At 42.2% G+C, this 56,989-nt stretch carries 61 protein-coding genes (2 of these 61 cut by a window edge); 51 read left to right on the top strand and 10 right to left on the bottom strand.

Annotation, left to right across the window (positions count from 1 at the left end; translation table 11 throughout):
• From E5S68_RS05805 to E5S68_RS05735, 15 genes are all read left to right on the top strand, one after another.
• Positions 1–663: the 3' portion of a YebC/PmpR family DNA-binding transcriptional regulator gene (locus E5S68_RS05805; protein ID WP_006146163.1), read on the top strand. It extends 54 nt beyond the left edge of the window; 663 of the gene's 717 nt are visible here — the last part of the coding sequence; its start codon lies off the left edge, out of view; it ends in the stop codon at positions 661–663.
• 184 nt (positions 664–847) lie between these two features.
• Entirely contained in the window at positions 848–1,990 is a 1,143-nt protein-coding gene (locus E5S68_RS05800) for an amidohydrolase (protein ID WP_135782722.1), read from the top strand.
• A gap of 128 nt (positions 1,991–2,118) precedes the next feature.
• Positions 2,119–2,946 carry an amino acid ABC transporter substrate-binding protein gene (locus tag E5S68_RS05795; RefSeq protein WP_135782721.1) on the top strand — a complete coding sequence of 276 codons (828 nt, stop codon included), beginning with the start codon at positions 2,119–2,121 and terminating at the stop codon, positions 2,944–2,946.
• A 32-nt stretch (positions 2,947–2,978) separates the two neighbouring features.
• Entirely contained in the window at positions 2,979–3,851 is an 873-nt protein-coding gene (locus tag E5S68_RS05790) for a MetQ/NlpA family ABC transporter substrate-binding protein (RefSeq protein WP_135782720.1), read from the top strand.
• A 68-nt stretch (positions 3,852–3,919) separates the two neighbouring features.
• Entirely contained in the window at positions 3,920–5,293 is a 1,374-nt protein-coding gene (locus E5S68_RS05785; RefSeq protein WP_006597153.1) for a M20/M25/M40 family metallo-hydrolase, read from the top strand.
• Positions 5,286–6,353, top strand: coding sequence for a methionine ABC transporter ATP-binding protein (locus tag E5S68_RS05780; RefSeq protein WP_135782719.1), 1,068 nt, complete (start codon positions 5,286–5,288; stop codon positions 6,351–6,353). The genes E5S68_RS05785 and E5S68_RS05780 overlap by 8 nt, the downstream gene beginning before the upstream one ends.
• Positions 6,350–7,042 carry a methionine ABC transporter permease gene (locus E5S68_RS05775; RefSeq protein ID WP_006595735.1) on the top strand — a complete coding sequence of 231 codons (693 nt, stop codon included), beginning with the start codon at positions 6,350–6,352 and terminating at the stop codon, positions 7,040–7,042. Before E5S68_RS05780 ends, E5S68_RS05775 begins: the two co-directional genes overlap by 4 nt.
• A 15-nt stretch (positions 7,043–7,057) precedes the next feature.
• Complete coding sequence (locus E5S68_RS05770) at positions 7,058–7,636, top strand: MptD family putative ECF transporter S component (protein WP_135782718.1); 579 nt, start codon at positions 7,058–7,060, stop codon at positions 7,634–7,636.
• Between the two features lie 17 nt (positions 7,637–7,653).
• Entirely contained in the window at positions 7,654–8,502 is an 849-nt protein-coding gene (locus E5S68_RS05765) for an SAM hydrolase/SAM-dependent halogenase family protein (protein WP_135782717.1), read from the top strand.
• A gap of 13 nt (positions 8,503–8,515) precedes the next feature.
• The gene (locus tag E5S68_RS05760; protein WP_135782716.1) at positions 8,516–9,067 is read left to right on the top strand and encodes an ECF-type riboflavin transporter substrate-binding protein; all 552 of its coding nucleotides are present in this window, start codon (positions 8,516–8,518) and stop codon (positions 9,065–9,067) included.
• Positions 9,068–9,207: 140 nt separating this feature from the next.
• Positions 9,208–9,402, top strand: coding sequence for a helix-turn-helix transcriptional regulator (locus tag E5S68_RS05755; protein ID WP_003005328.1), 195 nt, complete (start codon positions 9,208–9,210; stop codon positions 9,400–9,402).
• 28 nt (positions 9,403–9,430) lie between these two features.
• On the top strand, positions 9,431–9,910 hold the full coding sequence (locus tag E5S68_RS05750) for a DUF6773 family protein (protein ID WP_129822404.1): 480 nt from the start codon (positions 9,431–9,433) through the stop codon (positions 9,908–9,910).
• Positions 9,911–10,402, top strand: a complete 492-nt coding sequence (locus E5S68_RS05745; protein ID WP_129822403.1) for a DUF6773 family protein — start codon at positions 9,911–9,913, stop codon at positions 10,400–10,402.
• A 151-nt stretch (positions 10,403–10,553) separates the two neighbouring features.
• Positions 10,554–11,537, top strand: coding sequence for an oxygen-dependent tRNA uridine(34) hydroxylase TrhO (gene trhO, locus E5S68_RS05740; protein ID WP_129822402.1), 984 nt, complete (start codon positions 10,554–10,556; stop codon positions 11,535–11,537).
• Between the two features lie 92 nt (positions 11,538–11,629).
• Entirely contained in the window at positions 11,630–12,526 is an 897-nt protein-coding gene (locus E5S68_RS05735; protein ID WP_135782715.1) for a DUF4299 family protein, read from the top strand.
• Between the two features lie 31 nt (positions 12,527–12,557).
• Here E5S68_RS05735 and E5S68_RS05730 read toward each other — a convergent pair whose 3' ends face one another.
• Positions 12,558–13,838, bottom strand: a complete 1,281-nt coding sequence (locus E5S68_RS05730) for a uracil-xanthine permease family protein (RefSeq protein WP_167470833.1) — start codon at positions 13,836–13,838, stop codon at positions 12,558–12,560.
• Between the two features lie 665 nt (positions 13,839–14,503).
• Between E5S68_RS05730 and E5S68_RS05725 the strand changes: the two genes are divergently transcribed.
• From E5S68_RS05725 to E5S68_RS05705, 5 genes are all read left to right on the top strand, one after another.
• Positions 14,504–15,277, top strand: a complete 774-nt coding sequence (locus tag E5S68_RS05725) for a nucleoside phosphorylase (protein ID WP_135783106.1) — start codon at positions 14,504–14,506, stop codon at positions 15,275–15,277.
• Positions 15,278–16,960 carry an ABC transporter ATP-binding protein gene (locus E5S68_RS05720; protein ID WP_135782714.1) on the top strand — a complete coding sequence of 561 codons (1,683 nt, stop codon included), beginning with the start codon at positions 15,278–15,280 and terminating at the stop codon, positions 16,958–16,960.
• On the top strand, positions 16,953–17,783 hold the full coding sequence (locus E5S68_RS05715) for an energy-coupling factor transporter transmembrane component T family protein (protein ID WP_135782713.1): 831 nt from the start codon (positions 16,953–16,955) through the stop codon (positions 17,781–17,783). The genes E5S68_RS05720 and E5S68_RS05715 overlap by 8 nt, the downstream gene beginning before the upstream one ends.
• Positions 17,784–17,787: 4 nt before the next feature.
• Positions 17,788–18,543 (top strand): SDR family oxidoreductase, encoded by a 756-nt coding sequence (locus E5S68_RS05710; RefSeq protein ID WP_135782712.1) that lies wholly within the window; start codon positions 17,788–17,790, stop codon positions 18,541–18,543.
• Between the two features lie 73 nt (positions 18,544–18,616).
• Positions 18,617–19,537 (top strand): carbohydrate kinase family protein, encoded by a 921-nt coding sequence (locus E5S68_RS05705; protein ID WP_135782711.1) that lies wholly within the window; start codon positions 18,617–18,619, stop codon positions 19,535–19,537.
• Between the two features lie 28 nt (positions 19,538–19,565).
• On the opposite strand, the gene rsmG is transcribed toward E5S68_RS05705, so the two are convergent.
• Positions 19,566–20,279, bottom strand: a complete 714-nt coding sequence (rsmG, locus tag E5S68_RS05700; RefSeq protein ID WP_135782710.1) for a 16S rRNA (guanine(527)-N(7))-methyltransferase RsmG — start codon at positions 20,277–20,279, stop codon at positions 19,566–19,568.
• 70 nt (positions 20,280–20,349) lie between these two features.
• Between rsmG and E5S68_RS05695 the strand changes: the two genes are divergently transcribed.
• Both E5S68_RS05695 and htpX read left to right on the top strand, forming a co-directional pair.
• Positions 20,350–20,910, top strand: coding sequence for a LemA family protein (locus E5S68_RS05695; protein WP_061564262.1), 561 nt, complete (start codon positions 20,350–20,352; stop codon positions 20,908–20,910).
• Position 20,911: 1 nt separating this feature from the next.
• Complete coding sequence (gene htpX, locus E5S68_RS05690) at positions 20,912–21,808, top strand: zinc metalloprotease HtpX (RefSeq protein ID WP_135782709.1); 897 nt, start codon at positions 20,912–20,914, stop codon at positions 21,806–21,808.
• Positions 21,809–21,987: 179 nt separating this feature from the next.
• Here the strand turns inward: htpX and E5S68_RS05680 are convergent, their stop codons facing one another.
• The 4 genes from E5S68_RS05680 to E5S68_RS05665 form a co-directional block, all read right to left on the bottom strand.
• Positions 21,988–23,208, bottom strand: a complete 1,221-nt coding sequence (locus E5S68_RS05680) for an MFS transporter (protein ID WP_135782708.1) — start codon at positions 23,206–23,208, stop codon at positions 21,988–21,990.
• Positions 23,205–23,381 (bottom strand): hypothetical protein, encoded by a 177-nt coding sequence (locus tag E5S68_RS10520; RefSeq protein WP_167470832.1) that lies wholly within the window; start codon positions 23,379–23,381, stop codon positions 23,205–23,207. Before E5S68_RS10520 ends, E5S68_RS05680 begins: the two co-directional genes overlap by 4 nt.
• 261 nt (positions 23,382–23,642) lie before the next feature.
• A complete protein-coding gene (locus tag E5S68_RS05670) occupies positions 23,643–24,503 on the bottom strand; it encodes a helix-turn-helix domain-containing protein (protein ID WP_135782707.1) in 861 nt (286 codons plus the stop codon).
• Positions 24,500–24,871 (bottom strand): DUF2200 family protein, encoded by a 372-nt coding sequence (locus E5S68_RS05665; RefSeq protein WP_200773480.1) that lies wholly within the window; start codon positions 24,869–24,871, stop codon positions 24,500–24,502. The genes E5S68_RS05670 and E5S68_RS05665 overlap by 4 nt, the downstream gene beginning before the upstream one ends.
• A gap of 110 nt (positions 24,872–24,981) precedes the next feature.
• On the opposite strand from E5S68_RS05665, the gene E5S68_RS05660 reads away from it, so the two are divergent.
• The 11 genes from E5S68_RS05660 (at position 24,982) to der (ending at position 37,417) form a co-directional block, all read left to right on the top strand.
• The gene (locus tag E5S68_RS05660; RefSeq protein ID WP_135782705.1) at positions 24,982–25,521 is read left to right on the top strand and encodes a YceD family protein; all 540 of its coding nucleotides are present in this window, start codon (positions 24,982–24,984) and stop codon (positions 25,519–25,521) included.
• A gap of 107 nt (positions 25,522–25,628) precedes the next feature.
• Positions 25,629–27,107, top strand: coding sequence for a flotillin family protein (locus E5S68_RS05655; RefSeq protein ID WP_135782704.1), 1,479 nt, complete (start codon positions 25,629–25,631; stop codon positions 27,105–27,107).
• 166 nt (positions 27,108–27,273) lie between these two features.
• Positions 27,274–28,698, top strand: a complete 1,425-nt coding sequence (gene gndA, locus E5S68_RS05650; protein WP_006151777.1) for an NADP-dependent phosphogluconate dehydrogenase — start codon at positions 27,274–27,276, stop codon at positions 28,696–28,698.
• An 8-nt stretch (positions 28,699–28,706) separates the two neighbouring features.
• Positions 28,707–29,396: a response regulator transcription factor gene (locus tag E5S68_RS05645; protein WP_135782703.1), complete on the top strand. Its 690-nt coding sequence runs from the start codon at positions 28,707–28,709 to the stop codon at positions 29,394–29,396.
• Between the two features lie 265 nt (positions 29,397–29,661).
• Positions 29,662–31,851 (top strand): PTS transporter subunit IIBC, encoded by a 2,190-nt coding sequence (locus tag E5S68_RS05640; protein WP_135783105.1) that lies wholly within the window; start codon positions 29,662–29,664, stop codon positions 31,849–31,851.
• A 63-nt stretch (positions 31,852–31,914) separates the two neighbouring features.
• The gene (locus tag E5S68_RS05635) at positions 31,915–32,730 is read left to right on the top strand and encodes an endonuclease/exonuclease/phosphatase family protein (RefSeq protein ID WP_135782702.1); all 816 of its coding nucleotides are present in this window, start codon (positions 31,915–31,917) and stop codon (positions 32,728–32,730) included.
• A 115-nt stretch (positions 32,731–32,845) separates the two neighbouring features.
• Complete coding sequence (gene nrdR, locus E5S68_RS05630) at positions 32,846–33,319, top strand: transcriptional regulator NrdR (RefSeq protein WP_135782701.1); 474 nt, start codon at positions 32,846–32,848, stop codon at positions 33,317–33,319.
• Positions 33,320–34,477, top strand: coding sequence for a DnaD domain protein (locus E5S68_RS05625; protein WP_135782700.1), 1,158 nt, complete (start codon positions 33,320–33,322; stop codon positions 34,475–34,477).
• Positions 34,478–35,377, top strand: coding sequence for a primosomal protein DnaI (gene dnaI / locus E5S68_RS05620; RefSeq protein WP_135782699.1), 900 nt, complete (start codon positions 34,478–34,480; stop codon positions 35,375–35,377). It abuts the gene before it with no gap.
• A complete protein-coding gene (locus tag E5S68_RS05615) occupies positions 35,374–36,090 on the top strand; it encodes an NADPH-dependent oxidoreductase (protein ID WP_135782698.1) in 717 nt (238 codons plus the stop codon). The genes dnaI and E5S68_RS05615 overlap by 4 nt, the downstream gene beginning before the upstream one ends.
• 16 nt (positions 36,091–36,106) lie before the next feature.
• Complete coding sequence (gene der / locus E5S68_RS05610; RefSeq protein ID WP_135782697.1) at positions 36,107–37,417, top strand: ribosome biogenesis GTPase Der; 1,311 nt, start codon at positions 36,107–36,109, stop codon at positions 37,415–37,417.
• A gap of 497 nt (positions 37,418–37,914) precedes the next feature.
• Here the strand turns inward: der and E5S68_RS05605 are convergent, their stop codons facing one another.
• Both E5S68_RS05605 and E5S68_RS05600 read right to left on the bottom strand, forming a co-directional pair.
• Positions 37,915–38,646, bottom strand: a complete 732-nt coding sequence (locus E5S68_RS05605) for a hypothetical protein (RefSeq protein WP_135782696.1) — start codon at positions 38,644–38,646, stop codon at positions 37,915–37,917.
• Between the two features lie 15 nt (positions 38,647–38,661).
• Complete coding sequence (locus E5S68_RS05600; RefSeq protein WP_135782695.1) at positions 38,662–39,336, bottom strand: hypothetical protein; 675 nt, start codon at positions 39,334–39,336, stop codon at positions 38,662–38,664.
• A gap of 296 nt (positions 39,337–39,632) precedes the next feature.
• Between E5S68_RS05600 and E5S68_RS05595 the strand changes: the two genes are divergently transcribed.
• The 7 genes from E5S68_RS05595 to greA all read left to right on the top strand — a co-directional run bounded on the left by E5S68_RS05595 (position 39,633) and on the right by greA (position 47,896).
• Positions 39,633–42,728, top strand: coding sequence for a pilus expression-regulating Snf2 family helicase (locus E5S68_RS05595; RefSeq protein ID WP_135782694.1), 3,096 nt, complete (start codon positions 39,633–39,635; stop codon positions 42,726–42,728).
• 56 nt (positions 42,729–42,784) lie between these two features.
• Positions 42,785–43,444 (top strand): divisome accessory protein ZapJ, encoded by a 660-nt coding sequence (gene zapJ / locus E5S68_RS05590; protein ID WP_135782693.1) that lies wholly within the window; start codon positions 42,785–42,787, stop codon positions 43,442–43,444.
• A gap of 11 nt (positions 43,445–43,455) precedes the next feature.
• Positions 43,456–44,790 (top strand): UDP-N-acetylmuramate--L-alanine ligase, encoded by a 1,335-nt coding sequence (murC, locus tag E5S68_RS05585; RefSeq protein ID WP_135782692.1) that lies wholly within the window; start codon positions 43,456–43,458, stop codon positions 44,788–44,790.
• A gap of 10 nt (positions 44,791–44,800) precedes the next feature.
• Positions 44,801–45,208 (top strand): GNAT family N-acetyltransferase, encoded by a 408-nt coding sequence (locus E5S68_RS05580; RefSeq protein WP_135782691.1) that lies wholly within the window; start codon positions 44,801–44,803, stop codon positions 45,206–45,208.
• A 26-nt stretch (positions 45,209–45,234) separates the two neighbouring features.
• Positions 45,235–45,735 (top strand): GNAT family N-acetyltransferase, encoded by a 501-nt coding sequence (locus tag E5S68_RS05575; protein WP_135782690.1) that lies wholly within the window; start codon positions 45,235–45,237, stop codon positions 45,733–45,735.
• A gap of 62 nt (positions 45,736–45,797) precedes the next feature.
• Positions 45,798–47,354, top strand: coding sequence for an endolytic transglycosylase MltG (gene mltG, locus E5S68_RS05570; protein WP_447468731.1), 1,557 nt, complete (start codon positions 45,798–45,800; stop codon positions 47,352–47,354).
• A 59-nt stretch (positions 47,355–47,413) separates the two neighbouring features.
• On the top strand, positions 47,414–47,896 hold the full coding sequence (greA, locus tag E5S68_RS05565; protein WP_135782688.1) for a transcription elongation factor GreA: 483 nt from the start codon (positions 47,414–47,416) through the stop codon (positions 47,894–47,896).
• A 222-nt stretch (positions 47,897–48,118) separates the two neighbouring features.
• Here greA and yidC read toward each other — a convergent pair whose 3' ends face one another.
• Positions 48,119–49,057, bottom strand: a complete 939-nt coding sequence (gene yidC / locus E5S68_RS05560; RefSeq protein ID WP_135782687.1) for a membrane protein insertase YidC — start codon at positions 49,055–49,057, stop codon at positions 48,119–48,121.
• Between the two features lie 78 nt (positions 49,058–49,135).
• Complete coding sequence (locus tag E5S68_RS05555) at positions 49,136–49,414, bottom strand: acylphosphatase (protein ID WP_135782686.1); 279 nt, start codon at positions 49,412–49,414, stop codon at positions 49,136–49,138.
• A gap of 73 nt (positions 49,415–49,487) precedes the next feature.
• On the opposite strand from E5S68_RS05555, the gene E5S68_RS05550 reads away from it, so the two are divergent.
• The 11 genes from E5S68_RS05550 to E5S68_RS05500 all read left to right on the top strand — a co-directional run.
• Positions 49,488–50,228, top strand: a complete 741-nt coding sequence (locus E5S68_RS05550; RefSeq protein ID WP_135782685.1) for a TrmH family RNA methyltransferase — start codon at positions 49,488–49,490, stop codon at positions 50,226–50,228.
• Positions 50,229–50,266: 38 nt separating this feature from the next.
• Positions 50,267–50,755: an HDIG domain-containing metalloprotein gene (locus E5S68_RS05545; RefSeq protein WP_135782684.1), complete on the top strand. Its 489-nt coding sequence runs from the start codon at positions 50,267–50,269 to the stop codon at positions 50,753–50,755.
• A 29-nt stretch (positions 50,756–50,784) separates the two neighbouring features.
• The gene (locus E5S68_RS05540; RefSeq protein WP_135782683.1) at positions 50,785–51,471 is read left to right on the top strand and encodes a Bax inhibitor-1/YccA family protein; all 687 of its coding nucleotides are present in this window, start codon (positions 50,785–50,787) and stop codon (positions 51,469–51,471) included.
• An 82-nt stretch (positions 51,472–51,553) separates the two neighbouring features.
• A complete protein-coding gene (locus E5S68_RS05535; RefSeq protein ID WP_135782682.1) occupies positions 51,554–52,804 on the top strand; it encodes a diaminopimelate decarboxylase in 1,251 nt (416 codons plus the stop codon).
• A gap of 56 nt (positions 52,805–52,860) precedes the next feature.
• Positions 52,861–53,103: a YneF family protein gene (locus E5S68_RS05530; RefSeq protein ID WP_006595782.1), complete on the top strand. Its 243-nt coding sequence runs from the start codon at positions 52,861–52,863 to the stop codon at positions 53,101–53,103.
• A gap of 85 nt (positions 53,104–53,188) precedes the next feature.
• Positions 53,189–53,983: a glutamate racemase gene (racE, locus tag E5S68_RS05525; RefSeq protein WP_135782681.1), complete on the top strand. Its 795-nt coding sequence runs from the start codon at positions 53,189–53,191 to the stop codon at positions 53,981–53,983.
• Positions 53,980–54,948, top strand: coding sequence for a nucleoside-triphosphate diphosphatase (locus E5S68_RS05520; RefSeq protein WP_135782680.1), 969 nt, complete (start codon positions 53,980–53,982; stop codon positions 54,946–54,948). The genes racE and E5S68_RS05520 overlap by 4 nt, the downstream gene beginning before the upstream one ends.
• Positions 54,933–55,454 (top strand): metallophosphoesterase, encoded by a 522-nt coding sequence (locus E5S68_RS05515; RefSeq protein WP_135782679.1) that lies wholly within the window; start codon positions 54,933–54,935, stop codon positions 55,452–55,454. The genes E5S68_RS05520 and E5S68_RS05515 overlap by 16 nt, the downstream gene beginning before the upstream one ends.
• Complete coding sequence (gene cbpB / locus E5S68_RS05510) at positions 55,451–55,912, top strand: cyclic-di-AMP-binding protein CbpB (RefSeq protein WP_135782678.1); 462 nt, start codon at positions 55,451–55,453, stop codon at positions 55,910–55,912. Before E5S68_RS05515 ends, cbpB begins: the two co-directional genes overlap by 4 nt.
• Positions 55,909–56,640: a site-specific tyrosine recombinase XerD gene (gene xerD, locus E5S68_RS05505; RefSeq protein ID WP_135782677.1), complete on the top strand. Its 732-nt coding sequence runs from the start codon at positions 55,909–55,911 to the stop codon at positions 56,638–56,640. The genes cbpB and xerD overlap by 4 nt, the downstream gene beginning before the upstream one ends.
• On the top strand, positions 56,640–56,989 hold the start of the coding sequence (locus tag E5S68_RS05500; protein ID WP_135782676.1) for a segregation/condensation protein A. 361 nt of this gene lie beyond the right edge of the window; 350 of the gene's 711 nt are visible here — the first part of the coding sequence; the start codon lies at positions 56,640–56,642; its stop codon lies off the right edge, out of view. Before xerD ends, E5S68_RS05500 begins: the two co-directional genes overlap by 1 nt.

The raw sequence follows: 56,989 nt of genomic DNA, 5'->3' as shown, positions 1-56,989 counted from the left end.
AACTCAAAAGTATATGCGAAATTCGGAGTAGAAATCTATGTAGCCGCTAAAAAAGGTGAGCCAGATCCAGAATTGAATACTGCTTTGAAATTCGTTATCGACCGTGCTAAACAAGCGCAAGTGCCAAAACACGTGATTGATAAAGCGATCGATAAGGCAAAAGGAAATACAGACGAAACCTTTACAGAGGGACGTTATGAAGGATTTGGACCAAATGGTTCTATGTTGATCGTTGATACCTTGACGTCAAACGTCAACCGTACAGCTGCCAATGTCCGTGCGGCTTTTGGTAAAAACGGCGGTAACATGGGAGCTTCAGGTTCTGTATCTTACCTCTTTGACAACAAGGGAGTCATCGTATTTGCTGGTGATGATGCGGATGCTATCTTTGAGCTTTTGCTTGAAGCAGATGTCGATGTAGACGATGTTGAAGCAGAAGAAGGAACTATTACAGTCTACACTGCTCCAACTGACCTTCACAAAGCGATTGTTGCTTTGCGGGAATCTGGTATCGAAGAATTCCAAGTAACTGAATTGGAAATGATTCCTCAATCAGAAGTTGAGTTGTCGGGTGAAGATTTGGAAACCTTTGAAAAACTTTACAGCGTTCTTGAAGATGATGAGGACGTGCAAAAAATCTACACCAACGTAGATGGATTCTAATAGAAATAGACCTTTGAAGATAATTTCTTCAAAGGTTTTTTTCTTGTAGCGTGGCTTTTTAAGGAACGAGTATGAAGTAATAAAAAGTGATATAGCCCCTGGCTATAACTGAGAGAAAAAAATAGGAATTAGACGAATAGGGGAGGCAGTGATAGAATAGAACTATGCTAGAAAGGGGACGAGAATGGTATCATTTTCCTATGAACATCTAGTGCCCATTCGGCATTATGTGCATCAGCATCCAGAGTTGTCTGGACAAGAATACCAAACCACAGCTTATCTCAAAGCCTATTTGGAAAAGCTAGGTGTACGCATTTTAAACAGTGGATTAAAAACTGGTTTGATTGCTGAAATCGGAAGCGGTAAACCGGTCATTGCCCTGCGTGCAGATATTGATGCCCTCCCGATTCAGGAGAACACGGATCTCGACTATCAAAGCCAAAACCCTGGTGTCATGCATGCCTGTGGTCATGATTTCCACCAGGTGAGCCTCTTAGGGGCTGCAGAAGTCCTAAAGGGTATGGAGGCTGACTTAAAGGGAACGGTTCGGTTAATTTTTCAGCCAGCTGAAGAGACTTCTGAAGGAGCATCTGCGGTATTAGCGACCGGACTCCTCGAAGATGTCCAAGCCATCCTTGGATTTCACAACATGCCGTCATTGCCTGCGGGTCAGTTGGCCCTGCGTCCAGGCGCCATGATGGCAGGAGTTGAAAAGTTCAAGGTGACTGTCACTGGAGTGAGCAGTCATGCGGCTCGACCGGATCTCGGTTTGGATACTGTTGTAGCGATTACTAGTATGGTCCAGCAGTTGCAGACCTTGGTCTCTCGTACGGTTTCGCCATTTGAGACAGCTGTCCTATCGGTGACCCATATCGAAGCTGGTTCAACCTGGAATGTTCTTCCCAAGTCTGGTTACTTTGAAGGAACCATTCGAACCTTTAATCCGGATCTTCAGAAACGTCTCAAGGCAGATTTCATTCGCGTGATCGAACAGATCTCTAACAGTACCGGAGTCATGGTCCAATTTGATTGGGGCAAGACACCACCGGTTACCTATAATGATAAGGTCTTGGCTAAAAAGGTCTTTCGCTGGTCCAAGTCTTTCGCAGAAGTTGTGGAGGCTCAGCCGTCGACAGCGGGTGAAGATTTTGCCTTCTATCAAGAGAAGATCCCGGGAGTCTTTGCTTTTATAGGATCCAATGGTGCAGCGGATGCACCGGATCTCCACCATGATAGCATGGTCATAGATGATGCTGCTTTTGCGGTATCGGTTCCATATTATGTTGAAAATGCCCTCGCTTTGCTGGAAAAATTCTCAACCAAATGAGAGGTGATAGATAAAACCTATCACCGCTATAAAGAAAATATAATACCCAAGAGTTAGGAATTTTGATATGATGGAAAAAGCTGTTTTTTTACAGAGGAATAAACAATTTTAGTGAAAAAGGAGAACAAATGAAATTGAATAAATTCATCAAATATGTTGCTTTGAGCCTTGTGGGCTTAGCTACAGTTGGGACTTTGGTTGCCTGCTCATCCAAGTCATCAAGTAAATCAAGCGGAAAACGGACCATTGAAGTCGCAACAGTTGGGACAACCAAACCCTTCACCTATGATAAGGATGGGGAATTGACTGGTTACGAAATCGAAGTTATGCGTGAAATCTTCAAAGGATCAGATAAGTATGAGGTCAACTTTAATAAGACAGAGTGGTCTTCTATCTTTGCTGGTTTAGACGGAGATCGTTACCAAATCGGTGTCAGCAACCTTAGCTACGATAAAAAACGTGCGGAGAAATACTTGTACCCAAATCCTTACGCTAAGAACCCAGTGGTCTTAGTAGTCCGTAAAGATTCAGGCATCAAATCACTAGACGATATCGGTGGCAAGTCTACGGAGGTCATCCAAGGAACTTCTACAGCGAAACAATTGGAAGCCTATAATGAAGAACATAAGGATAATCCAACTGAACTCAAATATACAGATGGGACCATCCAGTCCATTCTGGCTAATTTGAGCGATGGCCGTTCAGATTATAAGATTTTTGAACGTTTGACCGTTGAAGCTTTGATCAAGGACCAAGGGTTGGATAATTTGGAGGTCATCGAACTTCCAAGTGATCAACAACCATACGTATACCCAATCCTTGCCAAAGGTGAGAAAGAATTGGAAACCTTCGTCAACAAACGGATCAAAGAGTTGTACGAAGATGGGACACTGGAAAAATTGTCTAAGAAGTACTTCGGTGGAACTTACCTTCCAGAAGCTTCTGATATTAAATAAGGTTTTTTAAAAACATCATAAGGAGAAAGAACATGAAATTAACAAAACTTTTTGGTGTAGCAGCCCTTGCTACCGTTGCAACCTTTGCCTTAGCAGCATGTGGGTCTTCAAAATCATCTAAATCATCTGATAAAGATGGTGTGACAACTGTTAAAGTTGGGGTGATGAGCTTAAGCGATACCGAAGAAGCTCGTTGGAAAGAAGTGCAAAAGAACTTGGATGATGCAAAAGCTAACATCAAGTTGGAATTCACTGAGTTTACAGACTACTCACAACCAAACCAAGCTGTTCGTGATGGGGATGTGGATATCAACGCTTTCCAACATTACAACTACCTTGAAAACTGGAACAAAGAAAACAGCGCAGATCTAGTTTCTGTAGCAGATACTTATATTGCGCCAATCCGTCTTTACTCTGGTACAAAAGATGGGAAGAACAAATACACAGATGTGAAAGACATTCCTGAAAAAGGAACGATTGCAGTACCAAACGACCCAACAAACGAAAGCCGTGCCTTGTATGTATTGGAATCAGCTGGTTTGATCAAGTTGGATACAAAAGATGGGGAATTGGCTACCATCAGCAACATCAAAGATAATCCAAAGAACTTGACAATTTCTGAGTTGGACGCTTCTCAAACAGCTTCTTCACTTCCATCAGTTGATGCAGCGATCATCAATAACACCTTTGTTCGTGAAGCAGGCATTGATTACAAGAAAGCTCTCTTTGTAGAAAAAGCAAACAGCAACTCTAAACAATGGTACAACTTGATTGCAGCTAAGAAAGATTGGAAATCATCTGATAAAGCAAAAGCAATCGAAGCCATTATTAAAGCCTACCATACTGATAACGTGAAGAAAGTCATTGAAGAATCTTCAGACGGTATGGACCAACCAGTTTGGTAATTGAGAGGATGAATAGAGAGGTGGAGAAGGTTTTCTCTACCTCTTATCGTGTATAGTAGGAGGAAATGATGTCCAATCCAAGAGAGACAGAACAAATACGCAAATTTGAAAATGATGAGGTGGCTCAGCATTATTTTGAAGTCCTAAGGACTCTCATCTCCAAGCGGTCTATCTTTGCCCAGCAGATTGGTTTAAAAGAAGTAGCAACCTACCTGGGAGAAATCTTCACAGCTGCGGGGGCTAAGGTAACTGTGGATGACAGCTACACAGCGCCATTTGTTATTGCTAAATTTGTTTCACCTAATCCGGATGCGAAGACCATCATTTTCTACAACCATTACGATACAGTTCCAGCAGATGGTGACCAACCTTGGACGAGTGATCCCTTTACCCTTTCGGTCCATTACGGGACCATGTATGGTCGAGGGGTAGATGACGACAAGGGTCATATTACTGCACGGTTAACGGCTATTCGAAAATATATCCGTGAAAATGGCGACCTTCCAGTTAACATTACCTTCATTATCGAAGGGGCAGAAGAATCTGCCTCGACCGATCTGGATAAGTATCTATCCAAGCACAAAAAGCATTTGCGTGGGGCAGATCTCTTAGTTTGGGAACAAGGGACTCGCAACCAACAAGGAGAACTGGAAATCTCAGGTGGCAACAAGGGGATTGTGACCTTTGACATGGTGGTCAAAAGTGCAGATGTGGATATCCATTCCAGCTATGGTGGAGTAGTGGATTCAGCATCCTGGTATCTGCTCAATGCTTTGTCGAGTCTACGAGATAAAGACGGTCGGATCCTGGTGGATGGCCTCTATGAATTGATTGAGGAGCCTAACGAGCGGGAACTGGCCTTGATTAATCGTTATGCCAATAAAACGGCAGACGATGTGACAGAAATCTATAATCTCCAATTGCCTATCCTGAAAGAGGAACGAAGTGAGTTCTTGAAACGTTTTTATTTTGAGCCAGCCATGAACATTGAAGGTTTGGGGACAGGCTATCAGGGACAGGGCGTCAAGACGATTCTCCCTGCAGAAGCTCGAGCCAAGATGGAAGTTCGTTTGGTACCAGGCTTGGAACCGAAACAAGTCTTAGAATTGATTCGTGCTCAGTTGAATAAAAATGGCTTTGAGAAGATTGAACTTGTTTTCACACTAGGGGAAATGAGTTATCGGAGTGATATGAGTGCGCCGTCCATCCTCAATGTGATTGATCTGGCCAAACGCTTTTATCCAGAAGGGGTCTGTGTCCTTCCGACAACTGCAGGCACTGGTCCCATGCATACGGTCTTTGAGGCCTTGCAAGTTCCAATGGCTGCCTTTGGTATTGGAAATGCCAATAGTCGAGATCATGGTGGGGATGAGAATGTGAAAATTGCAGACTACTATACCCATATTGAATTAATTAAGGAGTTAATCACAAGTTATGAGTAAAGAAATTATCAAACTGGACCATATCGATGTTACCTTTCATCAGAAAAAACGGGAAATTGCAGCCGTGAAGGATGTGACCATTCATATCAATGAAGGGGATATTTACGGGATTGTTGGTTATTCTGGAGCAGGGAAATCAACTCTTGTACGGGTCATCAATCTCTTGCAAGTACCGTCAGCAGGTACTATCACCGTGGATGGTGATGTCATCTATCAAGATCGGGTTACCTTGAATGCTGCGGCTTTACGCCAAAAACGCCGGGACATTGGTATGATTTTCCAACATTTCAATCTAATGGCCCAAATGACCGCTGCTGAAAATGTGGCCTTTGCCCTTAAACATTCAGACTTATCTAAAGAGCAAAAGGCTGAAAAAGTAGCCAAGTTGTTGGAACTAGTTGGTCTGTCAGATCGGGCGGACAACTATCCTGCTCAATTGTCAGGTGGACAAAAACAACGGGTGGCGATTGCGCGTGCGCTCGCCAACGATCCAAAGATTTTGATTTCTGACGAATCAACATCTGCCCTAGATCCAAAAACGACCAAACAAATCCTTGCTCTTCTGCAAGAGCTGAATCAGAAATTGGGCTTGACAGTGGTATTAATTACCCACGAAATGCAGATCGTTAAAGATATTGCCAATCGGGTGGCGGTCATGCAAAATGGTGAATTGATTGAAGAAGGCTCTGTTTTAGACATCTTCTCTAATCCTAAGAACGAATTGACACAAGACTTCATCACAACTGCAACAGGAATCGATGAAGCCATGGTGAAAATCAACCAGCAACAAATTGTTAAGAAATTGCCGGCTGATTCTGTTTTAGCCCATTTGAAATATTCTGGCTCGGTGACGGACACAGCGATTATCAACGATATTTATAAACAGTACCAGGTGTCTGCTAATATTCTACACGGAAATATTGAAATTTTGGATCATACCCCTGTTGGTGAGTTGGTTGTTATCCTTATTGGGGAAGCAGCGAATCTAACTGCAGCACAGCGGGATCTACAAGCAGCAGGTGTTTCTGTGCGTGTCTTAAAAGAAGGGAGTAATGCATGATTGACTTTATTCAAACCTATCTACCAAATGTTTACCGGATGGGCTGGAGTGGCCAAGCTGGATGGGGAACAGCGATTTATCTGACCCTTTACATGACCTTTATCTCTTTTGTGATTGGTGGTTTATTGGGACTCATTGCAGGATTATTATTAGTCTTGACAGCACCTGGTGGGATTATCGAGAATAAATTGGTTTTCCATATCTTGGATAAAATCACGTCCATCTTCCGTGCCATTCCTTTTATCATCTTGCTAGCCTTGATCAATCCTTTTACTCGTATGATTGTCGGAACTGGGATCGGTCCTACAGCAGCCTTAGTTCCCCTATCTTTAGCTGTCTTTCCTTTCTTTGCGCGTCAAGTTCAAGTCGTTTTGTCTGAATTGGACCGTGGGGTGATTGAAGCAGCTCAAGCTAGTGGGGCAACATTTTGGGATATTGTTGGTGTCTACCTTCGTGAAGGACTTCCTGATTTGATTCGTGTCACAACCGTTACCCTCATTTCCTTGGTTGGTGAAACAGCCATGGCGGGTGCGATTGGAGCAGGTGGTCTCGGAAACGTCGCTATTTCATATGGTTACCAACGCTTTAATAATGACGTTACCTTGCTAGCAACCTTCTTGATCTTGCTTTTGATTTTCTTTATTCAGTTTATCGGTGATTTCTTGACCAAGAAAATTAGCCACCGGTAAGGATGGGATAGATACATGAAAATAATACAGAAACATCAGTTTAAGCAGATTGCGGCCTTTGCAGGCTTGTATTTTCTTGCCATTGGCTTAGGTGTCCTACTTGGAAATCTGGTTGATCATCAAGGCAACATGTTCTATGCTCCCGCCTTCTCTGCCCTGGTTGGTGGAGGAATCTATCAGGTCTTTGTTGAGAAAATTCAACGAACAGGAGCCATTCTAGTCGTTGCTCTTGTGATTGGTGCTTTTTTCCTTTTCACTCGTCATGGAGCTGGAGCTTTTCTGCCTGCTCTTGTTGGAGGGCTTTTGGCAGAATTGGTCGCAAGCCGTGGCCACTATCAGTCGAAGTTAGGCAATGCGGTGTCTTTCCTCCTCTTTTCCTTTACGACGACAGGGCCTATCCTTATGATGTGGTTCCAACCAGCTAGTTACCGTGCTTCTTTACTAGCCCGTGGGAAGTCGATGGATTATATCGAACGCGTTATGGTACCGTCGAATATGGGAACGGTGAGCTGGTTTTTACTGACCCTTCTTCTTGGAGCTCTGCTTGGTTATCTTCTTGGATACTTGGTCTGTCAAAAACTAAATAGAAAATAACATGATGGAGAAGAAATATGTACAATAATTTACTAGTCCTTCAGTCAGACTTTGGTCTGGTAGATGGAGCTGTCTCTGCTATGATTGGGGTTGCCTTAGAGGAATCACCAACCCTCAAGATTCACCACTTGACTCATGACATTACACCTTATAATATCTTTGAAGGAAGTTACCGCCTCTTTCAGACGGTGGATTACTGGCCAGAAGGGACAACCTTTGTATCGGTTGTCGATCCGGGTGTCGGCTCCAAACGTAAAAGTGTTGTAGCCAAAACGGCAAAGAGTCAATACATTGTTACACCGGATAATGGGACCCTCTCTTTCATCAAGAAACATGTAGGAATCGTTGCCATTCGTGAGATTTCAGAGGTGAAGAACCGCCGGGCCAATACAGAGTTTTCTTATACCTTCCACGGGCGTGATGTCTATGCCTATACAGGAGCTAAGTTAGCCAGTGGCCATATAAGCTTTGAGGAAGTGGGGCCAGAACTCAGTGTTGAACACATTGTAGAAATACCAGTGGTGGAAACGGTTATGGAGGACAATCTTGTCAAAGGAGCCGTTGACATCTTGGATGTGCGCTTTGGTTCTCTTTGGACCTCGATTACTCGGGAAGAGTTTAATCATTTGGAACCTGAATTTGGGGAACGCTTTGAAGTAACCATCTATAACAATGACATGCTGGTTTACCAAAATCAAGTTACCTATGGCAAGTCTTTCGCAGATGTGCGGATTGGACAGCCAATCCTCTATATCAATTCCCTCTACCGTGTTGGTCTTGCCATCAACCAGGGATCCTTTGCCAAGGCCTATAATGTAGGAGTTGGGGCTTCTTGGCATATCGAAATTAGAAAAATGGAAAATTAATAGGAGATAAAATATGAAACAAAAACAAGCTTTTTCAATTAAGGATGTTGTAGCTATCGGGGTTGGAGCAGCCCTCTTTGTGGTCATTGCGATGATTCCAATTCCGGCACCAGCTCCAAATACAAACATTCAGTTGCAATATGCTCTTCAAGCCCTCTTTAGTGTGATCTTTGGTCCGATTGTTGGTTTCTTGATGGGCTTTATCGGTCATGCTATTAAAGATGCGATGACCTATGGCCTCTGGTGGACTTGGATCATTTCTAGTGGCTTGTTTGGTCTCTTTGTTGGTATCTTCCGCAAACAAATCGGTGACCTCAAAGGAGAAGTGACCAAGAAAGAATTGATCGTCTTTAACGTTGTGCAAGTCATTGCCAACTTGCTTATTTGGGGATTGATTGCTCCGATTGGGGATGTGATGATTTACAAAGAAAGTGCCAACAAGGTCTTCCTTCAGGGTGTTGTAGCAGGTTCTGTCAATGCTTTAGTGGTAGCTATTGCAGGTTCTCTTCTCTTGATTGCCTATGCTCGTACCCAAACAAAAGACGGAAGTTTATCTAAAGATTAATCGTAAATAAGAAGAGAAAGTCTGGGAAACCAGGCTTTTTTTGTTTATCGAAAATATTTTTTTACAAAATGTAAGATATATGTTGCAAAATAGAAAATATAGTGTATAATAGAGCTATAAAAACAAGAAAGGAAAAGCATGTGGCGAAAAATCTCAAATTAAAAATGGCCCGGGTCGAGCATGATATGACCCAGGGGGATCTTGCAGATGCCATCGGGGTGACGCGTCAGACCATTGGCCTGATCGAGGCAGGGAAGTACAATCCGACACTCAGCCTCTGCCTAGCAATTTGTAAGACCTTGGATAAGACGCTGGATCAACTGTTCTGGGAGTAACAGTTTTAACAATAGAAAGAGGAAATATATGAAACAAAAGAAAGAACCAATTGTAAAAGATGAGCGGACCATGCTGCTTGATGGAAAAATTGCAGGGGAACTTGTTCTAGGAATGACCTGCTTTATTGCAGTCTCTGCCTTTGTGAAAGCTAGTATCCTGGACTTAGACCTAGTAGCTTATATTCCAGAGCTCATTCTCTTGATTGTCATGGGAGCTTATGCCTTTGTGAGAAGGATCAGTTCAGGTATTGATGTTCGAGATATGTTAGAAAAAGATAGCTGGTTCAGCCGCATTGGGTCAGGCATCCTATTTGCCTTATTTGTGATTGCAACAGATGTGATTGGGAAGCGAGAAACGATGAGCTTTATGTTCGCTCCCAAGTATCTGCTCAAGATCGTTCTTGCCATTTTAGTCTTTGCCCTTTTGACTTATCTGTTAGAGAAACCACTTGCTCTTATCAATCGGAAAAAACAGAAGAAGATCGAGGCAGAGTTGGAGGAGGAATAAATGAGATTACAATTGTTGAACAAACAAATCATAGATGAACGAGAAGAAGGACTGGCCAATAAGGCTGGTGCTGAAACGGCTAGTTTTCTGTTTCTTGTCTTAACCGTTTTTAGTGTGGGGTCTATATTTACTTCCAAGGCCGGATTAAGTCCAATCATGGTCATAACCTTACTCATTGTTTCAGGAATTTTTTATGCTATTCGTTGTCAACGTTTGGGCGTACGGTTTATCAGCTATAGCTACCTAAATCTAACAGGTGTTGTAGTAGTGACCTGTATTCTTGCCTTATTCATCTGGGCTCAGAATTATCAATTAAATCAACCCCTCTATCAGTCTAATCCCTTCCATTCAAAATTCTTACTGGTGCTTCCGATCACATTTCTCCTGAATCTTCCGATTGTATGGGGGATGAATTTCCTTGTGATGCTCCTAGCCAAAGTAGAGAAAAAACGCTATGAAGCTTATCTGGATCAGTTGGAAAAGGAAGAGTAGTTAGTTGGAACCTTATTTTCGTCGTATAAAAGGTCTGGAACCCCAGGCTTTTATTTTTCAGTCAAATAAATTGCATTCATTTTCTGGGGAGAGTATACTGGTATAGTTGAATGAAAAATTCTGATAATTTAATCTTAGAAAAGAGAATCTTATGGCAAAACCTATTCGTGTTTTACTTTACTATAAATATGTTCCCATCGAAAATGCCGAGCAATTTGCGGCAGACCACTTGGCTTTCTGTAAGTCTATTGGCCTCAAAGGGCGTATCCTAGTCGCTGACGAAGGGATCAACGGTACTGTTTCTGGCGACTACGAGACTACTCAAAAGTACATGGACTACGTTCACAGCCTTCCAGGCATGGAAGACCTCTGGTTCAAGATGGATGAGGAAGAAGAGCAAGCTTTCAAGAAGATGTTTGTTCGCTACAAAAAGGAAATCGTCCACCTTGGGTTAGAGGATGAAAACTTCGATGAAGATATTAATCCACTTGAAACAACGGGTGCTTACTTGTCTCCAAAAGAGTTCAAAGAAGCCCTTCTTGATGAAGATACCGTTGTCCTTGACACACGTAACGATTATGAGTATGACCTAGGACATTTCCGCGGTGCCATCCGCCCAGATATCCGCAACTTCCGTGAGTTGCCACAATGGGTCCGTGATAACAAAGAGAAATTTATGGACAAGCGTGTCGTAGTTTACTGTACAGGTGGAGTCCGTTGTGAGAAATTCTCAGGCTGGATGGTGCGTGAAGGCTACAAAGATGTTGGCCAATTGCATGGTGGTATCGCCACTTACGGAAAAGACCCAGAAGTTCAAGGAGAGCTATGGGATGGTAAAATGTACGTCTTTGACGAGCGGATTGCTGTCGATGTTAACCATGTTGATCCAAGTGTTGTCGGAAAAGATTGGTTTGATGGAACACCATGTGAACGCTATGTCAACTGTGGAAATCCTTTCTGTAACCGTCGCATCTTGACTTCAGAAGAAAACGAAGACAAGTACCTCCGTGGCTGCTCCCATGAGTGCCGTGTTCATCCACGCAATCGCTATGTAGAAGAACACAACTTGTCACAAGCAGAGGTTGCTGAGCGTTTGGCCGTTATCGGTGAGACACTTGATGGAACTCTTGCATAAGTTAAAAACAGCCTTTTGGCTGTTTTTTTCTATGGAAAGTCATGAAAATTTGTGCTATAATTTGGTAAGCGATTACAAAAAGGAGAAAACAAATGTCAGTTGTGTTTTCAATTCGAAATAAAAAGAGTATGTTTGGCTATCAAAAAGTGATGCCAGCTAAAGATGTATTAAATTTGGTGGAGGGAGTTCTTACTTACAGTTTTGAGGAAGCTATGCTTGGTCGCCCTCTCAAAGATTTTCCAGCTATGATGTGTATCCGTTATGGCAAGAGCTGCTTGCCCATCATCCTTCGTTATCTGGATCAAGAACATGCTTACCAGTTCATCCTTGCAGATTTTGCCACCCTTGAAGATTGGCGACTCATCTTAGAATGGCTCAGTGCCCTAGCTCGCCAGTTAGGAAATGAGATTCACGATAATTTGGGGACCAGCTATGACGCAGACTCTATTTTCTCTTTTGACTATGAGAACCATTTGCTGAAGAATCTACAGAATCTAGAACAAGATCCAGACCTTCATCAATATCAGCTTCAGGGCTTCGCTCATCCTGTGATTTTAGATCGTGAGCTCCTTCGTAAAATTCTAGACTCCGCTCAACCTTTAGAGGAGTTCAGTCAAGTGGTTAAAAAGGTTCAATACAGCTCCGCCTTCTTTAGTCAAGTTCGTTTCTACAGACAGAACGAAACGGGAGGTATTATTGGCAGTTACAGTCTAACAGAAGATACGGATACTGTCTTGCCACGAGTGCCTTTTGTACCTGCTGAGTTTGTAGAGAAGGTCAATATGGATGAAATCATCGACTGGAAAGTGAATTTAGTGGAAATTACTGGAAATCCCGATATGCCAGAGAGTTATAAGCCAGTGGCAGCTGTGAATTTAGAAGCCTTACTGAGTGCTTTGGACTCAAGTGAATTTGACTTGTTGGATGCCAATCAAATTGAAATCAAAAAATTGTCTAAGGAACGCTTGTTGCAATTAGCCCAACTCTAAAAAAAGTTCTCAATTCTGAGAACTTTTTCTTTTAATTTGATTCATGTGGCAAGATCAAGTTGAGGATGATTCCTGTCATAGCTGAGAGAGCTGTTCCTGCGAGGGTCACTGGACCAAGTTTCAGAGTAGCCCCACCAAGTCCAAGAACCAACATAGCACTTGCAATAATCAAGTTGCGCATTAAGCTGAAGTCGACGCGTTCTTTAATCAAGACTTTCAAACCGTTACTTGCAATCACTCCGTAGAGAAGGATGGACATTCCACCGAGAACAGAGTTTGGAATGGTAGAAATGAGGGCAGTAAACTTACCAAAGAAGCTCAAAGAAAGAGCGATCAAGGCAGCATTTCGGATAACGGAAACAGAAGCGATACGGGTCATTCCGATTACACCGGTGTTTTCTCCATAAGTGGTATTGGCTGGACCACCAAGGAAGGCTGATACAGAAGTTGCAATCCCATCACCAAGAAGGGTACGATGAAGTCCTGGTTGTTTCAAGAATTGACGGCCACAGATTTGGCTAAGCACTGTATGGTCACCGATATGTTCTGAAATCGTTACGATAGCTATTGGCAAGATGGCAATGGTTTCAGGCCCAAAATACAAGTTGTATTGTTTGAAGGCACCACCTGTATTGAAAGGAAGATAGAAGCCAGGAATCTCAAACCAGTTGGCTTTGAGGACTGGATCGAAGTTAACCAAGCCCAAGCAGACTGCGAAGACATAGCCACCGATAATGGCAAAGAGGAAAGGAATAATTTTGAAGAAGCCTTTTCCTTTGGTGTTGATGAAGGCAGCGATCAGGAAGGTCACGACAGCGACAAGGGCATTTTTCCAGTCTCCCCCTTCGACAAAACCGGCGTTCTTAACAGCTGATCCTGCAAGCCCTAAACCAATGACGATGATCATAGGTCCAATAACAACGGCAGGAAGCAATTTGTCAATCCAGCGAGTGCCAGCAACTTTAACCCCTGCAGCAACAAGCACGTAGATCAGACCAGTCAGAATAACCCCAGTTTGGGCTGCATCGACTTTTCCGCCCATTTCCTTCATCGCCAAAGCCATAGCGGTGATAAAGGCGAAGGAAGAGCCGAGATAGACAGGGACTTTAAAGCCGGTACAAGTCATATAGATTAGCGTCCCAACGCCTGATGCAAAGAGCGCAACAGATACGGGCATGCCTAAGATGAGTGGTACCAGGATGGTTGCCCCAAACATGGCAAATACGTGTTGGAAACTTAATAAGATTCCTTTTAGGGGTGCCGGATTTTGGTCGACATCCAGGAGCAAATCAACAGTTGATTCTTCTTTCATAATAACCTCACTTTTGGGCACCAAAAAAGAGCCCATGATTTTTTTGCATAGCAAGGGCCCTCAGATTGTTCATATTCTGTGTCTTTGTCACCTCACAGGATGACATTAAAAACCTTTGCTTCTAAGAAGTATAGCAGAAAAAATTCGTTTTGTAAACGAATTTTTCCCGAGCCAAGAAACAAGAGAGCGAGGTTCGTTTTGTAAATATTTTTTTCTCGAGCCTGAAAACAAGAAAGCGAGGTAGGAGTTAGTAAGTGTTATCTATTATCATCAAGAAAGAGGTCTGCGATAGACGCAGTGGTTGAGTGGCCCATCCCCCGCTCTAATTCTCGCTTGGATGGCCCTACTCAACTTTGCGGGGGAGGGACGACGAAACCGTCATTTTAAATGGTAACCGATTTCTGTCCCTCTCCCTTTTCCCGAGCCCGAAAATGAGAAAGCGAGGAGGGAGTAATTAGGGTTTTCATTTTTGCATCAGAAAAGAGGTCAACGATTGACGCAGTGGTTGAGTGCTCCCTCTTTATTTTTTTGGGAGGTCAGCTGTGTTGTTTCCTAGCACAAAAGGCGAACAAGTGGGGTTTCTCGCTCCTTTGTTAGAAGGAAAGAAGCCGGTTTTATGGTATAATAGAGGACCAGAAGTAGAATATATGAAAGAGGAGCAAGAGATGCTGTTAGAAGAATTTGATGCCAATCGACAGGCGATTATCAATCCACAAGACTTACACAAACCAATTGAAGGATTTCCCAAAGTAGTCATCTCTTGCTTTTCCAGAGTAACTTTTGCGCGCCTCCTTGAAAATTATGAACATGAGGTGATTGCAAGAACTTCCATGGCTAACTTTGAAGTCATTGTCTATGGGATTACGATTGAAGACCAAGAGATTGCTGTCTTTAATGCACCAGTTGGGGCTGCTTCTTGTGTGGGAATTATAGAGGATTTGATTCAATTTGGGATGGAAAAACTAGTGCTCTTTGGGACCTGTGGGGTTTTGGACCAAGATATTGAGGCGACCTCCATCATCATTCCAACAGCAGCTCTTAGAGACGAAGGGACCAGCTATCACTATCTTCCGGCTAGTGATGAAGTGGAAGTAAATAAGGAAAGCCTTCCTCTCTTCCAAGCTTTTCTGGACAGTCACAAGGTTTCTTATCAGTCAGGAAAAGTGTGGACAACCGATGCTCCCTATCGGGAAACCATCGACAAGATGAAGCGTCGAAAGGAAGCAGGGGCCATCTGTGTCGATATGGAGTGCTCTGCAGTGGCAGCTTTAGCAGCTTTTAGGGGCTTTGAACTCTGCCATTTCTTCTACGCGGCGGACCACCTCTCTGAAGAAAAATGGGATATCCGAACCTTATCTAGTCATGAGGACTTAGATGGTAAGGACCGAATCGCGGAGTTGGCAATACAATTTGCGCTCTTATGGGAAAAGGCAAACTAAATGAAAGAAGCAATCATCGAATTGAAGGATTTTTCCTTCCAGTATAAGGCTCAGTCTGAGCCGACCTTAAAGGGGATTAACCTGACCATCTACGAGGGAGAAAAGGTCCTGATTGTGGGACCATCTGGCTCTGGTAAGTCAACCATTGGTCAGTGTCTAAACGGGATTATTCCCAATATCTATAAGGGAACCAGTAGTGGGCAATTTCTCATTCAGGGGACAGAAGCCTTTGATCATAGTATTTATGAAAAATCTCACTTGGTCAGTACGGTTTTACAGGATACGGATGGCCAGTTTATCGGTCTTAGTGTAGCAGAAGACTTGGCTTTTGCTCTTGAAAACGATATGGTGGAACCGGAAAGTATGAAATCTCGGGTTCACACCTGGGCGGAGCGCTTAGATTTGAGCAAGCTCTTGGACCATCGGCCTCAAGATTTATCCGGTGGGCAAAAACAGCGGGTGAGCTTAGCTGGCGTCCTGATCGACGAAAGTCCGATCCTGCTCTTTGATGAGCCACTGGCTAATCTAGATCCCAAATCGGGTCAGGATATCATTGATCTAATCGATCAAATTCATGAAGAGCAAGGGACAACAACCATTATCATCGAACACCGTTTGGAGGATGTGCTCTATCGTTCCATTGATCGGGTCATCTTGATCAATCAGGGGCAAGTCCTCTTTAATGGGGAGCCAGATGAGTTGTTGAGAACGACACTGCTGGCTGAAAATGGGATTCGGGAGCCCCTCTATTTAACAACTCTTCGCCAGTTAGGCCAGGATATCAGCAAGCTACCGAATTTGGACAAGGTGGAAAAAATACCACTTGAAGATTTATCAGTGGAAATTCCAATTCCACATTTTGAAAAAGGTGCAGAGGCAGAAGCAATTTTAGAGCTTGGTCATTTGAACTTTGCCTATCGAGAAAGCCAGCCTATTCTTAAAGATCTTTCTTTAACCGTTCTAAAAGGCCAACGGCTAGCGATTGTTGGTAAAAATGGGGCTGGAAAATCAACCCTTGCTAAGGCGATTTGTGGCTTCATCCAGACGGAAGGAACCTATTTCTCAAAGGGAGAGGATATCAAGGGTGATAGTGTCAAGGAGCGAGCAGAGAGAGTAGGTTATGTCCTGCAAAATCCTAACCAGATGATTTCATCGACCATGGTGTTTGATGAGGTAGCTCTCGGTCTTCGCTTGAGAAATGTCCCAGAGGACCAGATTGAAAGTCGTGTCCATCAAGCCTTGAAAACTTGTGGTCTCTATGAGTTTCGTAAGTGGCCGATTTCTGCTCTATCCTATGGCCAGAAAAAGCGGGTGACCATCGCTTCGATTTTAGTACTGGGGCCTGAGGTTTTGGTACTGGATGAACCGACGGCAGGCCAGGATCAACGAAACTATACAGAAATTATGGATTTCCTTGATGAACTCCAGCAAAAGGGGCATACCATTGTCATGATTACCCATGATATGCAACTGATGCTGGATTATTCCGACCGGGCAATTGTGGTCATGGATGGGCAGATTTTAGCAGATTTGACGCCGGCAGAGCTCTTGACCCAACCAGAAATTTTGAGACGGGCTAATTTGAAAGAAACGTCTATTTTCGCCTTGGCAAATCGACTTGGTGTCGATCCTCTTGCCTTGACCCAGTTTTATATGAATCAGAAAGGGGAAGGTCATGAATAATCGCTTAGTCGGCTACCATGCCGGAACCAGCTTTCTGCATCGCCTCTCAGGCGCTAGCAAGCTCCTTTTCCTACTCTTTGTCTCATTAGCAGCTATGTTGAGTTATGATACCCGCTTGCTATTGGTCATTGGTCTAGGTGCCCTCGCCTTATTTGCAATCTCAGGCATTCGTTTGAAAGACATCTCTTTTGTTCTTAGTTTTGCCTTAGCTTTTGCTCTTCTCAATGTCTTGATGGTCTATCTTTTTGCCCCTCAATATGGGGTAGAGATCTATGGAGCAAAAACAGTTCTTCTAGATGGTTTAGGAGCTTATAGCATCACAGCTCAAGAGTTGTTTTATCTTTTCAACCTAGCTTTGAAGTATGTCTGTACCATTCCTTTGGCTCTTATTTTCCTGATGACCACCCATCCTAGTCAATTTGCTTCGAGTCTTAATCAGATAGGAGTGTCCTACAAGATTGCTTATTCAGTCAGCTTGACCCTGCGCTATATTCCAGATGTGCAGGAGGAATACCAGATTATCAAGCTCTCCCAAGAAGCAAGAGGATTGGAGTTGTCCAAAAAAGCCAACTTTGTCCAGCGGGTGAAGGGAAATCTTCAGATGATTTCTCCCTTGATTTTTAGTTCTCTAGAGCGAATTGAAACGATTTCTACGGCGATGGAATTGCGACGCTTTGGAAAAAATAAAAAACGAACCTGGTACACCTATCAGGAGATGACGACTCGTGATCACTTGATTATCCTGGGGTCAATCTTTATGGTAGTCTTAAGTATAGTCTTGATTTGGGTAAACCAAGGTCGCTTCTATAATCCTTGGAGGTAAGAATATGTCAGAGACGATTTTAGTAACGGGAGCATCAGCCGGTTTTGGACAAGCCATCTGTCGTCGCTTAGTTGCCGATGGGCATCGGGTGATTGGTGCAGCTAGACGCTTAGATAAATTGACAGCTCTTCAAGAGGAGTTAGGCACAGCCTTTTTCCCACTGCAAATGGACGTGACGGATCCTTCTCAGGTAGATCATGCACTTGCTAGTTTGCCAAAAGCTTGGAAGAGAATTGATGTCTTGGTGAATAATGCTGGCTTGGCCCTAGGACTCGCTCCAGCTCATGAAGCAGAGATCGTAGATTGGTTGACCATGATTCAGACCAACATTATCGGTCTGACCTATTTGACCCGGAAAATCCTCCCCCAGATGGTGGAAAGAAATGACGGTTATGTCATCAATATGGGGTCAACTGCTGGAACAGTGCCTTATCCAGGAGCTAATGTTTATGGTGCCTCCAAGGCCTTCGTCAAACAGTTCTCATTAAATCTGCGCGCTGATCTAGCTGGAAAGCAGATTCGGGTGACCAATATTGAACCAGGTCTCTGTGAAGGGACTGAATTCTCTGCGGTTCGCTTTAAAGGAGATGAAAAACGAGTAGAAGCTCTCTATCGAGATGCCCATGCCATTCAGCCTGAAGATATAGCCAACACGGTGTCTTGGCTCATTCAACAGCCCAAGCATGTCAATGTCAATCGTATCGAAATCATGCCGGTTTCCCAAACCTTTGGCCCTCAGCCGGTCTATCGGGGTGACTAGTTTTACTAACCAGCACGAGATCCGGTGCTGGTTATTTTTCCATGTTGAGAATAGAGAATAGGAGGGGAAACCCATGTCGAAAGCCTTAGTGATTGGATCCACTGTTTGTGATATTATGGTCTATCTAGATCGTCTACCAAGTCGGGAAGGGGATGCCCATATTCATGAGCAGACTTGGTCACTTGGAGGGTGTGCCTTTAATGTCGTCTCCGTTCTTCATGCTTTAGGTCAAAAGGTTGACTTCATCTCGCCAGTGGGGACAGGTGTCTACGGAGATTTTGTCAAGGCAGAACTAGAGAAGTTAGGCATCCAATCCCCAATCTCCGTAACAGGAGCGAATGGTTGTTGCTATTGTTTCATTGAGTCGGATGGGGAACGAACTTTTTTATCAGATCATGGAGTGGAATATGGTTTTCAGAAGGAATGGCTCCAGTCTCTGGAGCAGGAAAGCTATGACTCTATTTATCTCTGTGGCCTTGAAGTAGAAGAGCCGACCGGAATGGAACTCATTCAATCTGTGTCAAAACTTGAAGGCCAAGTTATCTTTGCACCAGGACCTCGAGGCCTCTTGATTCCCAAGGAGCGTTTGGAAGCCATCTATGATTTGCATCCAATCCTTCATCTCAATGAGGCAGAAGCCAAGGCTTTTTCAGCTTGTGAAGAGATTGCTGACGCGGCTAAGAAGCTCTACCAAAGAACGGGGCAGTTAGTCATCGTCACCTTGGGAGAAAAAGGAGCAATCGCATACGATGGTAGGTTCTACGAGGTAGACGGATTTCCGACAGAAGTTCGTGATACCGTAGGAGCAGGAGACAGTCATCTGGGAGCCTTTTTAGCAGCATCCTTGAAGGGGCTAGATGTGGAGGATGCCTTAACCTTTGCTAACCGTCTAGCAAGTATGGTTGTTGCGACCAAGGGAGTTCATTTAGAGCGCCATCACTACCATACCTTACGGCAAGAGTTGAACCAATTAGTCCAGTCAAAAAGAAGCTGACAAACTGTCAGCTTCTTTTGAGTTGGTCTTATAATGGTCGCTTATTGGGCAAACCTGCTTTTCTTGGGTATTTATTGGGTGTTTCTTTTTTCTTCTCCACAACAGTAATGTAGCGAGGATCCCCATTTGGCAATTCATACTGTAGATTGTCTTCAACCTTGCTAAATAGCAGATTCAGGGCGTTTTTGGCTTCCTCCAGCTCTTCTGGAGCATTGCTAGCTTTAAGTGCGAGGAGGCGCCCCCCTACTTTCAAATAAGGAATGGTCAGCTCAGAAAGGACCTGCATCCGAGCAACGGCACGAGCAGTCACAAGGTCAAATTGGGCACGGAAGGCCTTATCTTGCGCAAAGTCTTCAGCTCGTCCATGGTAGAAATGAACCCTGCTCAAGTCTAACTCTTCAGCTAGTAGGTGGAGAAAGTTGATCCGCTTATTGAGGGAATCAATGATGGTCACATCCAACTCAGGGAAAAGGATCTTCATTGGAAGACTTGGAAAGCCAGCACCAGCTCCGATATCCAAAAGACGGATGGGTTGGTTTTCGATCAACCCCTGCAAGATGGGGGCGATTGAATCATAGAAATGCTTGAGATAGACCTCGTCTTTTTCGGTGATAGCAGTGAGGTTGATCTTTTCATTCCACTCAACCAATAACTCAAAATAGCGTTCGTATTGTTCTTTTTGTCGATCAGTTAATGGGAAGCCGAGGTCGGCTAAACGGGTATAAAATTCTTCTGGTTTCATAAGATAATTTTACCACAAAATAAGAGAAATTTGATATACTGGTAGAAAGAAATGAAAGGAATTCAATAAAATGATTTGGATTATTCTTGGGATCCTTGTGGTCCTTGTATTGATGGTAGTAGGAGTTTACAACGGTTTAGTGAAAAGTCGGATGCAAACTCGCGAAGCTTGGAGTCAAATCGATGTACAATTGAAACGTCGGAATGACTTGATTCCAAACTTGATCGAAACGGTTAAAGGGTATGCCAAGTACGAAGGAGATACACTTGCTAAGGTCACTCAACTTCGCCAACAAGTAGCTCAAGCATCTTCACCTGCAGAAGCAATGGCAGCCAGTGATGCTCTTTCACGTCAAGTTGCAGGCATCTTTGCGGTTGCTGAAAACTACCCAGATTTGAAGGCTAATACCAACTTCATGCAATTGCAAGAAGAATTGACCAATACAGAAAATAAAATTTCTTATGCCCGTCAATTGTACAACAGTGTGACAAGCAACTACAATGTGAAATTGGAAACTTTCCCAACAAATGTGATTGCTGGAATGTTTGGCTTCAAACAAGCCGAATTCCTTCAAGTGCCTGAAGAAGAAAAAGCAGTACCAAAGGTGGACTTTAGCGGATTAGGAGACTAATATGCTGTTTGACCAAATTGCAAGCAATAAAAGGAGAACCTGGATTCTCCTTATTGCTTTTTTCATACTCTTGGCCCTCATCGGAGCAGCCGTCGGCTACCTCTGGTTAGGATCCTCTCTTGGTGGCGTCATCCTTGCTTTGATTATTGGTGGCATCTATGCCTTTAGCATGATTTTTCAATCAACGGAAGTTGTGATGCGAATGAATGGTGCACGCGAGGTGACAGAAGATCAAGCTCCTCAACTTTACCATGTTGTCCAAGACATGGCCATGGTGGCTCAGATTCCTATGCCTCGTGTCTATATTGTAGACGATCCGTCCATGAATGCATTTGCGACAGGGTCCAATCCTCAAAATGCGGCTGTTGCAGCAACGACAGGTCTTCTAGCTGTGATGAATCGTGAGGAATTGGAGGGAGTTATTGGACACGAAGTTAGCCATATTCGCAATTACGATATCCGCATCTCCACTATTGCAGTGGCCTTAGCCAGTGCCATCACGATGCTCTCGAGCATTGGTGGCCGGATGATGTGGTGGGGCGGTGGCCGTAGACGGGATGATGATCGAGAAGGAGGCAGTGGTTTAGAAATTATTATTCTGATCCTTTCCTTGATTGCCATCGTATTAGCTCCATTAGCGGCGACCTTGGTACAGTTAGCCATTTCTCGTCAACGGGAGTTTCTGGCGGATGCTTCAAGTGTCGAATTGACACGGAATCCTCAAGGGATGATTAATGCTCTATTGAAACTGGATCATAGTGCACCCATGCAACGAGAAGTTGATAGTGCAAGTAGTGCACTCTTTATCAACGATCCAAAAAAAGAATCCGGCTTTCAAAAGCTGTTTTATACCCACCCACCCATTGCCGAGCGGGTGGAAAGACTAAGAAGAATGTAAAGTGAGAGTGGGACAGAAATCGGTAATTCGTTAGAATTCGATTTCGTCGTCCCACCTCCGCACAGTTGAGTAGGGCTATAAAAGCTGATGAAATCAGCGTAGTAGAGCCCACTCAACCACTGCGTCTTGCTCGACAATCAAAAGACAATTTAGAGGCTAGGACTTTTGTCCCAGCCTCTTTATTTGCTAGATAAGAGGACAGTGCCGAAACCGAGGAAGGCAAACATCCCCCAGGCAATAGGAAGGCTCCAAATAGCTAGACTAGAAAAAAGGGCTGTTCCAAGAGGCATGGCAAAGCTTACCATCAGACCCAAAAAGCTAGAGGTTGAGGCTAATTTCTCAGCTGGCAGTTTGCTCATTAAAAGACTGGAAACTTTTGGGTTGATTTTTGCAACAAGATAACCAAGAAAAGTGATGAGTAGAAGGGAAAGGATATCCCAGTGGACCAGAGTATTTGTGAGGCCAAGCATGGTCAGACCACCTGCAATCCACAGTAGAGTATGGTGGAGGGTTTGTTTGGAAAAATAATCGTGAGGTGTCAGGCTAGCCCAGACCATGCTTAAAATAGTTACTGCTTCTAAGATCAAGAGCGATTGGCTAAAGCTCAAATGAAAGAAGGGGGAGTGAAGCAGTTGCAAATTATAGATGCCGGAGATGGATCCTCCCAAAGCATTGATGAAAATTAAGGATAGGAGAAGTTTCCCAAAGTTGTGAACTTCTTCGTCTGCAAAGATAGTGGTGACATTGCGATAGATGTCTCGACATTCTTGAAGGAAAGAAACTTTCTTACTCGAATCTACTTGAATCGGTTCGTGGGTTAGTTGACGTCGTCGGATGAAAAGACAAGTGGAAGACAGGAGAAATGTCAGGGCATTGATCGAAGCAACAAGTGCAAAGTTTTGGTGACTGATAGCTAAAAGCCAGACTCCCAGCGCTTGACCTGAAATGGAACAAACCATACTAAGCAGTTGATTGAAGGAATAGGCTTCCATCAGATCCTCGCTAGGGATATTCTTCTGCATAATGGGAAGTTGCAATCCCCCGCGATAATCACTTAAACAATCTGACACAATATTCAAGAAGCAAACGATTGAAAAGGTCAAATAACCCGGAATCTTTGTCATCAGTGCAATGATGACGAAAAGGATAGCTTGCAGAAAGCCCATTCGGATCAGCCAGTCGGCTTTTTTAGCGGTGTGATCGGCCTTCATTCCAATGAAAATGGTGAAAAGACTTGGGATGAAAACAATGAGATTTGCGATCCCAACTGCCAGACTAGGGTGAGGCATGCTAGCCGCGAAGACCACAAAGACAAGGTTGTAAATCGCAGCACCAATGGTATTCAAAAAACGTGAAAGACTGAGTAAGGCAAAGATGTGATTGCGAAATAAGAGTTTCATAAGCTTTCCTCCTTATGCTTAGCAGATAAAATAACTTCTCTTAAATGTTGTAAGGCCTGCTTGAGAAGAGATAGTTTCTCTTCTTCCGTCAGTTCTAATTTTTCCTCTTTAACATAAAAACTAGTCTGTTTAAGGAAATAATGAAGGAGACGATTCTTTAGTTTGGTTATCATACTGGACCTCTTTCTTTTCTTGATGATCCTATTGTAGACCTCAAAAATATGGAAAACAAAAAGTTGCATATTTTCAACAAAAAGAGAGTGGGACAGAAATCGGTAATTCGTTAGAATTCGATTTCGTCGTCCCACCTCCGCACAGTTGAGTAGGGCTGTAAAAGCTGATGAAATCAGCGTAGTAGAGCCCACTCAACCACTGCGTCTTGCTCGAAAATCCGAAGACAATTGAGAGGCTAGGACTTTTGTCCCAGCCTCTTTTCAGGATTCCTTGAGGAGTTCTTGCAGGCCCTGTTTGTAGTAGTTGGCACTGACCTTACAATTCAGAATAGAGAGGACCTGGATGGCCTGTTCCATCTTTTCAAGACCAGTTTCTTTTTCTCCCTTTCGATAAAGGAATTCCCCTTTGGCATAGAGATAAACCGTCCGAAGGTAGGCTTCGTTTTCGGAGTAAAAGTGGTCCTTGATCAGCTGATCAAAATAGGTCGCATCTTCAAATTCATTTGAACTAATGGCCAGAAAAAAGCCATTGAGAAAAATAGAGTTGAGGGCAGGAAGAGAAGAGTCTAGGAGAAGCTTGAAGTCCTCCCGCTGGACCAACTCCACTGTATACTGCCGATAGAGCTGACTAGAGAAAAGAGGAGAGGTCAGAGAAAATAGGCTTAATTCAAAATTTCCCCAGATCATGACAGAGAAGAGGTAGTCATAGAGGAAATCTAGTTCCTCTTGGTTAGCAGTCAACTCTACCTCAGGATAGTTGCCAAGCATTTGGGCCTTGAGAATAATGCTGGCTAAGAAGTCTTCTTTTTTATGATGTTTCTGATAGGCTAGCTGGTAGCTTTGGTACAAGGCTTGATCGTGTTCTAAGCTCATGTTTTCATAGTGCTCTTTCAACAATTTGGGAATAAAAGAGTGCTGGTCGATTTCTGCTAGATGGGAAAACTCACTGAGACTGGTTTTAATCTGTTGTAAGGCCAGGAAAAAACGTTGCGTCGTCAGGTCATTTTCTCCTCTTTCAAATCGAGATAGCATAGAGCGCGAAAATTCTCCACCTGTAGCCTCCTCTAAAGAGATGTGGCGACTTTCACGTATTTGCCGAAAAACTGCTCCGATTTCTTTCATGCCTTCTCCTCTTTTAGCTGGTATTTTTCAACCAATTGCTCAACAGTCTTTCCCTTGCTTAACCAATCGACCAGACGATCTAATCGACGAATTTCCTGCATCAAAGGATCCTGAATCGTTTCAATTTGCACGCCACAAACTTTCCCAGTAATCAGTGTTCGATTGGGGTGATAGGCGGGAGCTTGGCGAAAGAAATCTCCGTAGCTTCCGTCACGCTTTTTCCATTCTTGCAGTTCCGCCAGAGAATAGCCTGTTAATCGCGAGGTAATTTGGTCAAGGCTAGTCTCTTTTCCACCCTTTTGTAAGACTTTTTGGACCAAAGCTGTGTATACAGTTGAAAATGGTAGGTCGTAAACTCTTGCCATCAGATTTCCTTTATCTTTTTTCATGATTATAACAAATTTTTGAGGAGACTTCTTGGTTGAAGGGACAGCTTCATGATATACTAATAGTATCTAGAAGATTTGAGGAAAAAAGAATGAAATTATACACACAAGAAATCCGTAAAAACCCTGAAGGACTAGCTTTTGATCAAGAGTTGGATTTGCTAAAGGAATTGCAAAAGCGCAATCCAGAAATTCTTGATTTAAAAGATGTCAAAGCGACAGGTCGAGTAACTTACGATACAGGTCTCTATGTCTTGGATTACCAATTGACCTATACCATCGTCCTTGCCTCTAGCCGAAGCATGGAACCCGTTGAGCTTCAAGAGAGCTATCCTGTGACAGAGGTGTTTTCTGAGGACGCACAGTCAGAGGCCGATATCGAAGCTCTTGAGGAAGATCTGATCCTTCCCATTGAAGGGGGCAAGATTGACCTGAGTGAGAGCGTGGAAGACAATATCCTTCTCAATATTCCCCTTAAAGTTCTTACACCAGAAGAGGAGGCTGGACACGGCTTTATCGAAGGCAATGATTGGAAAATCATGACAGAGGAAGAGTACCAGGAAGCTCAAGCTCTTAAGAAGGAAGAAAATAGTCCTTTTGCCGGGCTTCAAGGATTATTTGATGAAGAATAAGCTGGCTATAAAGCTTCTCTTAGGTTCTGACTTGAACTTTCCATATCTTTTGATATACTATATTTAACCAAAATGAGTGAGGGAAATTCCCTCAAAAGGAGATTAGAATGGATACATTTTTTATTCCAGGTTGGTTGATAACTGGCCTAATAGTCGCAGTTATTATTCTGATTTTGCTTGTTAAAGGCTATGTGAATGCTAAACCAAATGAAGTCGTTGTCATTACAGGTCTTCGAAAGCAACGTCATTTACGTGGTAAAGCTGGTTTTATGATTCCTTTCGTAGAACAACGTTCTTACCTTGATATTGAGCAATTCTCTACAGATGTTCGGACTTCTGAGTCTGTTCCAACGCTTGATTTCATCAATGTCCGGGCCGATGCAGCTGTTAAATTGAAAATCGGGACAACCGATGAGATGATTGCGCGTGCTGCAGAAAACTTCTTGAACTGGAATACGACAGATATTTCCAATTCTGTCCAAGATGTCTTGGAAGGAAACTTGCGGGAAGTGATCGGTCAGATGGAGCTTCGTAAGATGGTCAACGACCGTCAAGAGTTTGCTTCAAAGGTGCAAGACAACGTAGCGCCAGATTTGGCTAAAATGGGTCTGGAAGTCATCGCCTTTACGGTTCAATCCTTCTCTGATGAAGGGGGAGTCATTGATAACCTTGGTATCGAAAATGTTGAAACCATCAAGAAGGATGCCATGATTGCTAAAGCCAAAGCAGAACGCGAACGCAAAGAAGTCGAAGCAGAACAAGATAAGCTAGCCAACGACAAACGCGTCGCAGCCGACCTTGAAATCGCGCAAAAACAAAATGAGTTGAAACTCAAACAAGCAGCCCTGAAACAAGAAGCAGATATTGCTCAAGCCAAGGCAGATGCTGCGAAAGGGATTGAGGCGGAAGTGCAACGTCGTGAACAAGAGCGCGTGGCAGCCGAAGCCAACATCATGAAACAAGAGAAAGAAGCGGAAGTTAAGGAACGCGAAGTTAAGGTTCGTGAGCAAGAATTGGATGCCAACATCCGTAAGCAAGCTGAAGCTGAAAAGTATGCGCGTCAACAAGCAGCGGAAGCTGAATTGATTGAACGCCAACGCAAGGCCGAAGCTGAACTCTTCGAAACTCAAAAAGAAGCAGAAGCTCGGAAAGCCCAAGCTGAAGCAGAGAAATTTGCTCAATTGCAAGAGGCGGAAGCCATCGAAGCGAAAGGTCGTGCAGAAGCCGAAGCCATTCGCTTGAAACTAGAAGCGGAAGCCAAAGGTTTGGACCAAAAGGCAGAAGCGATGAAGAAAATGCAAGAGGCAGCCATTACCGAAATGGTGGTCGACAAATTGCCTGAAATTGCACGTGCAGTGGCTGAGCCATTGACCAAGGTGGATAAAATCACTATGTATGGTGACGGAAACGCCTCTAAGATGGTGGGCGATATCATGCAAAGTATCGACCAAGTCTCTCAGGGAGCTGGTTTTGATATTCGTCAATTGCTAGCTGGAGCTCTTGGAGTCAATATGACAGTTAATAAACTCAAAGAAGGAGAACAACCTGTCATTGAAGCATCTGAAATAGCTTCTAAAGAAAAATAATGAATCAACAGTAAGTGTCTGAGAACAGTTTCTCAGGCACTTTTGTTTTTTACATCAAAGAAATTGCCTCCTCATTCTCCTCTGGGAGCGCGGGACAGCTATTTTCTGCTTTCTTTTAAGGACGAAAAATGGTAGAATAAAGGCAAACTATAAAGAGGAGTGTCACATGACAAAAGCAAACTTTGGTGTTGTTGGTATGGCCGTAATGGGTCGTAACCTTGCCCTTAATATTGAATCTCGTGGATACACAGTTGCTATCTATAACCGTAGTAAAGAAAAAACAGAAGATGTTGTTGCTTGCCATCCTGAAAAGAACTTTGTGCCAAGCTATGATATCGAAAGCTTCGTAAACTCAATTGAAAAACCACGTCGGATCATGCTCATGGTTCAAGCAGGACCTGGTACAGACGCAACTATCCAAGCCCTTCTTCCACACTTGGATAAAGGCGATATCTTGATTGACGGAGGAAACACGTTCTACAAAGATACTATCCGTCGTAACGAAGAGTTAGCGAACTCTGGTATCAACTTCATTGGTACAGGTGTTTCTGGTGGTGAAAAAGGTGCCCTTGAAGGTCCTTCTATCATGCCTGGTGGACAAAAAGAAGCTTATGAATTGGTAGCAGATGTTCTTGAAGAGATCTCTGCAAAAGCACCAGAAGATGGTAAACCATGTGTGACTTACATCGGTCCTGATGGAGCAGGTCACTACGTGAAAATGGTCCACAACGGGATCGAGTACGGGGACATGCAATTGATTGCAGAAAGCTATGACTTGATGCAACACTTGCTTGGCCTTTCAGCACAAGACATGGCTGAAATCTTTACTGAGTGGAACAAGGGCGAATTGGACAGCTACTTGATCGAAATCACTGCGGATATCCTTGGACGCAAAGACGACGAAGGTCAAGATGGTCCAATCGTAGACTACATCTTGGATGCTGCAGGAAACAAGGGAACAGGTAAATGGACTAGCCAATCAGCTCTTGACCTTGGTGTGCCATTGTCACTGATTACTGAGTCAGTATTTGCGCGCTACATTTCAACTTATAAAGAAGAACGTGTACACGCTAGCAAGGTGCTTCCAAAACCAGCTGCCTTCAAATTTGAAGGAGACAAGGCTGAGTTGATTGAAAAGATCCGTCAAGCCCTTTACTTCTCAAAAATCATTTCTTACGCACAAGGTTTTGCGCAATTGCGTGTAGCTTCTAAAGAAAATAACTGGAACTTGCCATTTGCAGATATCGCATCTATCTGGCGCGATGGATGTATCATCCGTTCTCGTTTCTTGCAAAAGATCACTGATGCATATAACCGTGATGCAGATCTGGCTAACCTTCTTTTGGATGAGTACTTCTTGGATGTAACAGCTAAGTACCAACAATCTGTTCGTGATATCGTAGCTCTTGCTGTTCAAGCTGGTGTACCAGTCCCAACCTTCTCAGCAGCTATTACATACTTCGATAGCTACCGTTCAGCAGATCTTCCAGCGAACTTGATCCAAGCGCAACGTGACTACTTTGGTGCTCACACATATCAACGTAAGGATAAAGAAGGTACCTTCCACTATTCTTGGTACGATGAAAAATAATTGATTGTATGGTAAAGCGGATATTATTAGTAGAAAACGAAAAAAATTTAGCGCGTTTCATTGATATGGAGCTTCAAAAGGCTGGCTATGTAGTTGAGCTAGTTGAAGAAGGGGAGTCAGCTTTAAAGCTTCTACAAGCTACAGAATATGATCTAATTCTTCTCAATTATGAATTAGAGGATATGACGGGTCAAGACTTTGCTCAACGGCTTAGTGCGATTCGACCTGCAGCCGTTCTGATTGTTTTGGATAGTCGGGAGAAAATTTCTGAGCACCTGGATAGCATCCAACGCTTTGCTGTTTCCTATTCGGTGAAACCATTTATCATTAGTGATTTGGTAGATCAGATAACAGCTATCTTTAGAGGTCGTGATTTTATTGATCAACATTGCAATCAGATGAAGGTGCCCACTTCCTACCGAAATCTTCGAATTGATGTGGAAAATCACACTGTTTATCGAGGAGAAGAAGTCATTGCCCTGACACGTCGAGAGTATGACTTGTTAGCGACCCTGATGGGAAGCAAACATGTTCTCAGTCGGGAGCAACTCTTGGAGCGGGTGTGGAAGTATGAAAGCACAGCTGAAACCAATATCGTAGACGTTTATATTCGCTATCTTCGTGGGAAGATCGATCTGCCAGGACAGAAGAGCTATATAAAGACTGTTCGTGGGGTAGGCTACCAAATGCAAGAATAAATAGAATCTCCTTTGATCAGTAGGATCGGAGGAGATTTTTTTCTAAAAATGTAGATGATTCGAAGGAGTTTCGAACTATAGTCAAGGTATTTCAGCAATCGTTTGCTGTGCCTATCTCCATGTAGAAGGAACTTAAAATAGACTATTTAAATCAAAAATATTCATAAAAGGGCTTTACAAATGAAATTAAAGTGGTATAATAGAAGGCGAAATATGCAAACGTTTTCTCACGCAAGCATTTCAAACATTATAAGGAGGTCGAATGATGAATAAACAATCATTCAAAAGTCTATTCAGCTTCGAATTTTGGCAAAAATTCGGTAAAGCGTTGATGGTTGTCGTTGCTGTTATGCCTGCAGCTGGATTGATGATCAGTCTTGGTAAAACCATTACAATGATCAATCCTGAAGTTGGATTTTTTGTAACGACTGGTGGAGTTCTTGAACAAATTGGTTGGGGGGTTATTGTCAACCTTCATATCCTTTTTGCACTTGCTATCGGTGGTAGCTGGGCGAAAGAACGTGCTGGTGGTGCCTTTGCGGCAGGTCTATCCTTTATCTTGATCAACCGGATCACAGGTGTGATGTTTGGTGTATCAGGAGACATGTTGAAAGATCCAGAAGCAAAAGTAAGTACCCTTCTTGGTGGCTCTATCAAGGTTGCTGATTATTTCACTAGTGTCCTAGAAGCACCTGCCTTGAACATGGGGGTTTTCGTTGGGATTATCGCCGGATTTGTTGGGGCAACTGCCTTTAATAAATACTACAACTACCGTAAATTGCCAGATGCTCTATCTTTCTTTAACGGAAAACGCTTTGTACCATTTGTCGTGATCTTACGTTCTGTAGTGGTTGCGATTGCCTTGTCATTCCTATGGCCAGTAGTTCAAACAGGAATTAATAACTTTGGTATTTGGATTGCTAACTCAAAAGAGTCAGCACCGTTCATCGCACCATTTGCTTTCGGTACCTTGGAACGTCTCTTGCTTCCATTTGGGCTTCACCACATGTTGACCATCCCAATCAACTATACACAATTGGGTGGTACTTATGAAGTACTTTCTGGTATTTCAAAAGGTTCGACTGTATTCGGTCAAGACCCACTTTGGTTGGCTTGGGTGACTGACTTAGGAAATACAAAAGTTTCTGATCCTGCTACTTACCAACACTTGTTAGATACTTTCACTCCTGCTCGTTTCAAGGTAGGTCAAATGATTGGTTCATTTGGTATCTTGATGGGGGTTGCTCTTGCTATCTACCGCAATGTGGATGCTGATAAGAAACACAAATATAAAGGAATGTTGATTGCGACTGGTCTTGCAACCTTCCTTACAGGGGTTACAGAACCAATCGAGTATATGTTCATGTTTGTGGCAATGCCTCTTTACCTCGTTTACGCAGTGGTTCAAGGTGCAGCCTTTGCTATGTCAGACCTTGTTAACCTTCGTGTTCACTCATTCGGATCTATCGAGTTCCTTACTCGTACACCAATGACGATTAAAGCTGGTCTTGGTATGGATATCTTTAACTTCATTTGGGTAACGATTCTCTTTGCTGTGATCATGTACTTCATTGCAGACTTCATGATCAAGAAATTTAACTACGCAACTCCTGGACGTAACGGAAACTACGAACAAGCTGAAGGAGATGTAGAAGCTTCTGAAACTTCAGGTTCTGGAAAAGTGGCTGCTAACTCTCAAGCAGTTAACGTGATCAATCTTCTTGGTGGTCGTGCTAACATCGTAGATGTTGATGCATGTATGACTCGCCTTCGTGTTACTGTTAAGGACGAAACAAAAGTCGGAACGGAAGAACAATGGAAGGCTGAAGGAGCAATGGGACTTGTCATGAAAGGACAAGGAGTCCAAGCGATTTACGGTCCTAAAGCAGATGTTTTGAAATCAGATATCCAAGATTTGTTAGACTCTGGAGAAGTAATTCCAGAAACTCTTCCAAGCCAAAAAGCAAGTTCCCAACAAGTAGAAACAAGCTTTAAGGGTGTAACAGAAGAAGTTCACTCAGTGGCAGATGGAGAAGTTATTGAATTAGAAAAGGTTCAAGATCCTGTTTTCTCACAAAAGATGATGGGTGATGGATTTGCAGTTGAACCTGCAAACGGTCAGATTGTTTCGCCAGTAGCTGGTAAGGTGACAAGCGTCTTCCCTACCAAACATGCGCTTGGTTTAGTAACAGAATCTGGACTTGAAGTTCTTGTCCATATCGGTCTTGATACGGTTAGTCTAGAAGGCAAACCATTCGAGGTTAAAGTTGAAGAAGGTCAAACTGTATCAGCAGGAGATCTCTTGGTTGAAGCAGACCTAGATGCTATCCGTGAGGCAGGCCGTGCTACTTCTACGGTTGTTGTCTTCACAAATGCTACAGCAATTCAATCAGTGACTCTTGTACAAACAGGCCAACTTCCAGCAGATGCTGTCGTTGCAAAAGTTGAATTATAAAATAGAAGAGCAGTTCCTTGTGTCTTTCTGACGCAGGGAATTCTCTCTTAGGAGAGTATTGTCATGAAATTTTTGACCTTAAACACCCATAGTTGGATGGAGGAAAATCACCAACAGAAATTTGAGGATTTGGCAAAGGATATTTTGGACAAGCAATATGATATCATTTGCTTTCAAGAAATCAATCAGGAAATTCAGAGCCCACTGGCTCCTGTTAATGATCTTTATCACCCCACTCCTTCTGCGGAGCCAATCCACCAAGACCACTATGTTCGCTGTTTAGTTGAAAAATTAGAAGAAGCTGGTTTGACTTATCATTGGACTTGGGCTTATAATCATATTGGCTACGATCGCTATCATGAAGGAGTTGCTATCCTTTCTCGTAGTCCGATCCACGCAAGTGAACTTTTGGTATCAGATGTAGATGATCCTGCAGACTACCATACACGGCGTATTGCCATCGCAGAAACACATGTAGATGGGAAAGAAATCGTCGTTGCTAGCGTACACTTATCTTGGTGGGACAAAGGTTTCCAAAATGAATGGGCACGATTGGAGAAGCATCTTTCTCAGATAAAGAAACCCTTGATTTTAGCCGGTGATTTTAATAACCCTGCAGGTCAAGAAGGCTATGAAGCCATTTTAGATAGTTCTTTAGAGTTACAGGATAGCTTTATTGAAGCTCGTCATACCAAGGGAACCTATACAGTTGGCCCAGGTATCGATGGCTGGGATGATAACCAAGTTCCTTTGCGAATTGACTATGTTTTTGCTTCAAAAGAATGGCAAATTGAGAGCTTAGAGGTCGTATTTGATGGTTCGACGCAACCTCTCGTTAGTGATCACTATGGTCTAACTGCTGTTTTACATCTTTCATAAGGATGAATCCCTTAGCCAGTTATTTGGCTAGGGATTTTCTTTATTTCGCTTGCTTTCACTTTGCCCCTAAATATGATAGAATAAAGTATTAAGAAACATTAAGGGGAGGGTGTCCATGCGGTGTCCAAAATGTGGCGGTAATAAATCGAGTGTTGTAGATAGTCGTCAGGCTGAAGATGGGAAAACCATCCGCCGAAGAAGAGAATGTGACGAATGTCATCATCGCTTCACAACCTATGAACGAGTGGAGGAGCGTACTCTGGTCGTGGTAAAAAAAGATGGCACCCGGGAGCAATTTTCCAGGGATAAAATCTTTAATGGAATTATTCGTTCTGCTCAAAAACGACCAGTTTCAAGCGATGAGATCGAGTCTATTGTTAGTCGGATTGAACAAAAGATTCGTAGTCAAAGTGAAAATGAAATCAATAGCGACTATATTGGCTCCCTTGTTATGGATGAGTTAGCAGAATTAGATGAAATTACCTATGTTCGCTTTGCGAGCGTCTATCGTAGTTTTAAAGATGTTGGTGAGTTAGAAAGCTTGTTAAAGCAAATCACCAAAGGAACAAAGAAGAAAAAGGAAAAATAGATGAAGCCTAATACTTCATTTTCTTTCTTAAAGAATAATCACGTTGCCCCTCTGGGAGCCTCCTTTATGTATCTATATGCTCCCATTCTAGGAGGTCAAGCTAGCCAGTTGTACAGCTTTTTAATGAGTCTCTATGATCAAGGACAGGAAAAACGGCTGATTGCGACCATTCTAAACCACCTGGATCTTGGTTTTGCCCCTTTCCTTGATAGTCTGGATCGACTGATAGCCATGGACTTGCTAGAGGTTTTTGAGACGCATGAGGAGATTCAGATTCGTCTCTTATCTCCGTTAGAAGCTTTTCTATTTTTAGCGAATCCTGTATACAAAACCTTATTAAAGAAAAAAATTGGCGATCAAGCAGTAGCAGACTTACTTCCTGAAAAACCAGAGGGTCAAAAACGAAAGGTCGCTTTTGCAAGTATCTTTGGGATTGAAGGTATTTCTATTGCTCAGCCTACATCACCAGCTTTTAGTTTAGATCACTTTAAACAATTGATGGCTCGAGATGGGCTTCGTTTTGCCAATGAAAGCGAAGACCTCTTGGTGCTCTATGCCATTACGGAAGAAAAGAATTGGACCTGGTATGAGACCTACCTCTTAGCGAAAGAAACGGCAACTAATTTTGTCATTTCAACTAAGCGTATGAGACAAAAGTTGATCCAACAACCACAAGAAAAAGGCAAGGATGAGTTCACTCCGCAGGAAAGAATCATTATTCGGGAAGCTAAAAATAAGACCAGTCTTCAATTTTTAGCAGAAATCAAACAAGCTCGCAAGGCTGTAGTGACACAATCAGAGCGCAAAGCAATTTCTGATTTGGCCAAGTTAGGACTCTTAGATGAAGTCATAAATGTAATCTTGCTGTTGACCTTTAACAAAGTTGCTTCCGCAAATCTTAATGACAAGTATGCCTTAAAAGTTGGAAATGACTTTGCTTACCAGGGGATAAAAACTGCTGAAGAAGCCGTTTTGAAGATTCGTCAACGACAAGAACCAAGTACGAAAAAAACAAAAGAGAAGCAAGCAACAGGGAAAACCAATGTCCCTAAATGGAGTCAACCTAACTATACAAACCAGACTAGCCAGGAAGAACAAGCTGACCTGGAACAACAAAAACGAGCCTTGCTCGAGAAATTAGATCAAGGAGGGGAGTAAATGGAGAGCGTAGGGAAAACCATGTCCCAGATGAATCGATTACAACAGTTCAATTATGAAGAATTGGTGGCTCAAATTCTCACCGAACCTGAGATTGCAGCTTTTATTGAAAAGGAAGCCTTATCGGATGCAGAAATCCGTCGTAGCATTTCAAAATTTAATCAATACATCAGTGAGCGTAATCGCTTTGTCCTTGACGATGCAGATTATATTGCAAGAGGGTATAAGCCTGTTTTAGTAATGAATGAGGGTTATGCGGATGTTTCCTATGAGGAGACACCTGAGCTGATTGAGGCGCAAAAACAAGCAGCTATCAATAAACGCTTGCAACTAATCAACTTACCAAGCACCTTGAAGGAAGCTTCCTTAGCCAAAGTGGACTTGGATGATCGTGGACGTTTTGGGGCCTTTGAAGAGTTAGCCAATTTTGTTGCTTCCTATCCTCAAGCACGTAAAGGAATTTTTCTATATGGTGATTTTGGAGTAGGGAAAAGCTATATGATGGCAGCCCTGGCTCATGACTTGTCCGAAAAACGGCAGGCTTCTTCAACCCTCTTGCATTTCCCAAGCTTTGTCATTGATGTCAAAAATGCCATCAACACAGGCCAAGTCAAAGAGATGCTGGATCAGGTTAAGAAAGCTGAAATTTTGATCCTTGACGATATTGGAGCAGAGCAAATGTCACCGTGGGTTCGGGATGAAGTCTTGCAAGTGATTTTGCAACACCGGATGCAGGAGATTCTTCCAACCTTCTTTACTTCGAATTTTAATTTTGAAGATTTAGAACGTCATTTTGCTACGTCTCGGAATGGAGATGAGACTTGGCAAGCCAAACGTGTTATGGAGCGAATCAAGTTCCTGGCTAAAGAAGTCCGCCTAGAAGGAGAAAACCGCCGATGAATACTGTTATTGATTTGATGAAATCTCATTCCTCTGTCCGTCGCTTTAAAGAGGAGGATATCAAGGAGGAAGATCTTCAGGAGATCCTAACAGCTGGACAGATGGCTTCCTCTTGGAAGAACTTTCAGTCTTACTCCATTATCTTAGTGAGAAGCCAGGAAAAGAAAGAGGCGCTCTATCAATTCGTCCCTCAGGAGGCCATCCGTCAATCCTCTGTCTTCCTACTTTTTGTAGGAGATCTCAACCGAGCTGAAAAAGGAGTTCGGATGCATACGGATCAATTCCATCCAGAAGGACCGGATAATTTGTTGATTACTTCTGTAGATGCGGCCTTGGCAGGTCAGAATACCTTGCTGGCCGCTGAAAGTCTAGGCTATGGAGGGGTTATTATTGGCTTAGTTCGTTATCAAGCTTCTGAAGTAGCTAAATTATTCAATTTACCAGATTATACCTATCCTGTCTTTGGGATGGCTTTAGGGGTTCCAAACCAAAACCATCCTGTGAAGCCTCGCCTTCCTTTGGAAGCTGTTGTCTTCGAAGAAAGTTACCAGGAGCAGACTCCTGAAGTGATTGAAGCCTTTGATCGAGTACAGACTGCCTATGCTGGAGCACGGGCAACGGATACTTGGAGCCAACGATTGGCTGCCCAATTTGGACAGGAAGAACCTGCTGCTACGGCAGAATTATTAAAGAAACACCAACTAGAAAAATAAGAGAAAAGAGGACACCATGGCTTTACCTACTGTTGCCATTGTAGGACGTCCCAACGTCGGGAAATCGACGCTCTTTAACCGGATTGCCGGTGAGCGGATTTCCATTGTCGAGGATGTCGAAGGGGTTACTCGGGACCGTATTTATGCAACGGCAGAGTGGCTCAACCACCAATTTAGTATTATTGATACTGGCGGGATTGATGACGTGGACGCACCTTTCATGGAGCAAATCAAGCACCAAGCTGAGATTGCCATGGATGAAGCAGACGTCATTGTCTTTGTCGTATCTGGAAAAGAAGGGATTACCGATGCAGATGAGTATGTCGCTCGGATGCTCTACAAGACCCATAAACCAGTCATTTTAGCAGTCAATAAAGTGGATAATCCAGAGATGCGAACTGACATCTATGATTTCTACGCTCTTGGCTTAGGAGAACCCTTGCCAGTGTCATCTGTACACGGGATTGGTACAGGGGATGTCTTGGATGCTATTGTTGAAAACCTTCCTACGGACCGGGAAGCAGAAAATCCAGATGTCATCAAGTTCAGCTTGATTGGTCGTCCAAATGTCGGAAAATCTAGTCTGATCAATGCTATCCTTGGGGAAGACCGCGTCATTGCCAGTCCTGTGGCTGGAACGACGCGAGATGCGATTGACACCCATTTTACCGATGCGGAAGGCCAAGAATACACCATGATTGATACAGCCGGAATGCGGAAATCTGGTAAGGTCTATGAAAATACAGAGAAGTATTCTGTCATGCGGGCCATGCGGGCTATTGATCGCTCGGATGTGGTCTTGATGGTCTTGAACGCAGAAGAAGGAATTCGCGAGTACGATAAGCGGATTGCTGGATTTGCCCATGAAGCTGGAAAAGGGATGATTATCGTGGTCAATAAGTGGGATACCCTTGAAAAGGATAACCACACCATGAAGCAATGGGAAGATGATATTCGAGATCAGTTCCAATACCTTTCTTATGCACCTATCATCTTTGTCTCTGCTTTGACCAAACAACGCTTGCACAAGCTACCAGACATGATCAAGCAGATCAGTGAGAGCCAAAATACACGCATTCCTTCAGCTGTCTTGAACGATGTCATCATGGATGCCATTGCCATTAATCCGACACCGACAGATAAAGGAAAACGTCTGAAAATCTTCTATGCGACTCAGGTCGCTACCAAGCCACCAACCTTTGTGGTCTTTGTCAATGAAGAGGAGCTCATGCACTTCTCTTATCTTCGTTTCTTGGAAAATCAAATTCGGAAAGCCTTTGTCTTTGAAGGGACCCCGATTCATTTGATTGCTCGGAAACGGAAGTAATAGATGTCTACTCCGAAAGAATAACTAAATCTAGGAAAAGGAGCAAGCCTTTATGGAGTGCTTCTTTTTTACTGGCCGAGTAATACAATTGAAGTGGAGCTGGGTAGAAATGAAGACGATCATCATTTTGAGGGATGTTTTCACCTTATTTCTATTATCTTAGTTAGAAAGACCGCTCTCATATCAATATTTCTTTTTTTGGAAGGGCTATACGTTTTTTGGAAGGGCTATACGTTTTTTGGAATCTATTTCCGACTTCTTATTCTCATTTCAATCGTAGAGCTTGGGATCTTAGGTCTTGGATTAGCCAGTATACCGAAAATAGCGTTCAGCATTGGCTTCCTTTTCTTTTCTATTTTAGGCTTGCTCATATATTCTTTCTCTTTGATAGTTATCGGGGAATAGAGACATAAAAAAACTCAAAATGAAGGTTTTAAACACACAAAAAGAGGGCTTGCCCTCTTTTTTGGTGAATTGGTCTATCGGAAGATGCATTACTACTTGCTATCCTCTGCTACCTTTTTAAATTTCATTTCAAAGTACATTGGGAATTCATCCTCTGTGGCTGATTTCGTTTCCAATGTCAGTGTCAGAATGTTGCCTACTAATTCATAGTGGTAGAAGACAGGGTATCTTACATCAGCCCCTCCTACAATGGCAAGTCCCAAAATATTTGGTGTTTCTAAGAAAAAAATGGTTTTATCTGTTTCATTCAGCATTCCATCTTTTAAAACAGAATGAGCTGTCAACTTGTCTCTGTCTAATTCAACTTTATGATGTTTATATTTATCAAAAATCCCCTTGAAATTGTTAAGGAGATTCGTAGTGAACTCTTCTTTGCTAATGGTTATAGGTTCTTTGGGATCTTTTTCTTTATACGCATAATAGTTATCTATTAATGGTTTCATTTCTAATCTATACTCAAATGAAACCTGATCTTCGGAGATTGTGAGGGTTGGAGCGACATCTTTCATCGCATCAGAGTATATGAGTCTAGATGCATGCGAATCGGCCATGTCAATATATCCCAAGCTTCGTTCAATAGTATTTCTGAACTCAATAGCTTCCCATTTCCCATCGAGTGTTACTGTATTATCAGTGGATGAAGTGGATTCAACGGATGAAGTGGACGTTGAGGGAGAATGAGTCGAAGGTGTTCTTACACAAGCAGCAAAGAAGAAAAGAGAAAAAAACGTAATCAAGAAAGCTTTCATTATTTTTTTGAACATAAGATTCCCTCTTTTCTATTTGGATGGCTGTGTTAATACTCGATTGAATTTCAATTCAAAAAGATGGGGAAGATGATCCTCATCTTCAGCTTCTAGACTTAAAATTAACTGATCATCTTTGAGTTCGTAGTGATAAGTTGCAGGCTTGAAGGGGCCGTCCACTGTAAAAGTGAAAGAATTGATTAACGTCAAAGCTTCCTTGAAGTGAATGGTTTTGTCTTTCGTATTTACAGTACCTGGGGCGTCGAAAGTGTATTCGCCAGTTTCTGTATTTACAGTTGCCTTGATTGATTTATATCGAGCTGCTAGTTCTTTAATACCTTGGAGTTGTTCTTTTTTGAATTCTTCTTCAGTTTTGGTTTTCTTTGCGATAGCGTAGTAATTCGTGAGATAAGTGTTTAGATCATAATCGTAAGTCACTTGAGCTTGGTCTTTATCAATGGTTAGTCTCATATCTAAAGCATCAAATTGGGGTAAAAAGGTTGCAAATGTGCGTCCATACATATCGTGAATAAAGTAAGTTTTCTGAACAGCATTTCGGATATCGGTTAATTGCCATTCCCCAGTAATTCCTGTTGCAACATCTTTAGAAGATGTTGCTTTTTCAGGTTTTGGCGAGCATCCTCCAATAAAGAGGATGGAGGCAAGAAGGACAACTGTACAGATAAGTTTTTTTGTTAGTCTAAACATAGTAGACCTCCTAATGAATAGTGATAGATTTCTTTTTTTCATGAAGATGACGATCTTCTTATTTTGTTACAGTATGTTTCTTAGTTTTACAGAAACAACACTACAGACTACATTGTAAACACATCCTTGTATATCATTTCTATTATATCGCTAAGTTGTAAGGAGAAGGTATAGAAGAGATTACAAAAGGATTACAAATTCTAAGAAAAGGAACCTATAATGTGAAAAAGCTTTAACCTCCTTATTATTTTTTAAAGGATGTGATATAATAAAGAGATTAATGTAAGGTGGTAATTATGGCAAAATTAATTCCAGGAAAGATACGTTCTCAAGGGACTCTATTATATGAAGAGGGACGAGTTTCTCTAAAGGAAAAAAAGGATCAGTACCTCTATTTTCGAATCGAGGGAGAGAATCTTCGGTATAGCCTGGATGATCAAGCAATTTTTTGTAGCTGTGATTTTTTCCAAAAAAAGAAATTTTGTATCCATCTAGCTGCAGCAGAAGCCTTTCTAAAAAACGATGGTCAGGGGAAGGAACTATTACGGAGCTTGGAAGAAGATGTGACTGAATCCCAAGAAACCCAAGATAAAGTCTCTTTTGGAAGTTTGTTTTTAGACCAAGTTCTACCGAAAGTTGAAACCAAAGAAATCAAATACGGATTGTCAGCAACTGGGCATGTAGATGATTATTCGGGGCAATTTTTGTGGACTCTACGGATTCACCGCTTACCTGATGAGCGCTCTTATGTGGTGAGAGATATTTTAGCCTTTTTACAGGCAGTACAAAAAGAAAGCTATTTTGCCATCGGGAAAAGTTACTACGAACCCTTGGCCTACGGAGCTTTTGATCCAGAAAGTCGAGAACTGATTCGATTCATACAAGGATTGGTATCAGGAGCCTCAACGCATGATTCTCTTTTTTTTCCAAATGCAGGCCGTCATCTCTATTTACCAATGACTCTCTTTGAAGAAGGAGTCCAATTGCTGATGGCTCTTTCTTCCTTCATATTGGAACTGGGGCTTGAAAGCTACCAGGAAGTCTACTTTCAAGAATTACAAGAAGATTCAGGTCTCTATTCTTTCCAAGTGGAGGAAAAGAAGGACTATACGGAGCTTCAGGTCGATGTTCGAAGTTATAAAATGGTGGAAGGTCGTTTCCTTTTTGCGAATGGACATTTTTATCAAGTTCATCCACTTCAAAAATCCTTGATTGATGCCATTCAAGATTTACCTATAGATACGGATCGAAAAAGAAGGGTTCAATTTGATGGAGCAGATCAAACGAAATTAACCTATAGTCTGGAGAAATTTCGCTTAATTGGAAGTATTCAAGCACCAGAGAAGTTTGTTATTCATGATTTTCAACCTCGTTTTCATTTTGACTTGTCCCAAGATCAGGAGGTTCTCTTAGACTTAGAATTTGTATTTTCGGATCGCAAGATCAACTCTAGGAATGAATTGGAGAAGCTTCCTTATTCTGGTAATTTTGATAAGGAACGCCAAGTATTTGAGACCATGTTAGTGGCGGGATTTACCGATCAGTTCCAGACCAAACGGGCGCCTCTCCTACCTCAACAAGTGTATAGCTTTTTTAATCAGACTCTTCCTTTGTTCGAGCTACTGGGTCCTGTTCAGTTATCAGATGCTCTACTCGACCTCTATCATGTAGAAAAGCCCAAAGTCTCTATCCAGACCAGTGGCCGTTTACTAGAAATTGGTTTTGATTTTGATTCTGTTGATCCTGCTGAGGTGGACCAAGTCCTGTCTGCATTGATAGAAGCTAATGATTATTATGTCAGTAAGGCTGGGAAACTTCTGATTTTTGATGAAGAAACCAAGAAGATAAGTCAGATCCTCCTTGATCTTCGGGCTAAGAAAACCAAGGATGGACAGTTGCAAACCAACCGAATCGCAGCCTTCCAGTTGTCCCAACTATTTGAGAAATCTGAGAATGTCCAATTTTCTGAACAATTTCGCCAGCTAGCTTATGATTTGACCCACCCGGAAACCTATTCACTAGGGGAAATCCAAGTTCAAGCCAAACTCCGAGATTATCAAGAGATTGGGATTCGTTGGTTGTCCATGTTAAATCATTATGGTTTTGGGGGAATACTAGCGGATGATATGGGACTTGGAAAGACCCTCCAAACCATCGCCTTTCTTTCGAGTGTGGCTAGTCCAGATAAAAAAATATTGATTTTAGCGCCTTCTAGTTTGATTTACAATTGGAAAGAGGAATTTGAAAAATTCGCTCCGCAAATGGAAGTCGAAGTCATTTATGGTTTGAAAGCTAATCGGGATGAGGTGATTGCCAGTAATCCTCAGGTGGCTATTACCAGTTATGCCTCTTTCCGCCAGGATGTAGAGCAGTACCAAGAAAATCAATACCATTACTTGATCTTGGATGAAGCCCAGGTCATGAAGAATTCCCAGACAAAGATTGCACAAAATTTACGGAAATTCGATGTTCCCCATACCTTTGCCTTATCAGGGACCCCTATTGAAAACCATGTAGAAGAACTCTGGTCCATCTTTCAAATCGTTCTCCCTGGATTGTTTCCTGGGAAGAAAGAATTTAAACAGCTCAGTCCAGAAACCATCTCCCAGTATGTCAAACCTTTTATATTGAGACGGAAAAAAAGTGATGTCTTACAAGAGTTGCCTGATTTGATCGAGATGACCTACAAAAACGAATTGGCAGATGATCAAAAAACGATCTACTTAGCGCAACTTAAACAAATGCAGGAGAGAATCCTGACATCCTCAGTAGAAGAAATCAACCGGAGCAAGATGGAAATTCTATCTGGTTTAATGCGTCTTCGCCAAATCTGTGACACCCCTGCCCTCTTTTTAGAAGATTATGAAGGGGAAAGTGGAAAATTAGACAGTTTGCGAGAACTCTTGGAACAGATCAAAGATGGGAATCAGAGAGTTTTAATTTTCTCTCAATTTAGGGGGATGTTAGACTTGTTGGAAGGAGAGTTGCAGTCTCTCGGCATGTCCTCTTTTAAGATTACAGGATCTACTCCAGCTAATGACCGACAAGACATGACCAATGCTTTTAATGCTGGCCAAAGGGATGCCGTCCTCATTTCCTTAAAAGCTGGAGGTGTTGGACTAAACCTAACTGGAGCAGATACCGTCATCTTAGTCGATCTTTGGTGGAATCCTGCAGTAGAAGACCAAGCCATTGGTCGCGCCCACCGTATGGGTCAAGATAAGAATGTTGAAGTCTATCGGATGATTACGCGTGGAACAATTGAGGAAAAAATTCAGGAACTACAAACGAGTAAACGTCATCTAGTATCTACCATCCTAGATGGAACAGAATCACGCTCTGGTCTCTCTATCGAAGAAATTCGGGAAATTTTAGGGATTTCAGCTGAATAACTTGAAAAATAAAATGAATAGTTTATAATTAATGAAGTGTCGAAAGGAAGAGAACAATGAAGGATAAGCATTTCCCTCAAGTAGCAGATGATGAAATCATGCTAACCAGTATGCCCCATATGAACTTGTACGATGATGGGGACTTCATTAGTAACATTCTTGGGGATTATACAGATAAAAATTATTTAGAGTGGGAGCCGATTGCAACCAATAAAAAAGCAGATCACCCCTATCAAAAGCCGTTTCAACAACCGCTAGAACGTAGTAAACATAAAAGACAACCAATGGCGCCAGACTTTAAGGCGCCTGTTGATAAAAAAAGTTCTGCCAATCGCTATGCAGAGGAGGCACGTGAAGCAGCGAGAGCGGATTTGAAAAAAAAGCGTACAGCGCCTTATCTAACAGCAGATATTGCTTCTAAGCCAAATCGAAAGAAATTTACCCCTTCTTTCATGCCTAAAACTAAGCCGACGGCTCCTTTTCAAAAGGAGAACCCAGGAGAATTGGCTCAGTTTGGAGATCGCCTCAAGCAGGATCAGTTGATTCTCCTTGATGTGGCGGAAGCAACACCACTTTCTGAAAACCTTCAAGAAGAGCAACCTAAGAAAAATAACTATGATTTCTTGAAAAAGAGTCAAATCTACAACAAGGATCAACACAAGAACCAATCACAGCCAGTGAAGCAAGAACTGAATGTGACTAAGCTGGACCAATAGAAGGAGAATCCATGTCAAAAACATTTCATTTTATCGGTATAAAGGGGGCTGGAATGAGTGCCTTAGCTCTCATGCTCCATCAGATGGGACATTCTGTACAAGGTTCTGATGTCGAAAAATATTATTTCACACAAAGAGGACTAGAACAAGCTGGGATTAAGATTCTACCATTTAGCGAGGAAAACCTCACAGGGGAACAAATCTTGATTGCCGGGAATGCCTTTAAACCTGAGAACAACGTAGAAATTGCCTATGCAGATGTTCAAGGCTATACTTACCAACGCTACCATGACTTTTTGGGTGAATTCATGCGTGACTTTGTCAGCATGGGAGTAGCAGGTGCCCACGGGAAAACTTCTACGACAGGGATTTTGTCCCATGTCTTGTCCAATATCACTGATACTAGCTATTTAATAGGGGATGGGACTGGTCGTGGTTCCAAAGGAGCTAAGTATTTTGTCTTTGAATCTGATGAGTATGAGCGTCACTTCATGCCCTACCATCCAGAGTATTCCATCATTACCAACATTGACTTTGACCATCCAGACTACTTTACTAGTCTAGAAGATGTTTTCAATGCCTTCAATGATTATGCCAAACAAATTTCGAAAGCCTTGTTTATCTACGGTGAGGATCCTGAGCTTCGTCGAATTACAGCCAATGCGCCAATCTATTATTATGGGTTTGAAGAAGCTGGGAATGATTTTGTAGCTAGTGATCTTTTGCGTTCAACGACTGGTTCAAGCTTTACGGTCCATTTCCGTGGAGAAAATTTGGGTCAATTCCAGATTCCATCATTTGGTCGTCACAACGTGATGAACGCAACAGCTGTTATTGGCTTATTGCATATTGCTGGTTTTGATCTTGACTTAGTACGTGAGCATTTAAAGACATTTGCTGGGGTGAAACGTCGCTTTACCGAAAAGATTGTCAATGACACGGTTATTATCGATGACTTTGCCCACCATCCAACAGAAATTATTGCTACTCTAGATGCAGCTCGTCAAAAATATCCAAGTAAAGAGATTGTAGCGGTCTTTCAACCTCATACCTTTACTCGGACCATTGCTCTCTTAGATGAGTTTGCAGATGCCCTTAACCAAGCAGATTCAGTCTACTTGGCCCAAATTTACGGATCAGCTCGAGAAGTCGATCATGGAGATGTCAAGGTCGAAGACTTGGAAGCTAAGATTGTTAAGAAATCTGGAATTATTACTGTTGAAAACGTATCTCCACTCTTGAACCATGACAATGCTGTCTATGTCTTTATGGGAGCTGGAGATATTCAAACCTACGAATACTCATTTGAGCGTTTGCTTGGGAACTTGACAAACAACGTTCAATAAGGAGAAAACAATGCAATCGAAGCTAACGATTCGGTTTGCTAGAGAAAATGATTGGGATGAGATCGAACAGATCACGTCCCAAAATTTTTCTTTTCAAGGACTAGCAGACACTGGATCAGATTCATTGAGAGTACTTATCCTTGAGTTTGAGGACCAAGTGATTGGGGCATGTATCTTACAGTCTGCTAAGCAAGCCCAAGCCTATCTGACCTTACTCTCTCTAGGAATCCATCCCATGTGGAGAAAACAGGGATTTGGCACCTTACTTTTAGCCACTGTAAAGTCCCTTGTCGTTCAGGAATCTTTTTTAGGGATTCGCATGGCTTGTCAAGAGGAATTGGTCTCTTATTTTGAAATGAATGATTTTCAATTGGATTTTTTGGAGGAAGGGAGCTTGGGAGGTATTCAGCTAATTTGAATTCCATCCAATGAGAAGGAGAAAACATGAAGATTCGTCAAGCGAAACTAGCCGACTTAGAAGAAATTGCTGCAATCGAACTGGAAAATTTTAGTTCAGAAGAAGCAATGGATGCGACAGTTTTCAAGAAACATATTGAAGAACTCACCTCTACCTTCTTAGTGGCTGAGAAAGACGGGCAGATTCTAGGCTATTTAGAAGGCCCAGTCACCCTTAAACGACAGGTAGACGATCAATCCTTTACGGACCAGATAGTAGATGAGGCAAGTAAGGATGGAGGTTTTATCACGATTACTAGCCTTTCTATTGCGAAATTTGCCCAAGGTATGGGAGTCGGGGAAAAGCTACTAGAAGCTATGAAAAAACTTGCAATGAAGGAAGAGAGAGAAGGGATTAGCTTAACCTGTCATGATTATCTCCTTGCTTATTATGAAAAGTATGGCTTTGTCAATGAAGGCCTATCTGCTTCGACCTATGCAGGCGAAGTATGGTATGATATGGTTTGGGAAAATCCTTTAGCCCGCTAAAATTAGCTCGTTTTTGGAGTAAAAGCCCGTGACTGTTGCTTTTCTAACCCTTTTAAGATATAATATTAAGGATTATGACGAGGGAGGTCAATTATTTGACTGATAACCAACAAGATAAGGAAAAACTGCTGAGCTTTAAGGAGAAGATCCTTCGTGACCTTGAAGAAGCCAATAAACAGCTTGTAGAGGTAGAAAAAAAGTATGATCTACCGGTCCAAGAGAGAGGAACTCAGACAGGCGAGAAGGAGTCCGATAAAGAGGCTATCTCTACAGATATTCCTAGCATCAAGGAAGAAAAAGAACCTGTTTCAGTAGAAAAGAAACCTATTCCTGTGGAAAAGCAAGTAACTTCTCTAGAAACAGAAAAGATTGAACATCCTATCCGCCCAACTCAGCCAGTATCCAAAAAGAAAGAAACTAGCCCAGATCCATCCTTTTCACGAAAAGATCGCGATCAACGAGTTCAGAAAAAGAAAAAACAGAATAGTATCGCCAAGCGTATCGTCTTAACCGTTTTGGGAATCTTAATTGTTGTGATGATTGCTACTGGGATTTTTGCAGTGACCTATGTGCGTTCTAACCTCCAAGCAATGGATACAAGTGCGACAGAGTTTGTGAGTGTTGAAATCCCTGCTGGTTCTAGCAATCGTGAGATTGGAACCATTCTGGAAAAGAAAGGCTTGATTAAAAACGGCCAGTTCTTTAACTACTATACTAAGTTTAAGAATTACAGTAATTTCCAATCTGGATTTTTCAATTTACAAAAGAGTATGGACTTAGGAACTATTATTCAAAAATTGCAGGAGCAAGGGACGACAACGCCTCAGCCACCTGTCCTAGGTAAGATCACCATTCCGGAAGGGTATACAATCGATCAAATTGCAGAGGTTGTTTCAGTTGATGCAAGCTCTAAGAAAAAGGCAAAAACTCCTTATACCAAGGAACAATTCTTGAAAGTGGTTCAGGATGATGCCTTTATTGAGAAAATGATTGCCAAATATCCGAACTTATTGGCTGATTTACCAACTAAGGAAAGTGGTGTCCGCTACCGTCTAGAGGGCTACCTTTTCCCTGCTACCTACGGCTATGGCAATGATAGTAAGATGGAAGATTTAGTGGACCAGATGCTAGCTGCGATGGATCAAAATCTTGCTGGCTACTACGATACTATGGAATCAAAGAATATTAATGTAAATGAAGTATTGACCTTAGCTTCTTTGATTGAAAAAGAAGGTGCGACGGATAAAGACCGAAAAGATATTGCAAGTGTCTTTTATAACCGTCTCAACCAGGATATGCCACTTCAAAGTAACATTGCCATCTTGTATGCGCAAGGTCAATTGGGTAAAAAGACGACTTTGAAGGAAGACGCTGGCATTGATACCAATATAGACTCTCCATACAATGTCTATAAGAATACCGGCTTGATGCCTGGACCAGTAGATAACCCAGGTTTGTCTGCAATTGAAGCAGCTGTCAATCCAAGCAAAACAGATTACCTCTACTTTGTAGCCAATGTAGAAACTGGTGAAGTCTATTTTGCACAAACATTTGAAGAACACAATAAGAACGTGGAAGAACACGTGAATAGCAAATTAACAGAAAGCAGCTCAAACTAAGAGGGATGTGGCATGCCACACCTTTTTAGTTCTAAAAAATAACAGAAAAGAGAAAAAATATGACAGAAAGAACTTATCCGATGACCCTAGCTGAAAAGGAAAAGCTAGAACTTGAATTAGAAGAATTGAAATTAGTCCGTCGCCCAGAAGTTGTTGAACGCATTAAGATTGCTCGCTCTTATGGAGACCTCTCTGAAAATAGTGAGTATGAGGCGGCGAAAGACGAACAAGCCTTTGTTGAAGGTCAAATATCCAGCTTAGAGACCAAGATTCGTTATGCAGAGATTGTAGACAGTGATGCAGTAGCAGTTGATGAAGTTGCGATTGGTAAAACTGTAACTGTCCAAGAAGTTGGTGAAACCGATGAAGAAGTTTATATTATTGTGGGTTCTGCTGGTGCAGATGCATTTGCAGGTAAGATTTCAAATGAAAGCCCAATTGGTCATGCTTTGATTGGCAAGAGAACAGGAGATACTGTAACAATTGAAACTCCTGCAGGAAGCTACCAAGTGAAGATCTTGAATGTTGAAAAAACAAAGTAATCAAAAATAGAGTTCCCTAGAGGGAACTCTATTTTTGATGGAAGATAAGTCTATACCTTGTGGTCAGACTGCGATCAAACATACAATAATATTAATAATATTAATTTCTATTGAAGTATGATAGCTAATTTAGCAGAAATATAACTGTAGCTAGCAGTAGTTACCTAAGGGATGTTATATTCGAACTGCGTAAAAGGCCGAGAGGGAATCTCGGCCTTGATTTTAGTTTCGATTGCGTTGTTTACCAGCATTTCGTTTCTTATTTCCATTGATTGGTAAAGCGCTGTTATTAGTTGTTTGAGTGGTTGGTGTTACATCTTTTGCAACACGCCCGCCATTGGATACAGCTGCTTTTGGAGGATTGTTCTTATACTCTTCTGCAACTTGTTTCCGTAATTTTGGACGGATGAGGTAATTGATGACAAATTGTTGAATGATCTGTACGAAACCACCAACTACCCAGTAGAGGGTTACTCCAGCAGGTGACATGATAGAGAAGACTGCTATCATGATTGGGCTCATCAAGGCAGTTTTTCTCATGGTTTCTTTTTGAGTTTCATCCTCAATTCCATGGAGAGAGAGCATGCTTTGGATGTAGTAGAGAATCCCAACAATGACGGTCAAGAGTAAACTAGCTTTGCCAAGACTGATGCCAAGGAAGGTGCTTTCTTTTACGCCTACAGTATATTGGGCTGCAAAGAAGAGGGCTGAGAAGAAGGGCATTTGAATCAAGAGTGGGAGACAGCCAATTCCTCCAAAAGGGCTAACGCCATTTTCACGTTGGGCCATCATCAAATCTTGATTGGCCATTAGTTTTTCTTCTTGGGTCTTCGCATTTTTAATACGTTCTTGAATCGGAGCAAAGATTGGTTTAAGGTAGTTCATCTTTTCTGACTGGTAAGTTGCCTTCCATGATTGATAAACACCGAGAGGGAAGATGATTAGTCGCACGATGACTGTGACGATAATAATTCCAAGACCAAAGCCAAGACCAAGATCAGTTGCAAAGAACTTAATCGCTTCGCCCATTGGTCTTCCAATCAGATTCCAGACAAATCCTGTAGGTTGTTTGGTTGTTTTGTCAATGCTAACACATCCTGTTAGAAGCAGGAGAGCAGACAAGCTGAGAGTAGCAAGTAAATAACGTTTATATTTTTTCACTAGATCAATCCTTTAATTTTAAAATGATACCTATCTATTCTACTGTTTTTTTATGAATTTAACAATAGTTCTCAAGACTTAATTTGAAATTTTGAAATCCTTATAGGGTTCAAAGTTTGCTAAATGGACATCTAGGTAGGTTACTTTTGAAAATGGGGTTGGTCCTTTTCGAATCTCTTGAATAAATTTAGCCATAAGGGCATTTTCTTCACAAGCAGCTAAAATGGTAACTGTTCCATCGTCATTGTTCCAGACCCGGCCTGTTATCCCTCCAATTTCAAGAGCTAAGCTATAAACTCCCCAGCGAAAGCCAACTCCTTGAACCCGGCCTTGTGCAGTCATTTCTACTTTTTGCATCTTCCTTCTCCTTTTACTTGAATTCCTTCTCAGGACGGAGACTCTCCCCCTGTGAATGTGGTATAATGGTCTTATGAATATTATAACCTCTAAGTCCAATAATGGAATTAAAAAAGTAAAAAAACTTCATCAAAAAAAATATCGGACAGAGTCTTATTTGATAGAAGGTTGGCATCTGTATGAAGAAGCTGTCAAATACCAAGCACCTATTGAGCAAGTCTTCGTCATAGAGGAATACGTCGATCGCGTGATGGAGGGAACAAAAATAACCCTTGTGACGCCAGAGGTTTTAGCAGATCTTGCGGATTCGAAGACTCCTCAAGGGATTGTAGCAGAAATTAGATTGGATCTATCTCCCCAGCTTAATCTGAAAGATGGACGCTATCTATTTTTAGAGGATGTTCAAGATCCAGGAAATGTCGGGACTATGATTCGGACAGCAGATGCAGCTGGTTATGATGCAGTTCTTCTGACAGATCAATCGGCAGATTTGTATAATATGAAAACCTTGCGGTCGATGCAAGGAAGCCATTTCCATCTTCCTCTCATTCGCATGAAAAAAGAAGCGCTTTGCCAACTTATTGAAGAGAGTCAGCTTCCACTTTATGCGACGACCCTATCAAAAGATTCAGTGGATTATAGGAATCTGGTCCCTTCCACTTCTTTCGTGCTGGTTATGGGAAATGAGGGACAGGGGATTAGTTCGGAAATGGTGAAGAAAGCGGACAAATTGGTTCATATCACCATGCCAGGTCAGGCTGAAAGTCTCAATGTAGCTGTTGCAGCAGGCATTTTGATGTTTGCCCTAATTTAGTGTATGGTGATTCCACTCGTATTGAGGAGGTGTGGTTTATGTATCGGCAGGATAAAGAATACATGGCCGAAGTTGGCCATTTGATTGATCACCCTAAACTTCAAAAATTAAAGGATATTCCCCACCACATTCATTCTAATCGGTTAGAACATTCGATTCACGTTAGCTATACCAGTTATCGTATCTCAAAAAAAATGGGCTGGGATACCAAAAGTACGGCTAGGGGAGCTCTCCTTCATGACCTCTTTTACTATGACTGGCGTCAGGTCAAGTTTAATAAGAGTCATGCTTGGGTACATCCACGAATAGCTGTACGAAATGCAAAAAAGATTACAACTCTCAATAAAAAAGAAGAAGACATTATCCTCAAACATATGTGGGGGTTGACGCTTGCTCCACCATGCTACAAAGAATCTTTCCTCGTGACCATGGTCGATAAGTACTGGGCTATCAAGGAAGCTTCGGAACCAATGAGAAAAAAGTGGTCAAAGAGGAGACTTTTCCATCGAAAAATGTTAAAATCATAATAATTTAAGTTTGAAAGGAATGATTGATTATGAATCAACAAACCGTTATCCACGAACAAAGTGGGATTAATAGCTTTTATAGCAAAATTTATTCTCTAGTTGGAGTTGGAGTTGGAATCTCAGCTGTTGTATCAGCTTTGATGATGACCCTTTTCCAAGAAACCTTCATATATATTCTAACTCAGGCTCCATGGGTCTACTATATTGCTATTGCCGTTGAATTGATTTTGGTCCTTGTCGCTTCTAGACAATCGGTGAAAAATAATCCCATGGCCTTGCCTCTCTTTTTAACTTATTCAGCTTTGAATGGGTTTACCTTGAGTTTTATCATTGCACGCTATGCTCAAGCGACAGTTTATAAAGCTTTCGTCGTTAGTGCCTTGATGTTCTTTATCATGTCAGCCATTGGTCGTGTGACCAAAAAAGACTTGTCTGGAATGGGCCGAGCATTTATGGGAGCCTTGATTGGAATTATCATTGCTTCGATTGCGAACATTTTCTTACAAAGCTCTGGTATGGATTATGTCCTTAGCATTCTTTGTGTGATTATCTTTGCAGGTTTGACTGCTTGGGATAACCAAAAGATTCGTTATGTCTATGAACAATCCAATGGTCAACCAACCAATGGTTGGGCAGTAGCTTTAGCTTTGGAACTCTATCTTGATTTCATCAACTTGTTCATCAATATTCTACGTATTTTTGGACGCAACGATTAAGAAAAAGAGCCGGGGAACCGGCTTTTTTTGTTGGAAAACTTGTGATATACTAAAGAAAATTGATAGAAAAGAGAAGCTTCAAATGAAACGCCCATTTATTAGCAGAGAGGCATTAAAACAAATTACGGAAACCTATCCAACTCCCTTTCACCTATATGATGAAGCTGGGATCCGGCAGACAGCCCGTGCGCTCCATCAAGCTTTTTCTTGGAATCCAGGATTTAAGGAGTATTTCGCTATCAAAGCGACCCCGAATCCAGCCATCCTAAAAATCCTTAAAGAAGAAGGCTGTGGTGTGGATTGCGCTAGCTATGTGGAACTGTTGATGGCTCAAAAATTAGGTTTTACGGGACAAGAGATTATGTTTTCTTCCAACAATACGCCGGCTGAAGAGATGGTTTTTGCCCGTCAACTAGGAGCAACTATCAACTTGGATGCCTACGAAGACGTAGCTTTCTTACAATCTGTTACGACTCTACCAGAGGTCATCTCTTGCCGCTATAATCCAGGAGGGGTGTTTGAACTGGGAACGGATATCATGGATCACCCTGAAGAGGCAAAGTTCGGCATGACCAAGGAACAATTGATCCAAGCATTTATTGAGTTGAAAGACTTAGGAGTCAAACGCTTTGGAATCCATGCCCTCTTGGCTTCAAATACCGTCTCCAATGATTATTATCCAGAATTGGCCAAGCAATTATTCCAGTTAGCAGTAGAAGTGGTTGAAAAGACAGGGGTGACCTTGGACTTTGTCAACCTATCCGGTGGGGTTGGAGTGAACTACAAACCAGAAGACCAACCAAATGATATTGCTGTGATTGGGGAGGGTGTTCGTCGGGTTTACGAGGCCATTTTAATCCCTGCTGGATTAGGTCAAGTGAAAATCTATACGGAATTAGGCCGCTTTATGTTGGCGCCCCATGGCCTTTTGGTAACCCATGTTACCCATAAGAAACAGACCTACCGCACCTATTTAGGAGTGGATGCTTCAGCTGTCAATCTTCTTCGCCCAGCTATGTATGGTGCCTACCATCATATTACCAATCTCGATCGTCCAGAAGGTGAGACAGAAGTGGTAGACATTGTTGGAAGCTTGTGTGAAAATAATGACAAGTTAGCCAAAAATCGGGAGTTTCCTGTCTCTGAGATTGGGGATCTCTTGGTGATCCATGATACAGGAGCGCATGGTTATTCTATGGGCTATCAGTACAATGCCAAACTTCGATCTGCCGAGATTTTATTAGAAGAATCGGGCCAAACTCGTCTCATCCGACGGGCCGAAAAACCAGAGGATTACTTTGCAACATTGTATGGCTTTGACTTTGAAAAATAGGGCCTTTTTGGTATAATAGAAAATGTGTAAATATTGAATTTAGGAGAAAAACACTTATGTCTACATTTTTGACAATTTTATTGATTATCCTTGCCTTCTTTGGTGGAATGTTGGCAGGTATGTACCTACTTCGCAAGCAGTTTGAAAAAGAATTTGCATCAAACCCACGTTTGAATGTTGAAGCAGTTCGTACATTATTGGGAGCTAGTGGTCAACGTCCAAGTGAAGCGAAGGTACAACAAGTTTACCGTCAAATTCTGAATCAACAAAAAGCATCTTTGAATACGAAGAAGAAATAAATAAACTGAACGTTAGTTTTTTACAATAAAATAAGTAAGGGGACTTTAAGATTTTTCTTAGTCCCTTGTTTTGGAAGGAAAACAGATGGACAATCGACCGATTGGTTTTTTGGATTCGGGTGTCGGAGGGTTAACCGTTGTACGCGAATTGATGCGGCAACTTCCCCATGAAGAGGTCGTCTATATTGGTGATTCTGCCAGAGCACCTTATGGGCCGAGACCAGCAGATCAAATTCGTGACTATACTTGGGAGATGGTTCGTTTTCTCCTAACGAAAAATGTGAAGATGATTGTTTTGGCCTGTAATACGGCGACAGCTGTTGTATGGGAAGAGGTGAAAGAAGCCTTGGACATCCCTGTTTTAGGAGTGATTTTGCCAGGAGCTTCCGCAGCGATCAAGGCGACAAAAAGCAAACGAATTGGGGTGATTGGGACTCCAATGACGGTTGCATCAGATATTTATCGGAAAAAAATTCAAAGCCTGTCACCAGAAATGGCAGTAGAGAGTTTAGCTTGTCCGAAGTTTGTCCCTCTGGTGGAATCCAATGAGTTGCAGTCCAGTGTTACAAAAAAAGTCGTCTATGAAACGTTGAAACCTTTGGCTGGGAAGGTGGATACCTTAGTCTTGGGTTGTACCCATTATCCACTTCTTCGACCCATTATTCAAAATGTCATGGGGCCCGAAGTTCAATTGATTGATAGTGGTGCAGAGTGTGTCCGGGATATCTCGGTCTTACTTAACTATTTTGAGATTAATCGCAGTCGTCAATTGGAGGACTGTCACCATCAGTTTTATACAACGGCTAATGCCGCTAGTTTTGCAGCGATTGCTAAGACTTGGTTGCATCAAGTCGTTCATGTGGAGCATGTAACATTATGAACCAAAAAATTTATGAATATAAAGATTCCTTAAACTGGTACCTTGCAGAATGGGGAGAGCGCAGTGATTACAACGAGTACAGTGAGGTCACTTCAGAAGCTTCTGAACTTCTTGATGTGGTTGAATCACTAGTTGGAGACACAGATGCTGGTTTTCCCTTAAATCTAACAGTGGTTCGTTTTGGCTCTAGCTTGCGATTTTTAACCTTCCTCTTTCAAATTGTGGAAGAAAAGTTAGGGCGTACCATTGAGATTATTCAACGCCAAGGAGCTCTCCTTATGGTAGAGAAGGGGCAACTTCTATCGGTCTATCTCCCTAAGACAGGGCTTCCTTTAGCAGACTTTCTTGGTCAGGAAGGTGTAAAAGATCGCTTGTTAATTGCCACTCGGAATGAAGGAAAAACAAGAGAATTTCGTCAGATTTTTGAACAAATGGGCTTTGAAGTCGAGAATCTCAATGACTATCCAGATCTTCCAGAAGTCGCTGAAACAGGAATGACATTTGAAGAAAATGCTCGCTTAAAAGCTGAAACAATTTCACAGCTAACAGGGAAAATGGTCTTAGCGGATGATTCAGGACTTATGGTCGATATTCTTGGGGGCTTACCAGGTGTCTGGTCTGCTCGCTTTGCAGGTGTGGGAGCGACCGATCTAGAGAACAATGCCAAGCTCTTACATGAGTTGGCGATGGTCTTTGAATTGAAGGATCGGTCAGCAAAATTCCACACAACCTTAGTGGTTGCCAGTCCTGGTAAGGAAAGCCTTGTTGTCGAGGCGGATTGGCCAGGATACATCAATTTTGAACCAAAAGGTGAGAATGGGTTTGGCTATGATCCCCTCTTTCTAGTTGGAGAAACAGGTAAGTCTTCTGCCCAATTAACCCTAGAAGAGAAGAATCAACAGTCGCATCGTGCCCTAGCCGTGAAGAAACTAGTGGAGGTATTTCCAGCATGGCAGAACAAGTAATCATCGTAATGAGTGATTCCCATGGTGATCGTGAGATCATTGAGGAGATTAAGGAACATTACAAAGGAAAAGTAGATGCTATTTTTCATAATGGAGATTCTGAGTTAGAAAATACGGACCCAGTTTGGGATGGGATTCGCGTGGTGAAAGGGAATGTGGACTTTTACGGGGACTTTCCAGATCGTTTGGTAACGCAATTGGGGCCTACCCGGATTATTCAAACCCACGGGCATCTCTTTCAGATTAATTTTAGTTTCCAAAAATTGGATTTATGGGCTCAGGAAGAAGATGCAGACATCTGTCTTTATGGGCACCTGCATATTCCCAATGCTTGGAAAGAGGGACGAACTCTTTTCCTCAATCCAGGATCGTTGAGTCAACCTCGTGGTCCGATTCAAGAATGCCTCTATGCAAAAGTAGAAATTGACAAGGATATGTATCGAGTGGAGTTCTTAAACCGCCATCATGAGGTTTATGAGGCTCTTACAAAGGAGTTTGATCGATGATTGCCAAGGAATTTGAAGAGTTTATTCTTCGTGAAGAGAAGACTTTTTTGACTCCTGCTCGAAACTTAGCAGTCTTGATTGATACCCATAATGTCGATCATGCTATATTAGTGCTTAGTCAAATTAGTTACACACGTATTCCTGTTGTAACTGATCAGAGGAAGTTCGTTGGAACAATCTCCTTAACAGATATCTTGTCCTATCAGATGAGAGAAGAGATTCCTGATGAAGAGTTTTCTTCAATGGATATTGTCCATATGACAAAAAAAGATGGTGAGCGTTTAGGAGAAGATTTTGATGTAACAGATGTCCTTCATAAATTGGTTGAGGAGTCTTTTCTTCCAGTTGTCGCAGCAGATGACACCTTCTTGGGCATTATCACCAGAAAATCTATTCTAAAAGCCATCAACTCTCTCATGCATAATTTTTCGAATGAATATGAGATGAGGATAAAATGAAAGAACATATTACTAGTTTTATCAAAGAAAAAGACTTAAGTGAAAATTCACAGACAGCTTATTCCTATGATTTAGATCAATTCGTAGACACGGTTCACGGTCATATTTCTGATACCAATCTTCGGATTTATCAAGCCAGCATCAAAGACTTCAAACCAGCTGTTCAAAAACGGAAACTGTCTGCTGTTAACCAATTTCTTTTTTATCTCTATCAAAACCATGTGATTGGAGAATACCATCGCCTAGTCTTGCCCAAAGTAACAGTTGCTAAAAGCCATGATCAAGAGCTCTTAGATTTGTCTTTGTTTTGGGAAGGATCAGAGATTCGTCAAGGACGTCTAATTGCCTTACTGATTGTTGAAATGGGCTTGTTACCTAGTGAGATTCTTCAGTTGAAAATTGTTGATATCGAACCTGATTTCCAGGTCTTGCGAGTTGGTAAGGAAGGGCAAAAGCGTGTGTTGCGAATTCCAGATTCCCTCCTAGACGAATTAACAGATTCTCTAACAGGAACCTATTTGTTTGATAATAATGGCAAGGCCTATTCGCGTCAATGGGGGTTTCGTCAATTGGAATCGTTTTTGATTGAAAAGGGCTTTAAAGATCTATCAGCTCAATCCTTACGGGAACAATATATATTAAAACAACGGGAACAGGGGATGGATCTCTTTAGTATCGCTCGTGAGCTAGGCCTTAAAACTCTGGTCACCTTAGAAAAGTATAAGTAATGGATATAAAAATCAAGGATTTCGAGGGGCCTCTAGATCTCCTCTTACACCTCGTTTCGAAGTACCAAATGGATATTTATGAAGTGCCACTGATTGAGGTCATTGAGCAGTATTTGGTCTACCTAGCCACCCTTCAGGCTATGCGCTTGGAGGTTGCTGGTGAGTATATGTTGATGGCTAGTCAATTGACTCTGATCAAAAGTAGGCGCCTCCTTCCTAAGATTGCGGAGCAAGAGGCTGAGGAAGAAGATTTAGAGCAAGATCTCTTATCTCAAATCGAGGAATATCGAAAATTCAAGTTGCTAGGGGAGAAAATGGCCCTTCAACACGAGGAGAGAGCCCAGTACTT

It is taken from the genome of Streptococcus rubneri (assembly GCF_004785935.1).
In the GTDB taxonomy this organism is placed as follows: Bacteria; Bacillota; Bacilli; order Lactobacillales; family Streptococcaceae; genus Streptococcus; species Streptococcus rubneri.
The sequence above is the reverse complement of the archived record's forward strand: the minus strand, read 5'-3'. Positions and strand labels throughout refer to the sequence as shown.

Bases quoted from the DNA above. Each gene is read 5' to 3' on its own strand.
- E5S68_RS05705 (WP_135782711.1), top strand. From the start codon at position 18,617: ATGTCGAAAGCCTTAGTGATTGGATCCACTGTTTGTGATATTATGGTC.
- E5S68_RS10520 (WP_167470832.1), bottom strand. From the start codon at position 23,381: ATGATAACCAAACTAAAGAATCGTCTCCTTCATTATTTCCTTAAACAG.
- E5S68_RS05785 (WP_006597153.1), top strand. From the start codon at position 3,920: ATGTCCAATCCAAGAGAGACAGAACAAATACGCAAATTTGAAAATGAT.
- E5S68_RS05750 (WP_129822404.1), top strand. From the start codon at position 9,431: ATGAAACAAAAGAAAGAACCAATTGTAAAAGATGAGCGGACCATGCTG.
- E5S68_RS05640 (WP_135783105.1), top strand. From the start codon at position 29,662: ATGAATAAACAATCATTCAAAAGTCTATTCAGCTTCGAATTTTGGCAA.
- E5S68_RS05550 (WP_135782685.1), top strand. From the start codon at position 49,488: ATGAATATTATAACCTCTAAGTCCAATAATGGAATTAAAAAAGTAAAA.
- E5S68_RS05695 (WP_061564262.1), top strand. From the start codon at position 20,350: ATGATTTGGATTATTCTTGGGATCCTTGTGGTCCTTGTATTGATGGTA.
- E5S68_RS05720 (WP_135782714.1), top strand. From the start codon at position 15,278: ATGAAAGAAGCAATCATCGAATTGAAGGATTTTTCCTTCCAGTATAAG.
- E5S68_RS05655 (WP_135782704.1), top strand. From the start codon at position 25,629: ATGGATACATTTTTTATTCCAGGTTGGTTGATAACTGGCCTAATAGTC.
- E5S68_RS05795 (WP_135782721.1), top strand. From the start codon at position 2,119: ATGAAATTGAATAAATTCATCAAATATGTTGCTTTGAGCCTTGTGGGC.
- E5S68_RS05515 (WP_135782679.1), top strand. From the start codon at position 54,933: ATGGCAGAACAAGTAATCATCGTAATGAGTGATTCCCATGGTGATCGT.
- E5S68_RS05735 (WP_135782715.1), top strand. From the start codon at position 11,630: ATGTCAGTTGTGTTTTCAATTCGAAATAAAAAGAGTATGTTTGGCTAT.
- rsmG (WP_135782710.1), bottom strand. From the start codon at position 20,279: ATGAAACCAGAAGAATTTTATACCCGTTTAGCCGACCTCGGCTTCCCA.
- E5S68_RS05790 (WP_135782720.1), top strand. From the start codon at position 2,979: ATGAAATTAACAAAACTTTTTGGTGTAGCAGCCCTTGCTACCGTTGCA.
- dnaI (WP_135782699.1), top strand. From the start codon at position 34,478: ATGGAGAGCGTAGGGAAAACCATGTCCCAGATGAATCGATTACAACAG.
- E5S68_RS05645 (WP_135782703.1), top strand. From the start codon at position 28,707: ATGGTAAAGCGGATATTATTAGTAGAAAACGAAAAAAATTTAGCGCGT.
- E5S68_RS05535 (WP_135782682.1), top strand. From the start codon at position 51,554: ATGAAACGCCCATTTATTAGCAGAGAGGCATTAAAACAAATTACGGAA.
- E5S68_RS05725 (WP_135783106.1), top strand. From the start codon at position 14,504: ATGCTGTTAGAAGAATTTGATGCCAATCGACAGGCGATTATCAATCCA.
- E5S68_RS05730 (WP_167470833.1), bottom strand. From the start codon at position 13,838: ATGAAAGAAGAATCAACTGTTGATTTGCTCCTGGATGTCGACCAAAAT.
- E5S68_RS05580 (WP_135782691.1), top strand. From the start codon at position 44,801: ATGCAATCGAAGCTAACGATTCGGTTTGCTAGAGAAAATGATTGGGAT.
- xerD (WP_135782677.1), top strand. From the start codon at position 55,909: ATGAAAGAACATATTACTAGTTTTATCAAAGAAAAAGACTTAAGTGAA.
- E5S68_RS05635 (WP_135782702.1), top strand. From the start codon at position 31,915: ATGAAATTTTTGACCTTAAACACCCATAGTTGGATGGAGGAAAATCAC.
- E5S68_RS05530 (WP_006595782.1), top strand. From the start codon at position 52,861: ATGTCTACATTTTTGACAATTTTATTGATTATCCTTGCCTTCTTTGGT.
- E5S68_RS05660 (WP_135782705.1), top strand. From the start codon at position 24,982: ATGAAATTATACACACAAGAAATCCGTAAAAACCCTGAAGGACTAGCT.
- E5S68_RS05605 (WP_135782696.1), bottom strand. From the start codon at position 38,646: ATGTTCAAAAAAATAATGAAAGCTTTCTTGATTACGTTTTTTTCTCTT.
- E5S68_RS05625 (WP_135782700.1), top strand. From the start codon at position 33,320: ATGAAGCCTAATACTTCATTTTCTTTCTTAAAGAATAATCACGTTGCC.
- E5S68_RS05555 (WP_135782686.1), bottom strand. From the start codon at position 49,414: ATGCAAAAAGTAGAAATGACTGCACAAGGCCGGGTTCAAGGAGTTGGC.
- E5S68_RS05600 (WP_135782695.1), bottom strand. From the start codon at position 39,336: ATGTTTAGACTAACAAAAAAACTTATCTGTACAGTTGTCCTTCTTGCC.
- E5S68_RS05770 (WP_135782718.1), top strand. From the start codon at position 7,058: ATGAAAATAATACAGAAACATCAGTTTAAGCAGATTGCGGCCTTTGCA.
- E5S68_RS05800 (WP_135782722.1), top strand. From the start codon at position 848: ATGGTATCATTTTCCTATGAACATCTAGTGCCCATTCGGCATTATGTG.
- E5S68_RS05775 (WP_006595735.1), top strand. From the start codon at position 6,350: ATGATTGACTTTATTCAAACCTATCTACCAAATGTTTACCGGATGGGC.
- E5S68_RS05545 (WP_135782684.1), top strand. From the start codon at position 50,267: ATGTATCGGCAGGATAAAGAATACATGGCCGAAGTTGGCCATTTGATT.
- murC (WP_135782692.1), top strand. From the start codon at position 43,456: ATGTCAAAAACATTTCATTTTATCGGTATAAAGGGGGCTGGAATGAGT.
- E5S68_RS05745 (WP_129822403.1), top strand. From the start codon at position 9,911: ATGAGATTACAATTGTTGAACAAACAAATCATAGATGAACGAGAAGAA.
- E5S68_RS05520 (WP_135782680.1), top strand. From the start codon at position 53,980: ATGAACCAAAAAATTTATGAATATAAAGATTCCTTAAACTGGTACCTT.
- E5S68_RS05680 (WP_135782708.1), bottom strand. From the start codon at position 23,208: ATGAAACTCTTATTTCGCAATCACATCTTTGCCTTACTCAGTCTTTCA.
- E5S68_RS05765 (WP_135782717.1), top strand. From the start codon at position 7,654: ATGTACAATAATTTACTAGTCCTTCAGTCAGACTTTGGTCTGGTAGAT.
- htpX (WP_135782709.1), top strand. From the start codon at position 20,912: ATGCTGTTTGACCAAATTGCAAGCAATAAAAGGAGAACCTGGATTCTC.
- E5S68_RS05575 (WP_135782690.1), top strand. From the start codon at position 45,235: ATGAAGATTCGTCAAGCGAAACTAGCCGACTTAGAAGAAATTGCTGCA.
- E5S68_RS05760 (WP_135782716.1), top strand. From the start codon at position 8,516: ATGAAACAAAAACAAGCTTTTTCAATTAAGGATGTTGTAGCTATCGGG.
- E5S68_RS05615 (WP_135782698.1), top strand. From the start codon at position 35,374: ATGAATACTGTTATTGATTTGATGAAATCTCATTCCTCTGTCCGTCGC.
- E5S68_RS05540 (WP_135782683.1), top strand. From the start codon at position 50,785: ATGAATCAACAAACCGTTATCCACGAACAAAGTGGGATTAATAGCTTT.
- greA (WP_135782688.1), top strand. From the start codon at position 47,414: ATGACAGAAAGAACTTATCCGATGACCCTAGCTGAAAAGGAAAAGCTA.
- zapJ (WP_135782693.1), top strand. From the start codon at position 42,785: ATGAAGGATAAGCATTTCCCTCAAGTAGCAGATGATGAAATCATGCTA.
- E5S68_RS05595 (WP_135782694.1), top strand. From the start codon at position 39,633: ATGGCAAAATTAATTCCAGGAAAGATACGTTCTCAAGGGACTCTATTA.
- der (WP_135782697.1), top strand. From the start codon at position 36,107: ATGGCTTTACCTACTGTTGCCATTGTAGGACGTCCCAACGTCGGGAAA.
- trhO (WP_129822402.1), top strand. From the start codon at position 10,554: ATGGCAAAACCTATTCGTGTTTTACTTTACTATAAATATGTTCCCATC.
- E5S68_RS05710 (WP_135782712.1), top strand. From the start codon at position 17,788: ATGTCAGAGACGATTTTAGTAACGGGAGCATCAGCCGGTTTTGGACAA.
- cbpB (WP_135782678.1), top strand. From the start codon at position 55,451: ATGATTGCCAAGGAATTTGAAGAGTTTATTCTTCGTGAAGAGAAGACT.
- E5S68_RS05715 (WP_135782713.1), top strand. From the start codon at position 16,953: ATGAATAATCGCTTAGTCGGCTACCATGCCGGAACCAGCTTTCTGCAT.
- gndA (WP_006151777.1), top strand. From the start codon at position 27,274: ATGACAAAAGCAAACTTTGGTGTTGTTGGTATGGCCGTAATGGGTCGT.
- E5S68_RS05670 (WP_135782707.1), bottom strand. From the start codon at position 24,503: ATGAAAGAAATCGGAGCAGTTTTTCGGCAAATACGTGAAAGTCGCCAC.
- racE (WP_135782681.1), top strand. From the start codon at position 53,189: ATGGACAATCGACCGATTGGTTTTTTGGATTCGGGTGTCGGAGGGTTA.
- E5S68_RS05780 (WP_135782719.1), top strand. From the start codon at position 5,286: ATGAGTAAAGAAATTATCAAACTGGACCATATCGATGTTACCTTTCAT.
- nrdR (WP_135782701.1), top strand. From the start codon at position 32,846: ATGCGGTGTCCAAAATGTGGCGGTAATAAATCGAGTGTTGTAGATAGT.